The organism is Shigella sp. SIG3, assembly GCF_053555855.1.
On sequence record NZ_JBQZXE010000001.1, the window covers coordinates 1 to 57,671 of the forward strand.

Consider the following 57,671-nt stretch of genomic DNA (forward strand, 5'->3'; position numbering starts at 1 on the left):
ATACAAGCAAAAACTTTCTCACTGGCTGTCACCCTTGCTGGAACCGGGTGAAGATGTTTATCAGCTTTCGGGTAACGATCTCGCGCTGCGACTGAATACAGAATCGCACCAGGAGCGCATTACCGCACTGGATAGTCATCTCAAGCAATTTCGTTTCTTTTGGGATGGGATGCCGATGCAACCGCAGATTGGCGTCAGTTACTGCTATGTGCGCTCGCCAGTGAATCATATCTACCTGCTGCTGGGAGAGCTAAATACGGTCGCCGAACTTTCCATCGTGACCAACGCCCCGGAAAATATGCAGCGTTGCGGGGCAATGTATTTGCAACGCGAATTGAAAGATAAAGTCGCGATGATGAATCGACTACAGCAGGCGCTGGAGCACAACCATTTTTTCCTGATGGCCCAGCCGATTACCGGTATGCGTGGTGATGTTTACCATGAAATTCTTCTGCGCATGAAAGGTGAGAATGATGAACTGATCGGCCCCGATAGCTTCTTGCCGGTCGCGCACGAATTTGGTTTATCGTCGAGTATCGACATGTGGGTCATTGAGCATACGCTGCAATTTATGGCTGAAAACAGAGCGAAGATGCCCGCTCACCGTTTTGCTATTAATCTGTCTCCAACCTCGGTATGTCAGGCTCGTTTTCCTGTTGAAGTCAGTCAGTTGCTGGCTAAATATCAGATTGAAGCGTGGCAACTTATTTTTGAAGTCACCGAAAGTAATGCTCTGACCAATGTTAAGCAGGCGCAAATCACCTTGCAGCATCTTCAGGAATTAGGCTGCCAGATTGCGATTGATGATTTCGGCACCGGCTACGCCAGCTATGCACGGCTTAAAAATGTGAATGCCGATCTGCTTAAAATTGACGGCAGCTTTATCCGCAATATTGTGTCAAATAGTCTGGATTATCAGATTGTGGCGTCGATTTGCCATCTGGCGCGAATGAAGAAAATGCGGGTAGTGGCAGAGTACGTTGAAAACGAAGAGATCCGCGAGGCGGTGCTCTCTTTGGGGATCGATTATATGCAGGGTTATCTTATTGGTAAGCCGCAACCGTTAATTGATACGCTGAATGAAATCGAACCCATTCGCGAAAGTGCCTGAATAATGCGGGCCGACATTTCTCGTCGGCCCGCAAAGCATTAAGCGGCGATTTCTGGGGTACTTTCTTCTTCAATTTTCAACCGCCAGCCAGCCACGCCTTCCCAGTATTCTTGCTCCTTTTCCAGATCAAGCAGTACCAGCGCATTCTGACTAAACCAGTCATGCGGGAAACGCAGTGTCCAGTGACTGTCATCAGTAATCAGTGTCAATGTTGACGGTGTGGTGGTTGCCTGACGTTGATTGTTTAGTAATACGCCAAGGCGCAATAGCTGTATCAGTGGCAGGAACTGTTTCTTCTTAAACAAGGTAAAGCGCGGCAGATCGTCGAGCTTAATCGCTTTACGGTGATAGCGCAGCAGTGTCGCCATCATCAGCTGCTGTTCCTGATTAAAACCCGGCAAGTCACTGTTTTGCAGAATATAAGCGGAGTGGCGATGCAAACCGCTGTGGTTGATATTCAACCCGACCTCATGCAGCATGGCGGCCCATCGCAGTAGCGCCTCCAGTTGCGGATGCGCCAGCTTCGGTTGCTGTTCCCGCCACTGTTCGTACATTTGCATAGTGGTATCCAGCACTCGTCGGGCCTGTTCGCTGTCTATGTGATACTGGTTGGCGAGGCTGCTGGCGGTGCGACTACGCACATCCTGATGACGGAAACGTCCTTCCATTTCATACAGTACGCCTTCGCGTAACGCCCCGTCAGAAAGGCGCAGTTCACGGATGGCTAAAGCATCAAACACACCACATAAAATCGCCAGTCCAGGAACGAAGACTGTTTTCCGCTCTTCGGAAAGACCCGGTAAACTCAGCGATGCGAAATTACGGTGACGTAAAATTTCTTTTACCAGTTTTTCCAGACGTTCCGGGGTAATTATCCCGTCTTTCTCGCCCATTTCCATTAACACTTCATGGGCGGCTTTTATGGTACCGGAAGCGCCCATTGCAACGTTCCAGCCCTGAATACGGAATTGCCAGGTTAAAGTTTCCAGTTTTTGTGCTGCCGCCATGCGAGCGCGCTGAAAATTCTCTTTATTGATGACCCCGCCAGGAAAATAAAGCTGGGCAAAGCTGACACAACCCATCCGGCGGCTTTCAACGAGAATAGGTTCGAAATTTTCACCAATCACCAGTTCCGTAGATCCGCCGCCAATATCAATAACCAGTTTGCGACCTTTTTCCGGTTGGGTATGTTCCACGCCCATAAAAATCAGACGGGCTTCTTCATTACCGGAAATAATTTCAATCGGGTAGGGAATGACCTTTTCCGCGCGTTTCAGAAAGTCAGTGGCGTTCAGCGCCTGACGCAGCGTATGGGTGCCGACTATACAGACGCTGGCAGGAGAAAACCCTTGTAGCCGTTCGGCAAACAGCGACAGACAGTTCAAACCGCGCGTCATTGCCTCTTCACTCAACATATTATCTGGCCCCAGGCCGTCCGCCAGATGCACCCGCTGTTTCAGGCGGCCAATAATCTGCATGGCACCATCTACCACACGGGCTATGACCATGTGAAAACTGTTTGAACCAAGATCGACCGCAGCAAACTCCTGCGGACGAGGGGATTTATCGTGTATTGGCATAGGGTTATTCAGGTTGTTCGAGTGATTTGATGTAGTCGTAAATCGCCAACTGCGCCCGTACTTTGCGGCGATTGCCGCGGGGAACGTAGCGATTACTGAGTTCTTTATCGATATAACGTGCTTTGACCGTATCGCTGAACAATATGTCGATGATGTCCAGCACCCGCTGCTTCAGGCGCGGATCGAGCAGCGGTGTCGCCACTTCAATACGATAATCAATATTGCGCGTCATCCAGTCGGCGGAAGAAAGGTAGACCTTTTTATCGCCGCCATTTTCAAAAATATAAACCCGGTCATGTTCAAGGTAACGGTCAACAATACTGATGGCACGAATGTTGTCGCTAATGCCTTCCAGATTGGGGATCAGCGAACACATTCCGCGAACCAGCAGATTAACCGGTACGCCGGAGCTGGAGGCCGCATACAGACGATCAACCAGGCCTTTATCGACAAGGTTATTTAGCTTCAGGGTGATACCACTGGGCAGCCCTTGCTGCGCGTTGGCGATTTCGCGGTCTACCATTTCATATAACAGACGGCGAGAGTTTTGCGGTGACACCATTAAATAATCAAATGTCACCGGGCGGTATGGGTTTTCAATAAAGTTAAATACCCGCCGGACTTCGTTGGTGATACGCGCATCTGCGGTCAGCAACGAATAGTCAGTATAAAGACGCGCGGTTTTTTCGTTAAAGTTCCCGGTCCCGATGTGTGCGTAACGGACCACTTCACCGTTTTCTTTACGTGAAATCAGGAACAGTTTGGCGTGAATTTTCAGCCCCGGCGCAGAGAAGATAACGTGCACGCCTGCTTCGGTCAGGCGCTTCGCCCAGTGAATGTTGGCTTCTTCGTCGAAACGCGCCTGTAACTCAACCACCACAGTGACTTTCTTACCGTTATGTGCGGCGTGGATCATCGAGTCGATGATGCGTGAATCTTTCGCCACGCGGTAAATGTTAATTTTAATCGCCAGTACGCTCGGGTCGAACGAAGCCTGACGCAGCAGTTCCAGCACATGCCCAAAGGTGTGATAAGGATAATAGAGCAACACATCGCGTTCGCGAATGGCATCAAAACCATTGCGGAACTGGGCTTTATCAAACCAAATATGGCGTAAACGCGGCAGTGGTTTGTTCACCAGATTGGCTTTGCCGACATTGGGAAAATTAATAAAGTCTTTAAAATTATGATAACGACCGCCGGGGACGATGGAGTCGTAGCGGGAAATAGTCAGTTTTTCGCGTAACACTTCAACCAGCGCATTGGGCATATCGCGCTGATAAACAAAACGCACCGGCTCAGCAGTTAAACGCTGCTTGAGACTGGAAGACATCAACTCCATCAGGCTGGCTTCCATCTCATGCACTAAATCGTATTCGGCATCGCGGGTCATCTTCATTGAATAGGCATTCAGCGCGTCATAATCAAAGAAGCCTTTGAAAATATCATCAAGGCAGTAACGCAGAATGTTATCCAGAAGAATCATCGGCTTGCGTCGACGCGGCGCTTCTGGCGGTAAATTCACAAAGCGCGGCACTTTATCTGATGGGATCTCCAGCAGCGCGTAACGGATGCTATCGCTACGGATAATTTCCACCGCCAGATAGGTGTAATCATCTTTCAGGAACTGCACTAAGTCAGTGTCAGGATTGATTAAAATCGGCGTAATGTGCTGACGCAGATACTGCTTAAAATAATGACGCAGCCAGTTTTGTTGATTGACGGAGAGCTGGCGTTCATTAATCAGGAAGATCTGGTTGCGCGCCATCTCCAGCAATAGCTCGTTGTAGAGGCCGTCGAATTCCTGATCGGCTTTCAGCACCCGGGACTGAATTTTGCCCAGTAAATGGCGGGAATGAGCGTTGGAGCCTTGTTCTTCGCTAATAATGATGCGTCGCTTCAGTTCAGCGAAGCGGACTTTATAGAACTCATCAAGGTTATTGGAATAGATCCCCAGGAAACGCATCCTTTCAATCAGCGGGTTAGATTTGTCCGCCGCTTCCTGAAGCACGCGTTCATTGAACGATAACCAACTGAGCTCTTTTTCGATGTATAGCTTTTCCTGACCCATTACCACTTTTACTCCGTTTTATTCACGGGACACTGCCTGGATATTATGGCGAGCAATATTGGCAGATGTCCAACTATGCCAGAAAAGGGGGAAAAAAACTGCTGGAGCTTGCGATTTACAGGTGAATTGAAAAACGCCAGCGGCAGAGCTGGCGCTTTAACTACGGGGGCATTACTCGTCGGCAGCGTAGCTCTGCGGCGGCAGACGTTGACCATCCAGCCACGCGGCGTTTTCGTGCATTTTCAGACGACCATCGGCAAACCAGCTAATCACCAGTGGATAAATAGCGTGTTCCTGGGTTTGCACGCGGGCGGTGATGTCATCTTCCGTATCACCAGCAAATACCGGGACTTTCGCCTGTAAAATAACCGGGCCACCGTCCAGTTCATCGGTGACGAAATGCACCGATGTACCGTGCTCTTCATCGCCATTTTCCAGCGCCTGACGATGGGTGTGTAATCCGGGATATTTCGGCAGCAGAGAAGGGTGAATGTTCAGCAAACGCCCGGCATAGTGGGAGACAAACGCCGGGCTGAGAATGCGCATAAAACCAGCCAGCACGACCACATCGGGTGCGTACATGTCGATTTCATGAATCAACTCCCGGTCATAGGCTTCACGACTGTCAAACGCGCTGGCGATGAGCGTATGCGTTGCAATACCCGCCTGGCGGGCGCGTTCAAGGCCGAACGCGTCGGCCTTATTGCTGAAAACTGCCCGTACGGTGCCTTTAATTTTGTTGGTTTTACAGGCGTCAATAATTGCCTGTAAATTACTTCCGTTGCCGGAAATAAGCACCACAATATTCATTATTCGATAACCACGCGTTGTTCGGAATCAGAGGCTTTGATGATACCGATTTTCCACGCGTTTTCACCGTTGGCATTTAGCAGGGCGAGGGCTTTGTCCACTTCCGGAGCAGGCAGGGCGATAATCATCCCGACGCCGCAGTTGAAGGTGCGATACATTTCATGGCGCTCAACGTTACCTGCCGTTTGCAGCCAGTTGAACACTTCCGGCCACTGCCAGGAAGATTCATCAATCACTGCCTGGGTATTATCTGGCAATACGCGCGGAATGTTTTCCCAGAAGCCGCCGCCGGTCAGGTGCGCAATGGCATGCACATCGACCTTTTCAATCAACTCCAGCACTGACTTCACGTAAATGCGGGTCGGTGCCAGCAGATGATCGGCTAATGGCTTACCATCAAGTTCGGTGGTTTGCGGATCACAACCGCTGACTTCAAGAATTTTGCGCACCAGCGAATAGCCGTTCGAGTGCGGACCGCTGGAACCGAGTGCAATCAGCACATCGCCGTCGCTGACTTTAGAGCCGTCGATGATTTCTGATTTTTCTACCACGCCCACGCAGAAACCCGCGACATCGTAATCTTCACCGTGATACATCCCCGGCATTTCTGCCGTTTCGCCACCCACCAGAGAACAGCCCGATTGCAGACAACCTTCCGCGATGCCGCTGATCACTGCTGAAGCGGTATCAACATCCAGTTTTCCGGTTGCGTAATAGTCGAGGAAAAACAGCGGTTCCGCACCTTGCACCACCAGGTCATTAACGCACATGGCGACCAGATCAATACCAATGGTGTCGTGACGTTTTAAGTCCATTGCCAGACGCAGCTTGGTACCTACGCCGTCAGTGCCGGAAACCAGCACGGGTTCACGATATTTTTGCGGCAATGCACACAGCGCACCGAAGCCGCCCAGACCGCCCATCACTTCCGGACGACGCGTTTTCTTCACTACGCCTTTGATTCTTCCAACCAGAGCATTACCCGCGTCAATATCAACACCGGCATCTTTGTAGCTAAGAGAGGTTTTATCGGTCACTGCTTGGGTCCCCACGCGTTACTTGCGGTAGAAAAATAAAATTCGGCGCAATTCTAACAGGGAAAGCAAACGTTTGCGAGACTGTTTTACACAACCTTTTTGCACGTCTTTTCCCCGGGCGCGCGGCGAAAGAAGACTTGTGCCAGGGCAAAGGTTAGTTTTCGGATGGAATAATCTTCTTTCATAACCATTTGAATATAAAATAACTTTATCTCAAACTGTTATCATTTTGACTAAAGTCAACGAAAATAATATTGCCGCCTTGAAGAAAGGAGGTATAATCCTTCGATTTTTTTTGTGGCTGCCCCTCAAAGGAGAAAGAGTATGAAGATCGTGGAAGTCAAACACCCACTCGTCAAACACAAGCTGGGACTGATGCGTGAGCAAGATATCAGCACCAAGCGCTTTCGCGAACTCGCTTCCGAAGTGGGTAGCCTGCTGACTTACGAAGCGACCGCCGACCTCGAAACGGAAAAAGTAACTATCGAAGGCTGGAACGGCCCGGTAGAAATCGACCAGATCAAAGGTAAGAAAATTACCGTTGTGCCAATTCTGCGTGCGGGTCTTGGTATGATGGACGGTGTGCTGGAAAACGTTCCGAGCGCGCGCATCAGCGTTGTCGGTATGTACCGTAATGAAGAAACGCTGGAGCCGGTACCGTACTTCCAGAAACTGGTTTCTAACATCGATGAGCGTATGGCGCTGATCGTTGACCCAATGCTGGCAACCGGTGGTTCCGTTATCGCGACCATCGACCTGCTGAAAAAAGCGGGCTGCAGCAGCATCAAAGTTCTGGTGCTGGTCGCTGCGCCAGAAGGTATCGCTGCGCTGGAAAAAGCGCACCCGGACGTCGAACTGTATACTGCATCGATTGACCAGGGACTGAACGAGCACGGATACATTATTCCGGGCCTCGGCGATGCCGGTGACAAAATCTTTGGTACGAAATAAAGAATAAAAATAATTAAAGCCGACTTTAAGAGTCGGCTTTTTTTTGAGTAAAGCGCCTATAACACATAATACAGAGGATAATACTATGACGCGCCGTGCTATCGGGGTGAGTGAAAGACCGCCACTTTTACAGACAATCCCGCTTAGTTTGCAACATTTGTTCGCCATGTTTGGTGCAACCGTCCTGGTGCCCGTCTTATTTCATATTAACCCGGCGACTGTACTGTTATTTAACGGTATTGGAACGCTGCTGTATCTCTTCATCTGTAAAGGGAAAATTCCGGCTTATCTTGGTTCCAGCTTTGCCTTTATTTCACCGGTATTGTTACTGTTGCCGTTAGGGTATGAAGTCGCGCTGGGCGGCTTTATTATGTGCGGCGTGCTGTTCTGCCTGGTTTCTTTTATCGTGAAGAAAGCGGGGACCGGCTGGTTGGACGTGCTGTTTCCACCTGCGGCAATGGGCGCAATCGTTGCCGTCATCGGTCTGGAGCTGGCGGGCGTAGCTGCCGGTATGGCGGGTTTACTCCCGGCTGAAGGGCAAACGCCAAACTCCAAAACCATCATCATCTCTATTACCACCCTGGCGGTCACGGTTTTAGGTTCCGTGCTGTTTCGTGGTTTCCTGGCAATTATCCCGATTTTAATTGGCGTGCTGGTGGGGTACGCGCTCTCTTTCGCAATGGGAATTGTCGATACCACGCCGATTATTAATGCTCACTGGTTTGCACTGCCAACCCTCTATACGCCGCGCTTCGAGTGGTTTGCCATTCTGACTATTCTGCCAGCGGCGTTAGTGGTTATTGCCGAACACGTAGGGCACCTGGTAGTAACGGCTAATATCGTCAAAAAAGATCTGCTGCGCGATCCAGGTCTGCACCGTTCGATGTTTGCTAACGGCCTGTCGACCGTGATCTCCGGCTTCTTTGGCTCTACGCCAAATACCACTTACGGAGAAAACATTGGCGTGATGGCGATCACCCGTGTTTACAGTACCTGGGTTATCGGCGGGGCGGCGATTTTCGCTATCCTGCTTTCCTGCGTCGGTAAACTGGCTGCCGCTATCCAGATGATCCCATTGCCGGTGATGGGCGGCGTTTCGCTGCTGCTTTATGGTGTCATTGGTGCTTCCGGTATTCGTGTTTTGATCGAATCGAAAGTGGATTACAACAAAGCACAGAACCTGATCCTGACTTCCGTGATTTTGATCATCGGCGTCAGTGGCGCGAAGGTAAACATCGGCGCGGCGGAGTTAAAAGGTATGGCGCTGGCGACCATCGTCGGTATCGGCTTAAGTTTGATTTTCAAACTGATCAGTGTGCTGCGCCCTGAAGAAGTGGTGCTGGACGCAGAAGACGCGGATATAACAGACAAATAATGTACCGACCGGGCAGTGTTGCTGCCCGGTTCAAACATCATGGGATTCTGTGGTAAACTTCTCGCGATTTTGTGAAATCCTGGTTGAGGTATCTCTGAACACACCGGCACAGCTCTCTTTGCCACTTTATCTTCCTGACGACGAAACCTTTGCAAGTTTCTGGCCGGGGGATAACTCCTCTTTACTGGCCGCGCTGCAAAACGTGCTGCGTCAGGAACATAGCGGTTACATCTATCTCTGGGCACGCGAAGGCGCGGGGCGCAGCCATCTGCTGCACGCGGCTTGCGCGGAATTGTCGCAGCGTGGCGATGCGGTGGGCTATGTCCCGCTGGATAAACGCACCTGGTTTGTTCCGGAAGTGCTCGACGGTATGGAGCATTTGTCGCTGGTCTGTATCGACAACATTGAGTGTATTGCAGGCGATGAGTTGTGGGAGATGGCGATTTTCGATCTCTACAATCGAATTCTGGAATCGGGCAAAACACGGTTGTTGATCACCGGCGATCGTCCACCGCGGCAGTTGAATCTGGGATTACCGGATCTCGCGTCGCGTCTCGACTGGGGGCAGATCTACAAATTGCAGCCACTTTCTGATGAAGATAAGTTGCAGGCGCTACAGTTACGCGCGCGTTTGCGTGGTTTTGAACTGCCGGAAGATGTGGGGCGTTTCTTGCTGAAGCGGCTCGACAGAGAAATGCGCACGCTATTTATGACGTTGGATCAGTTGGATCGTGCGTCGATTACCGCGCAACGTAAGCTGACCATTCCGTTTGTGAAAGAAATTCTGAAGTTGTAGATAAGGTGTTTATTGTCGGATGCGGCGCGAACGCCTGACCTACGCGAAGTTAATCCATAGTATTCGTAGGCCGGATAAGACGTGGCAAGCGTCGCATCCGGCAATGTGCTTCAACTAGCGATGGAGCACATCTTAACCCACGATTTCCAGTACCTGCTCCGGTGGACGACCAATCCGCGCTTTGCCATTCGCGACCATAATCGGGCGCTCCATCAGCTTCGGATTATCCACCATTGCCTGAATCAGCGCCTCTTCGCTAAGCGAACTGTCAGCCAGGTTTAGTTCTTTATAAAGATCCTCTTTCTGGCGCATCAATTCACGGGCGCTATTCATCCCCAGCATTTTCAGCAAATCGCGCAGCGTTGCCGCATCGGCGGGTGTCTCAAGGTAGAGCACCACTTCTGGCTCCACGCCGTTTTCTTTCAGCAGGTTCAGCGTTTCCCGGCTCTTTGAACAGCGTGGGTTATGGTAGATTTTTACCTGTTTGGTCATTGTTCTTCCTTTAATGCGAATTACATCTTGGTATAAGGCTTAAAGCGTTCCTGCAGCTGGCGCAACTGGTCGATGCGCGCATCGTAACGCGCTTGTTGCAGGCTGCCTAATTTCACCTGCGAACTGGCGCTACTCAACAGCGAAATGGCCTGATCGAGTCGTCCGGCGAGCGCATAACCTTCTGCTCGCGCAGCCAGCTCCTGATCGCGGTTATTTAGCGCGGCTTCCGCCTGTGCCAGCAAATCCCAGCCGTTGCTGTCATCTTTATTATTAAAGGTGTAGCGATTCAGAATATTGGCCGCTTCTTGTGGTTGACCGCCTTGCAGATAAGCGTTCGCCAGGTTGAGCTGCAACACCGGATTGGTGCGTAAATCGCGGGCATTTTTCAGGCGATTGATTGCCTCATTGGCTTTGTTTTGCTCAAGATCGATATCGGTAGCCAGATCGAGATACCATGCGTTGCCAGGTTCTGCCGCCAGTAACGGTTGCAGCGTTTTACGCGCCTCGTCGTATTTATTGGCTTTCATCGCCTGTAAAGCACGACCATATTGCGCCGCTCGTTGCTGAAGAACGTTTCCTTTCGCCCATTCATCCAGCAAATTACTGGTGAGCTGGTTACGTCCGGAATTATACATCCCCAGTGTGCGCGCTTTCGCCAGATAGAAATCTTCCGACGACTGCACCACCATCGGGCGCATCTGATTAGCACGGTTGCGGGCATCTGCCAGACGACTTTCCGGCAACGGGTGAGTCAATAAAATTTCCGGCGGGCGCGAGGAGTAACGCGCCTGATCGAGCAATTTTTCCAGGAAGGTCGGCATCGCCTGTGGATCGAATCCCGAGCGTTGCAGCACCTGAATACCAATGCGGTCCGCTTCCTGTTCATTTTGCTGGGTGAAACTGATCATCCCCTGGCGCGTTCCCGCCAGTGTACCGGTCAGCGCCGCCATCCCCGCCTGCGGACTGGCCATCGCCAGTAAAATAGAACCTAACGCGCCGACCCAGGTCAGCGGCGCGCTGCGTTGTTGATCTTCCATCGCTCGCGCCAGGTGACGTTGGGTGACGTGGGAGATTTCGTGCGCCATAACTGAAGCCAGTTGACTTTCGTTATCGGAATAACGGAACAGGGCAGAGTGCAGCACCACGTTGCCGCCAAAGAAAGCAAAGGCGTTAATTTCGTCGTTGTTGATCAGAAAAAAATGAAACGGTGTCTTAACCGAATTGGCATGCGAAACCAGACGCATCCCCAGCGAATTAATATATTGCGTTAACAGCGGGTCATTAATTAACGGCGCGCTGCCGCGTAGCTGGCGGACATAATAGTCGCCCATCTGCATTTCCTGACCAATGGAAAGCGTGCTTCCTGCGGAGGTTCCCATATCCGGCAAGGTGTCTGCGCTGTCGGCAAACGCCGGGGCTACCTGACCAATGGTCATAGCAGCAATGAGGGTTGCAACCAGGTTTTTTTTCAACTGCCTGAACATAACCTCTATCCTGTATTTCTGAAGATAGTCATTTGACCGATACTGTGAAATATCGTTCCCACCTCGCCGCCTTTGAGTGTAACGGCGAAGATTAGCCCACTCAAATGACTTTTCAGTTTCCTGAATCCGTCATAAAAAGCGAAGTCTTTTTTGTGACATTTCGATACAATTGCGGATCGCAATCCCGCTCTTGAGGTTCAGGGAAGGTCTTTATGCTCGAAATGTTGATGCAATGGTATCGCCGCCGTTTTAGCGACCCGGAAGCGATTGCCTTGCTGGTTATTTTAGTTGCCGGATTTGGCATTATCTTTTTCTTTAGTGGCCTGCTTGCTCCGTTGCTGGTGGCTATTGTGCTGGCTTATTTGCTGGAATGGCCAACCGTGCGCCTGCAATCTATTGGCTGCTCCCGCCGCTGGGCGACGTCGATTGTATTGGTGGTTTTTGTCGGTATATTGCTACTGATGGCGTTCGTGGTACTGCCTATCGCCTGGCAACAGGGCATCTACTTAATCCGCGATATGCCGGGGATGCTCAATAAGCTTTCTGACTTTGCCGCCACGTTGCCGCGCCGCTATCCGGTGTTAATGGACGCGGGCATTATTGATGCAATGGCCGAAAATATGCGCAGTCGGATGCTGACCATGGGCGATTCGGTGGTGAAAATTTCCCTCGCCTCGCTGGTCGGTTTGCTGACCATAGCCGTCTATCTGGTGCTGGTGCCATTGATGGTCTTCTTCCTGCTGAAAGACAAAGAGCAGATGCTGAACGCCGTTCGCCGGGTGCTGCCGCGTAACCGTGGGCTGGCAGGACAGGTGTGGAAGGAGATGAATCAACAAATCACCAACTATATCCGCGGCAAAGTGCTGGAGATGATCGTGGTGGGGATCGCCACCTGGCTGGGGTTCTTGCTCTTCGGGCTGAACTATTCGCTGCTGCTGGCAGTGCTGGTCGGCTTCTCGGTTCTTATTCCGTACATTGGCGCATTTGTGGTGACCATTCCGGTGGTTGGCGTGGCGCTATTCCAGTTTGGCGCAGGTACTGAATTCTGGAGCTGCTTCGCGGTGTATCTGATTATTCAGGCGCTGGACGGCAACCTGCTAGTACCGGTGTTGTTCTCCGAAGCGGTTAACCTGCATCCGCTGGTGATTATTTTATCGGTGGTGATCTTCGGTGGTTTGTGGGGATTCTGGGGCGTATTCTTCGCCATTCCATTGGCGACGCTGATCAAAGCCGTGATCCACGCCTGGCCCGATGGGCAAATCGCGCAAGAATAATCTTCAGCCCGACGAACTGTTTCGCCGGGCTGATTTTTCAGGATTCCTGACGTAAATAAATAGCCCGATAACAAATACTCACCAGCACTGCACCGCCGATAATATTACCCAGCATCACCGGGAGCAGATTGGCGGTAATAAAATGGCTGACCGTCAGTGCCGGAAAATTGTCTGCGCTACTGTGCGCCAGTTGCCAGAAGGAGGTAGGGGCGAAATGGCGAATGGCAATGGCGAACGGAATCACAAACAAATTGGCGATACAGTGCTCAAAGCCACTGGCGACAAACAGGGTGATGGACAAAATCATGGCGACGATTTTGTCGCATAACGAACGTCCGCAATAACTCATCCACAGCGCCAGGCAAACCATCAGATTGCACATAATGCCGAGGCTGACAGATTCAGTAAATGTATGATGCATTTTGCCCTCGGCGCAGTGTAAAATCGCGACTCCCCACATCGCGTTTTCACTCATCACCAGCCCGGAAAACCAGATTAACAAACTGAAACAGGCAATACCTGCCAGATTACCGCAGGCCACCAGAAGTGCGTTAATCAGCCAAGTTCGCCAACTAATAACGCCCCGACTTTTTGCCATTACCGTCATTACCGACGAGGTGAACAGGCTGGTGCCGCAAACCGCCAGCAAAATAAAGCCAAGTGTAAAGCAAAGGCCGCCCACCAGATGGGTTAATGCCTATGAAGACGGGGCATCGGCGATAACGGAAAGGTAAAAAGTAAATCCGATCGCCATAAACACGCCAGCGGACATCGCCATTAAAAAGACCGACACTTTACTGCGGGCAATTTTATGGGCGGCAATCCGTTCAGCGATTGCCGCTTTTCTGGCGCTCAACTGCAAGTCGAAAGAGAGTTTGTTTCTCATGCATACTCCTGCAAAAGCAGATTACAACACCTCGCGAACCGAGATTCCCAGACGCTGCATTCGTGACAGCAGCGTGGTGCGCTTCATCCCTAATCGTGTCGCCGCGCCACGGGGCCCGGCAACAATGCCATTGGTTTCTCGCAATACCTGAACAATGCGCTGACGTTCTTCTTCGTCATTCTCTGGCGTCGTCGGGTGCAGCAACTGCGCCATTGAACTGCGAAGCGCTGAATCTTCATTTAGCGTCGGCAGTAAACGGCTTTGTCGGACATTAAGATGTAAATTCAGACTGTTACCGCGAGTCAGCAGTACCGCTCGCTCAATCACGTTTTCCAGCTCGCGCACGTTGCCCGGCCAGTCCCACGACATCAACTGGCGTAGCGCCTCGGTCGGGATGGCGTCAATTGAACGATTCATATGGCGCGCCATTTTTTGCGTGAAATGCTTTGCTAAAAGAGGGATATCTTCCGGACGGTCGCGCAGCGGAGGCAATTCCAGTGGGAAGACATTCAGGCGATAAAAGAGATCGCTGCGAAACTGGCGATCTTCAACCATTTGCCACAAATCACGGTTGGTGGCGGCAATGACTCTGACATTTACCGGGATCGTTCTACTCCCGCCGAGACGCTCAATCTCCCGTTCCTGCAATACGCGCAGCAGTTTAGGCTGAAGTTCTAACGGCAGATCGCCAATTTCATCGAGAAACAACGTGCCGCCATCGGCAATTTCAAAACGACCACGATGGGTATTAATCGCACCAGTAAACGCCCCTTTGTCATGACCGAATAACTCACTTTCCAGAAGACTGGCGGGGATGGCAGCGCAGTTGATTTTGACCAGCGGCTTGTCGTGTCGCGGGCTAAGTTGATGGATCGCTCTGGCGATCACCTCTTTGCCGGTTCCGGTTTCACCGCAAATCAACACCGTACTGTCGCTCTTCGCCACAATATCTACCTGCTGGAGCAGGTCTTCCATTGCCTGGCTTTGATAGATAATGTCACCGACGCCCAGATTCGAAAGGAGCTGCTCGCTAAGCTGGTGGTTTTCTTGCTGCAAACTTTCCTGCAAATCGGTCATTCTACGGCAGGCATCGGCATTGCCAACGGCAATAGCGATGCGATCGGCTATGTGTTGTAGTAGCTGGCAGTTTTCCTCACTAAAGAGAGTGGAAGAGGTATGCGCCAGCAACAATGCACCCGGTGTATGGTTGCCAAAGGTAAGCGGTATAAGGAGCGCAGATTCGCAGCCGTTAGATGCAAGTAAGAGTAATAACGGGTCGCGTTGCCAGAGAAACAGATCATCTGCACGGTGCGTCAAGGTCGGTTGTCGGGTTTGTAGCGTTTGTGTCAGCAATACACTGTCGCCAGGCATATTGTGTGGCAGACACGCACAATGTGAGGCAGAAAGATCGCTGCACCACAGGCTGAACTTCTCGTTCTTTCGATGATCGCCCAGTACCATACTGACTGAAGCCAGACCGAAAAAATGATGGATCTCACGAGCGACGTCAGCGATCAGATCGTCGAGATCAAGATGTGACAGCACTGCATTAGTGATATCCACCAGTACCCGATGATGATCGCGATCTTTCTCCAGCAAATGCAGCGCCACCTGCTGTTCTTCATCATTGAGCCATGATTGCAGAACCGGGGTGATAATGCGTGCCAGCCAGTTAAACAGTGTGCAATCCTGGGGAGTAAAACGGCTGCCGTGGGTACGAATAAAGCGTAGCTCCGCCATTCAACTACTGCCGAGAAGGACGGCGTGACGCGAATAATCGACCATCTCGCCCTGATACTCTGTTGTTGCCGTCACATCGCTGCCATCATCATGGTAGCGGTAATAGAAGTTGCTTTTGAGAACATGCAGTTCAATAAGTTGTACCGGGCTGAACGGCGGCGGCAGCGGGATGAAGGCGCGTAATAAAGACGCCTTGCCGTGTTTCTGCGCTAACCGCTCCGCGAGCATTCCGTTTACCGCTTCAATTGTTATTCCTTGCGGCGGGGCAAACATCGCTTCGTCTGACATAGCCATCAACAGTCCTTATTAATGAGAAATCCTTCTCACGCAATTTTTCTGGCCATCAGATAGATAGCCGGTTCCAGCACAATTTCATCCAACAGATGAATGAATTGAATGCTACGCGCTTGCCACACAGACGTCGCGTCATCTGCCAGTGGCGCGAATGCCCGGGTCAACAGGGCGGTGTGGCTGGCGTCAATAACAATCTCACCAAAAGTCATCACCCCCAGCATCTTACGTCGGGCTTGCTCCTCTTCGACCAGTGCAAGCCAATCTTCGTATTCCGTCAGTGGGCAGCGGAAGGCGACATTCAGACAATCAATCACGCCAACGTGATGACCGATAGCCAGCGAGTAATACATTACCTGAGAGCTGTGTTCCGGCATCTCGTCGCTACTGGCGACAAACTTTTTTCGCAGCGTCCAGAAAACAATTTCCCCGCACTCTTCAGTCATGTAACCCCCGGAGTACGCGAAAGAGTTGCTGAACGATACTATTGAGACGTGGATCGTCGGCATCGCGCAACCAGGTGTTAACCCGATTTCCTGTAGGATCGTCGCTTAAATGGCGCAGGAGCCGATCGCAAATTTCTCGCCCCTGACGATAGCCCGCCAGCCGCCGCGCTTCTCGCTCAATGGCGATACGCTGTGATGGCGGGATCTGCGGCCACAACGGTTGCATAGTCACCCCGGTGGGATCGCGATAATCCACCGCGTGAATCTTCTGTTGCAGCAAACCGAGCGCCACGGCGAAACCGTGAATGGTGGCGGCCGGTGTTGGCGGGCAGCCGGGGATCCAAACATCAATGGGGACAATGGTGTCGCTGCCGCCCCAGACGCTGTAGAGATCGTGGAAAATACCGCCGCCGACACCGCACGCGCCGTAGGAAACACAGATTTTATGATCGGGGGCAGACTCATACGCCCGAAGTGCAGGCATACGCATCGCCCGGGTGACTGCGCCAGTAAATAACAAAATATCGGCGTGACGCGGTGATGAAACAACCTTAATGCCAAAACGTTCTGCGTCGAATACGGGGGTGATGGCAGCAAAAATTTCGATTTCACAGGCGTTGCAGCCGCCGCAATCGATGCGATAAACGTAAGCCGAGCGACGGATATCCTGTAGCAAATGCCGCTTCATCTTTTGCGTTTGCTCGTCCAGCGTGATGGGCTGGCTGACATATTGCGTAAGCACTGGACTCATAGCTGCTCCTTAGCCACCAGCGGTACATCTGTATCGTCGTTGATCAGCGTCGCGCGTTGTTTGCACTCCGGGCAGACGCTCGCTTGCGCCCATAACATTTCGCGGTTTTGTGGAGCATTTTGTTGCTGTGCCAACAATTCAGCAGCCAGTGCGACGGTTTTTTGCGGGGCAAACGGGCGTTCGCAACGGCTGCAACGTTGTAGATGGAACGTCGCGTGGGTATAGAGATCGGCTTTATGGGTGACGGTCAGTTCAAAGTTATTGGTAAGCTGGATGGCTCTGGTCGGGCACACTTCTTCACAACGTCCGCAGTAAATACAACGCCCCAGATAGAGCTGCCAGGTGCGCGAATTTTGCTGGTCGTCGGTCTGGATAGTCAGCGCATTTGCCGGACAAGCACAGGCGCAGGCACCGCAGGCAATACATTGGCTGGGCATCAGGTCCGGTTTCCCGCGAAAGCCTGGGCTGACCTCCAGTGGCGCGAAGGGATATTTCACCGTCGGGGTTCCGGCGCGCATAATAGTTTTCAGTAACTTCAGCATCTTCTGTCCTTACTTCAGCGGCGAACGGTTACGATCAATGCCGTAGCGTTCGATCTCTTTATACAGCACGGTTTTTGACTGGCGCTTGCGCACATCTACCAGCGTCACACGGTCGGTACAGGAGTAGCAGGGATCAAGGCTACCGATAATCAGCGGTGCGTCAGAAACGGTATTGCCGCGCAGCATGTAACGCAACACCGGCCAGTTGGCGTAGGTGGCGGCACGACAGCGCCAGCGGAACAATTTTTGGTTATCACCGAGCATGCTCCAGTGCACGTCTTCACCGCGTGGCGCTTCAACAAAGCCCAGCGCGAATGCGTGAGGTTTATAGCTAAAGCCTTCGGTCAGCAGTGGGGTATCCGGCATGTTGTCGAGGGCAAATTCCAGCATTGCCAGAGAATCAAACGTCTCTTTGACACGGACCATCACGCGGGAGAAAACATCGCCGCCGGTAAAGGTAAACAGTGTTTTTGGAATATTGCCGTAGTCGGCGTAGGGGTGATCAAAGCGCAAATCACGGGCAAAACCACTGCGCGGATCAGCGGCCCTACAGGGCTATAATCACGGGCGATTTGTCGGTCGAGAATGCCAATGCCCTGAGTGCGTTGTTCCATATTCGGCGTAGCAAGCAGCATCTCTACCAGCTCCGACACGTCGGAGCGCATCTCGCGCACCAGTTTCAGCGTTTGCAGACGTTGCTCTTTGAGAATATCGCGGCGAACACCACCAATCAGATTCAGACCGTAGGTTTTACGCGACCCGGTCAGCAATTCCGCCATCGTCATCGACTTTTCCCGCACGCGGAAAAATTGCATAAAGCCGGTATCAAAACCAACAAAATGGCAGGAGAGGCCAAGGTTGAGCAAATGACTGTGTAGCCGCTCGACTTCCAGCAGAATCGAGCGAATAGTATGTGCTCGTTGCGGCACCTCAATCCCCAGTGCATTTTCAACCGAGTTGGTATAGGCCACACTGTGGGCAAAACCGCAAATCCCACACACGCGGTCCGATAAGAAGGTCACTTCGTTGTAGCCCATCCGCGTTTCTGCCAGTTTCTCCATGCCGCGATGGACATAAAACAGGCGGTAATCAGCATCGACAATTTGCTCGCCATCCACAAACAAGCGGAAGTGACCCGGTTCATAGGAGGTGATATGCAGCGGGCCGACAGGGATCACCCGCGCATCGCTGTTGCCCTCATTGATAAACGCATACGTTTCGGAATCTGTCGTCGGTTCAGGGCGCAGTCGATAATCCATCGCATCTTTGCGCAGCGGATGCATATCTTCCGGCCAGTCATCGGGCAACACCAGGCGACGCTGATCCGGCAGGCCAACCGGAATCAGCCCGTACATATCGCGAATTTCTCGCTCGCCCCAGACCGCGGCAGGGACGCGCGGTGTGACTGACGGAAACTCCCGACTGTCGGCATCGACCAGTGCCTTCACCACGATCCAGCATTTTTCGGCCCCTTCCATTGAAAGGGCATAATAAACCGCGTAATGACCGTTAAGTGTCCGCTCGTCGTTGCCAAACAGGACTGGAAGCCAGCCATCATGTTGATAATAAAGATAATGTACAACGTCAGGCAGCAGATTGATTTTCACCGTAATGGTGACCTGTTCAGGCGTTTGTCGCTCTTCATCCAGCACCGCGCCGGGGAACTGCGTTTTCAGGGCGGCGAGAATCGCTTCGCCACGATTTGACGATGAATTAACGTTCACTGTGTTTCTCCGAAACAGATGCGGTGCCTGAAGGCAAAAAATCATGCCAGGTGCTACGTTGTGCAGGCAGGTCGTGCGTCCCTGAGAGGACTATAGTGGAAGCGCCCGCCAGGATCCTGATGACAGGTTGTGGAATATGCGTTCCCATCGCCAGCATCATGACTAGCAGAATCACCATTGGCGAGGTGGTCAACCAGCCGAGATCACCCCGGTTAACGGCCTGCGGCGGTTTCGCCATTAACACCCGCGCAGCCATCCGTACCAGGCCCGCGAGCACCAGCGTTAACAGCAATAACAGCAGGACGATAATCAGCAGGTGATTACGTGCCAGTCCTGCGGTAACGGTCATAAATTCGCTAAGAAAAATGTTGAAGGGCGGCATCCCTGCCAGCGCCAGCGCACCGCCGCCAAACAGCACGGCGGTAAATGGCATGATTTTGAGCATCCCACAGACGACGTTGAGATCGCGCGTGCCGTACTTGAGCAGTACATTGCCGGAACCGCAGAACAGCAGCGTTTTTGCCAGACTGTGGTTTAAGGTGTGCAGCAGCGCGGCAAAAATTCCCAGCGGCCCGCCAATGCCTAGCGCCACCGCGACCAGCCCCATGTTCTCCACGCTGGAGTACGCCAGCAGACGCTTAATGTCCCGCTGTACCAGAATGAAAAATGCCGCCACGGCAACCGACAACATGCCGAAGATGAGCAACAACCGGTTGGGGAAATCGCTGCCGATGGCCTGGCAAATAATGATGTAATAGCGAATCAGCACCAACAGCGCGCAGTTCAGCAATACGGCGGAGAGCAGGGCGCTGACCGGACTCGGCGCTTCACTGTGAGCATCCGGCAGCCAGGCGTGCATGGGAAATAGCCCGGTTTTGGTACCAAAGCCAATTAGCACAAACACAAAGGCCAACAGCATTAATGTTGGGTCAAGCAAGGACGATTGCTTAAGAACCTCGCTCCAGAATATCGCCATTTCTGCCTGCGGCATAACGCTGGCGGCGTTGGCGTATACCAGCACGGTACCGAACAGACCAAAAGCGACACCAACAGTACAAATAATGATGTACTTCCATGCTGATTCCAGCGATGAACGCTGACCGTAAATGCCTACCAGAAACGCCGAGCTTAAGGTGGTGGCTTCGATCGCCGCCCACATCACAATCAGGTTATTGCTGGTAACAACCAGCAGCATGGTGAAAAAAAACAGATGGAAGAAACCGTAGTAATCGCACAGTGTAACGGGTGAAAGCTCGCCGTGTGCCACTTCATGACGCATGTAGCCAATCGAGTAAACACCGGTGAGAAAGCCAATCACACCAAGAATGGCGAGGAACAAACCGCCCAGACCATCAATATGAAGCCACAGTCCCGCAGCGAATATTTCTCCTGCATCAGCGGCAGTTTGGACCACCCAGAGTGCCAGAATCAGCAGCAGTGTGATCCCTAAGCTATGTAATACAGTCACCGTACAAGTCGCAGAGAGCCCCCGTTTCCGGCAGGCAAAACAGAGCAGCGAAAAAAGCAGCGGCGTGAGCAGGAGTAAAGCGAACATCACAGAATAACTCATCTCATTATCCCTTCAGCGCGGTCAAGTTGTTCACGTCCAGCGTGCCGTGGGTACGCCATATTTTTCTTGCCAGTAACACCATCACAATGACGGCGAAGATGGCGTCGGTAGCGATACCTATTTCCACCAGTTCCGGTGCTCGCCAGGCAAGAAGCGCCAGCACCAGATGGGAGCCGTTTTCCATCAGGCAGTAACCAAAAATTTGCCGCAGGATATTGCGCTGGCTGACAATGCACAGCAGGCCAAGCAGAAAATGACCTAACGCTACCGCCAGCGCCGGTTTCAGCCCGGTAGCCATCGGTAGCTTCACGGGCTGAACGACAAATGCGCAAAGCAGGACAATTAACGCCGCGAGCAGTGCCATCATTGCCGGACCGAATAACGCTTTTTCCGGGATGTTCTGGGGAATATTTCGTGCAGCGTAAGTCATGATTAACGGTACCAGCAGCACTTTGGTGATAAAGGCGCTGGCGGACCAGATCAGCAGTTGCTCTGCGGCGAACAGGCACGAGAGAGTGGCGAAAATAGACACCAGCACCAGCGACTGGCAGGCGTAAAATCCGCATGACAGGCGATAGCTTTTGACGCTAATCACAAACAGCGATGTCAGCATCATCAGTCCCGCCAGATTATTTACGATCATAGAACCGGTCATTCATCATCTCCTTACTGCAACCAGGTCGCGGCGATTACGCTGGAAATCAGCGACATCACAATCAGTACAATCAACACCAGGCGCATTGACCCTGGCAGCGGTGCGGCATCGGCGACGGCCTCGCTCGGTTTGCCCGGCACGACGCGACCAAACCAGCGAATAAACCAGGCGAAACTGGCGACCGATTCAATCATCAGCAGAATCATGGCGGGCAGCAGGATCCAGTACTCCACTGACAACGCAAAACCGGCGGCAAACAGCGGGAATTTACTGAAGAAGCCGTTGAACGGCGGCACACCGGTAATTGCCAGCGCTGCCACGCAGAAACCCACGCCTGGCAACGGCAGGGTGTGCAATACGCCACGCAGACGCGGCAACAAGCGCGTGCCGCAGCTGTAACTCAGCGCACCTGCTACAAGGAAAAACAGGCTTTTAGCGAACGCGTGGTTGACGATGTAGGCGATGCTACCCTCCAGCGCCAGCCGCGAGCCGAAGATGGAGAGCGACAAGCCGAAGAACATCCAGCCAAGTTGAGTGATGGTCGACCAGGCCAGCAACCGCTTCATATCCTGCTGTGGCAAATACATCAGAAAGCCATAAAGAATGGTGACCAGTGCCATGACCATGCCAACGCCGCCAATCACATGCGGGATATTGCCGCCGTCGATAATGGCGCGGGCAAAAATGTAAACGCCCACTTTCACCATCGATGCGGCGTGGAGATAGTCGCTGATCGGTGTTGGCGCTTCCATTGCGTCCGGTAGCCACGCTTGCATCGGTAGCTGGGCCGATTTCCCCCACGCGGCAAACAGGATGCCGCCATAAACCAGATAACGTGCGTCGCCATGTAACTCGCTCATCGCGCTAAGCACAAACGTTCCGGTCTGCAAAAACAGCGTGGCGGCGGCAAGATACAACCCCAACGAACCGATATGGGTGATAAGCAACGCTTTTAGTGCTGAACGCTGCGCTTTATCGCTCTGGTAATAACTGATCAACGCCCAGGAGCAGCCGCCCGTAATTTCAAAAAACAACAACTGACCGAGCAGCGTCGAGGAGAGTACCAGTCCCGCCATCGCGCCGATAAACACCAGCAAAAATGCGTAATAACGATTCGTGCCGTTATGCGGGTGTTCGCGATTTTTATCCGTCAGATAACCCGTGGAGTAGATCGTGACCAGCAAACCGAGAAACACCACCACAAACAGAATCAGCGTACTCACGCGATCAATGACCAGGCCAAACAATGCCACATCCCCCACGTTGACCAACGTCAACGTGACGGCAACTTTATCGGCCTGATAAAACGCGGAGATCAGCGACAACATGCACAGCGTGGTCAGCGCGGCGAACAAAACCCCCCATTCGGCGGCCCGACGTTGTGGCGAAAACGAAACGACCAGTGCGCCGATAAAAGGCAGCATTAACGTCGTCAGAGCAAGATTTTCCATATTCCGTCAGTGCTCCTTACAGACCGGTTAACCAGAAGACCCATGCAAGCGCAGCAAGGCTGAAGCCAAGCCAAGCCAGGTCACATGGTGAATGAGTAAAAAACGCCCGCGTGCCAGCGTGTTTTCTGCGATTGAGGCCAGTACAAAAATCAGCAAAACCTTGAGCAGCGTAACGACAAGTGAAGTCAGCAGGCAGGCGAGAGAAAGTTCTTGCGCGCGCCCAAAGGGCAGAAACAGGGCCACAAACAGTGCTGCCATCACGACCTGTTTCAGCCCCTGCCCCCATTTCGCTAGCGCCAGCCCGGCACCGGAATATTCGGTCAGCGGGCCTTCCTGTAATTCCTGTTCTGCTTCAGCAACATCAAAGGGAATTTTTCCCATCTCAATGAAGCAGGCAAAACCACAGGCCAGTAACGCCAGTACGGTGGTTAGCGGCGAGTTCCAGCCCATCGCCAGCGTATTGCTGATCATCTCGATATGCGTGGAACCTGCTATCAGCGCCAATACCAGCAGTGAGAGAATAAGCATTGGTTCGACCAGAATGCCGAGCGTCAACTCGCGACTGGCACCGACTCCCGCAAACGGACTTCCGGTATCCAGCCCGGAAAGAGCAAAGAAAAAACGAAACAGGGCAAGAAGATAGATAAGGGTGATCAGATCGCCGCCGCCCGCAAAAGGGGAAACGGTAATAAATAGTGGTAAGGCCATCGCCAGCACCAGCATGCTGCTGATTAATACCCACGGCATCAGGCGGAACATCAGACCTGAAGATGTCGGCGCAACTTCCTGGCGTTTAAACAGTTTGTGGATATCGCGATAATCCTGCCAGATCCCCGGCCCGCGGCGGGAGTGCATACGCGCGCGTATCTGCCGGGAAATACCCGTAAAAAGTGGGGTTAGCATCAGCAGAATCACGGCCTGTGCTAACGCAAAAATGACCAGATATCCGTCGCAAAGAGTTTGTCTCATGGTGATTTCCTTAGACGGCAATAGCGATTAGCAGCACAACCAGTGCGGCGACCACATACAGGCAATAGAGACGAAAGTCGCCGCTTTGCAGATGCTGTATTTCTTTGACCAGCCGTTGGGTGGCGCTCACGATGGGGCGGATCACCCGCTCATCCCAGAAGGGTTCTGTGCTCTGAGCCCTGGCGGTGACGTGCGCAAGACCTTTATTTAGCCTCAGCGTAGGGTCGAGCTGTTGTCGTAGACGAAATAACGCAGAGAAGACCACACGCAGCGGCTGCATCACGCCATTGCCTGACGGAGCCATCGCGTTTTCCCAGCCGTAGCCGCATGCCCAGGCATCTCCTGTGCGACGAAACGCTGCGCGGCGCGAACGACACCACAGCCAGTAAAGGCCTGGCAGCAAAGGCATCGCCAGTAGTAACAGCAACAGTAATGAAGGAGTGACCCGTGTATGAAACGTGCCGGGTACAAGTGCTATTCCGCTGGCGACAGTGACGGGAGGGGTATTGGTAAACGCATGGGCAATATGCATTATCTTCGGTGCCAGCCAACTGGCACTAAGCGCAATTAATACGCAGAGTGCCGCGAGCAGTAGCATGGCGACGATCATCGTATTTGGCACTTCCTGTGCCTCTTCAGCGTGTGTACTGCGCGGCGCACCACAGAAAGTAATACCGTACATTTTGACGAAGCACATTACTGCCAGCCCACCAGTGACTGCCAGCATTACCATAGCAATAGGACCCGCAAGTTGTAGCGCTACGGCTTCCACACGACTTAGTGAGAACAGCGACTGCCAGGTGTACCATTCGCTGATAAAACCATTCAGCGGAGGAATGGCTGATATCGCGAGGCAACCAATCAGGCATGCTGCGGCTGTCCACGGCATCCGTTTCGCCAGTGCCCCCATTTTTTCCATGTCGTGGGTATGCAAACGCGAAATAATCGCGTCCGCGCCGAGAAATAGCAGCCCTTTGAACAGCGCATGGTTGAGCAGATGAAACAGTGCGCCGAGCAGTCCAACCACGGTGAGCAGCGGGTCGTGCAGTGACAGACCGTCCATCGCCACACCGACTGCCAGCAAAATAATGCCGACGTTTTCGACGGTACTCCAGGCCAGCAGCCGTTTGATATCCTGTTCCGCCAGCGCATATAGCACGCCCAGGAGCGCGGAGATTGCGCCGATCGCCATCACCAGAATGCCCCACCACAGAGGCAAACCCGTTTGCGCCAGCAGATCCATCGCTACTTTCAGGATGCCGAAAATACCGATTTTGACCATTACGCCAGACATCAACGCCGAAGCGTGCGATGGTGCGGCAGGGTGAGCGCGCGGCAACCAGCTGTGCAACGGCATCATCCCGGCTTTCGCGCCAAAACCGAAAAAGGCCAGCAGAAACACCGCCGACGCCAGCCCCGGAGAAAGTGAAAGCGTGCGAAACTGGCAAAATCGAGGCTGCCGCTTTCGCGCCCCATCAGCAAGAAGGCGATCATAATCAGCACCGATCCGGCGTGGGCGATAAAAAAGTAGAGCATGCCAGCGTTGATCGACGTTTTATCCTGCCTGGCAATGACCAGAAACCAGGAAGACAGCGACATCATTTCAAACAGCACGATGAACCAAAAAGCGTTGTCCATCACCAGCAGGGCAACCATCGATGCGATGAAAAGATTCATAAAGAAGCCCATCGCCGCCGCGCCTTTGCCCTCGTATTCGCGCATATAAGTCAATGAATAGAGCGAACAAACCACCACCAGCAAGGAGATAACCAGCACCATAAATGCCGAGAGGCTATCCATTCGCAGGGTTAAATCGGCAAAGTCAAAAGGGGTGGCAAAATGGGCGACTAAAGTTACACCAGCATGTAATTGCGTAATTCCGCTGATGATGCCAATCACGCCGCCCACCAGCGATGTGATGCCGGAAAGCTTAATAGCCAGTCTGTCCAGACCGAGTAAAAACAGCGAAGCCAGACTGGCAAACAGATAGAGGATCAGCGACCAGGTTAATAATTGCAGGGCATCCATTAGTGTTGCTCCTGAGTGAGGGAAAGGGGATCCTCCCCGCCATTGGCAAACCAGCTTGCGGCAAGGCGCTGTTTTTCTTTCATCTGACGTTGCAGGCTATCGTCGGTGATCAGCCGTAACGCCTGATTCGGGCAAGCGCGAACGCAGGCCGGACCTTCTGGCAAGAAATCACACAGGTCGCATTTCACCGCGACGGTCTGGACACCCGGTTCCCAGCGCAGCAACGCATGTTGGGGCGGCACGTTTTCTTCGCCGTCTTTGAGTGAGCCTTCAGCCTGAAAAACATATTGCGCATGGGCATTCACCGGACGGCTTCCTGAAGCGCTGATTGCGCCAAATGGGCAGACCACGGCGCAAAGCTTGCAGCCAATACAGAGGCTTTCGTTGAGTTGGATCGCATCATCCCTCTGAGAGATGGCATTGACCGGGCAGACCTGCAGGCAAGGGGCTTCCTCACAGTGATGACACACGACAGGGGCAGTGATTGTTGACGTCTTCGCCAGGGCCAGGCGCGGGTGTTGCTGTAAACCTTGCGTTTTATGCACGTCCGAACAGGCAGCGAGACAGGTATTACATCCTGTACACCACAGTGGTTCGGCCACCACAAAGCGGTTCATGTCGGCTCCTTGAAAATGATATGAAACATTGCATTTCATATTGCATAAAGGGTGCCATTCTGATTAACTCAATCTATTCAATAAGTTATGTATTAACTGGATTCTGAACGGTACAAAAATGATGGTCATTAACGTTCAGCAAAAAATGGATTCGACACCCGTGTCGCAGGGGAAAGCGAGAATGTGATCTTGATCACGAGAAGTGAGGTATGCTGGCCGCAAGCGCAGCCAGCACGGAATGGAGCAAAGTAATCAGGCGTGTTCTTTCAGCCAGTTCAGCACAACGTCGTGGTGATTGCTGGTTTTGAAATCGTCAAAGACATGTTCGATTTTGCCATCAGCGTCAATCAGGAAGCTGATGCGATGAATACCATCGTAGGTTTTGCCCATGAAGGACTTTTCACCCCAGACGCCGAATTGTTCGCACACCTGGTGGTCCTCATCAGACAGGAGCGTAAAGTTAAGCAGCTCTTTTTCCGCAAAACGGGAGAGTTTTTCGGGTTTATCGGTGCTGATACCCAGCACATCAACGCCCGCTTTTTTCAACTCATCCATGTTATCGCGTAAGCCGCAGGCCTGTACGGTACAGCCGGGGGTCATGGCTTTCGGGTAGAAATAAACCAGAACACGCTGTCCCTGGAAGTCGGTCAAATTAACTTGTTCTCCGTCTTGATCCGGCAAGCTAAATTTCGGTGCGATATCACCGGCTTTCAGTGGATTCATTACTTAACTCCATCCTGTTCATCATGTTGGGAATAATTGACGACGTTAATACTGCCTTGTGCATTGAGTTCTGTACATAGGGCTTTGAACGCTTGCTCAATATTTGCTGCGTCCGCAGATGCGGGGCTGTGGGCGGTTATCTGAATATGCAACTGCGCAGCCCGTTCATTTTCAGCAGGTTGTGTGCGCGACACCAGCTCCGCAATGTTCATATGATGCGCGTCGAAAAGTGCTGTGAAGCGTTCAATTAAATGCGGGGAGTCTGCAACATCGACCTGAACCCAGACAGATGCTGGCATTGGCGGACGCGGACGCGCCGTCGTGCGCTTCATCACGATTAAAAGATCCAGTTCGGCACCTTTCAACGGTAACGTTGATTCAATCAGAGTGATGGCATTCCATGAACCGGAAAGCAGCATGATAAACGTGAACTCTTCTCCCAGCATCGCCAGGCGACTGTCTTCAATATTACAGCCGCAACTACTGACATGACGGGTGATGGTGTTCACAATTCCAGGGCGATCGGCACCCAACGCAGTGATCACCAGATAATGTTGCGATGACAGTGTCAAACTGGTTATTCCTTTAAGGGGTGAGTTGTTCTTAAGGAAAGCATAAAAAAATCATGCATACAACAATCAGAACGGTTCTGTCTGCTTGCTTTTAATGCCATACCAAACGTACCATTGAGGCACTTGTTTGCACAGAGGATGGCCCATGTTCACGGGAAGTATTGTCGCGATTGTTACTCCGATGGATGAAAAAGGTAATGTCTGTCGGGCTAGCTTGAAAAAACTGATTGATTATCATGTCGCCAGCGGTACTTCGGCGATCGTTTCTGTTGGCACCACTGGCGAGTCCGCTACCTTAAATCATGACGAACATGCTGATGTGGTGATGATGACGCTGGATCTGGCTGATGGGCGCATTCCGGTAATTGCCGGGACCGGCGCTAACGCTACTGCGGAAGCCATTAGCCTGACGCAGCGCTTCAATGACAGTGGTATCGTCGGCTGCCTGACGGTAACCCCTTACTACAATCGTCCGTCGCAAGAAGGTTTGTATCAGCATTTCAAAGCCATCGCTGAGCATACTGACCTGCCGCAAATTCTGTATAATGTGCCGTCCCGTACTGGCTGCGATCTGCTCCCGGAAACGGTGGGCCGTCTGGCGAAAGTAAAAAATATTATCGGAATCAAAGAGGCAACAGGGAACTTAACGCGTGTAAACCAGATCAAAGAGCTGGTTTCAGATGATTTTGTTCTGCTGAGCGGCGATGATGCGAGCGCGCTGGACTTCATGCAATTGGGCGGTCATGGGGTTATTTCCGTTACGGCTAACGTCGCAGCGCGTGATATGGCCCAGATGTGCAAACTGGCAGCAGAAGGGCATTTTGCCGAGGCACGCGTTATTAATCAGCGTCTGATGCCATTACACAACAAACTATTTGTCGAACCCAATCCAATCCCGGTGAAATGGGCATGTAAGGAACTGGGTCTTGTGGCGACCGATACGCTGCGCCTGCCAATGACACCAATCACCGACAGTGGTCGTGAGACGGTCAGAGCGGCGCTTAAGCATGCCGGTTTGCTGTAAAGTTTAGGGAGATTTGATGGCTTACTCTGTTCAAAAGTCGCGCCTGGCAAAGGTTGCGGGTGTTTCGCTTGTTTTATTACTCGCTGCCTGTAGTTCTGACTCACGCTATAAGCGTCAGGTCAGTGGTGATGAAGCCTACCTGGAAGCGGCACCGCTTGCGGAGCTTCATGCCCCGGCTGGAATGATTTTGCCGGTGACCTCCGGTGATTATGCAATCCCGGTGACCAACGGTAGTGGTGCTGTCGGTAAGGCGCTGGACATTCGTCCACCAGCCCAGCCGCTGGCACTGGTTTCTGGCGCGCGTACCCAGTTCACGGGCGATACCGCTTCATTGCTGGTGGAAAATGGTCGTGGCAATACTCTGTGGCCGCAGGTGGTTAGCGTGCTGCAGGCGAAAAACTACACCATCACCCAACGTGATGATGCTGGTCAGACACTGACCACCGATTGGGTACAATGGAACCGTCTGGACGAAGACGAGCAGTATCGTGGTCGTTATCAAATCTCTGTTAAGCCGCAGGGTTATCAGCAGGCGGTTACGGTTAAACTGCTGAACCTGGAACAGGCGGGCAAACCGGTTGCAGACGCGGCTTCCATGCAGCGTTACAGCACGGAGATGATGAACGTTATTTCCGCCGGTCTGGATAAATCTGCCACTGACGCCGCGAACGCTGCGCAAAATCGTGCCTCCACCACTATGGACGTACAAAGTGCAGCTGATGACACCGGTTTACCAATGCTGGTCGTACGCGGGCCGTTCAATGTGGTTTGGCAACGTCTGCCAGCGTCGCTGGAAAAAGTGGGCATGAAAGTGACCGACAGCACCCGTTCGCAGGGCAACATGGCCGTAACTTATAAGCCGCTGTCTGACAGCGACTGGCAGGAACTGGGCGCGAGCGATCCAGGCCTGGCATCCGGTGACTATAAACTGCAGGTTGGCGATTTAGATAACCGCAGCAGCCTACAGTTCATCGATCCGAAAGGTCATACTCTGACTCAGAGTCAGAACGACGCGCTGGTAGCTGTCTTCCAGGCTGCGTTTAGCAAGTAAAAATACAGGGCTGGAATCATCCGGCCCTTTTTTCTGATATGATACGCAAACGTGTGCGTCGGCAGGAAAACGCGATTTTAGCGGTAATTCGCACGAAATTTGTTTGTCGGACGTAGTTCGGATAAGGCGTTCACGCCGCATCCGAAAAAACATCCGGCACACCAGACAGCAAAAGATTTTAAAACGTTAATTCACACCCAGGAGTGATAAAGATGCAAAAGCAAGCTGAGTTGTATCGTGGTAAAGCGAAAACCGTATACAGCACGGAAAACCCGGACCTGTTGGTGCTCGAATTCCGCAATGATACGTCAGCAGGGGATGGCGCGCGCATTGAGCAGTTTGATCGCAAAGGTATGGTGAACAACAAGTTCAACTACTTCATTATGAGCAAACTGGCTGAAGCGGGTATCCCGACTCAAATGGAGCGTCTGCTCTCCGATACCGAATGTCTGGTGAAAAAGCTGGATATGGTGCCGGTTGAGTGTGTCGTGCGTAACCGTGCTGCTGGCTCTCTGGTGAAACGTCTTGGAATCGAAGAAGGTATTGAGCTGAACCCGCCGCTGTTCGATCTGTTCCTGAAAAACGATGCCATGCACGATCCGATGGTCAACGAATCTTACTGCGAAACCTTTGGCTGGGTGAGCAAAGAGAACCTGGCACGTATGAAAGAGCTGACCTACAAAGCGAACGACGTGCTGAAAAAACTGTTCGATGATGCTGGTCTGATTCTGGTCGACTTCAAGCTGGAGTTTGGTCTGTACAAAGGTGAAGTGGTACTGGGCGATGAGTTCTCCCCGGACGGCAGCCGCCTGTGGGACAAAGAAACACTGGAGAAAATGGACAAAGACCGTTTCCGCCAGAGCCTCGGTGGCCTGATCGAAGCCTATGAAGCCGTCGCCCGCCGCCTGGGTGTACAGCTGGACTGATTTTTCTGTTCATCATCTTGCCGTGCAGCTGGCACGGCAAGACAACCGCTCTCGGAATATATGCATTGAACGCTCATTCCTCCGCCATTTCATCCCGCTTTCCTGTGGTAATCTTCCTCTGAACCACCTACGATCATTTCTATAATGAATATATTGTTGAGGTATCTATGCGTTGGCAAGGGCGACGTGAAAGTGACAATGTTGAAGACAGGCGCAACAGCTCTGGCGGTCCGTCAATGGGCGGTCCCGGTTTCCGTCTGCCGAGCGGTAAAGGCGGGCTGATTTTACTGATAGTCGTGCTGGTTGCAGGCTACTATGGCGTTGATTTAACCGGGTTGATGACCGGGCAGCCGGTTTCTCAACAACAATCAACGCGGTCAATTAGCCCTAATGAAGACGAAGCCGCAAAATTCACCTCGGTGATTCTGGCAACCACGGAAGACACCTGGGGACAACAGTTCGAAAAGATGGGTAAGACCTATCAGCAACCGAAGCTGGTCATGTACCGTGGAATGACGCGCACCGGCTGCGGGGCGGGCCAGTCCATTATGGGGCCGTTCTATTGCCCGGCGGATGGCACAGTTTATATCGATCTCTCCTTCTATGATGACATGAAAGACAAACTTGGCGCGGATGGCGATTTTGCCCAGGGGTACGTTATCGCCCATGAAGTCGGTCATCATGTGCAGAAACTGTTAGGCATCGAGCCGAAAGTTCGTCAACTGCAACAAAACGCGACGCAGGCGGAAGTAAACCGCTTATCTGTGCGTATGGAACTCCAGGCCGACTGTTTTGCCGGTGTCTGGGGGCATAGTATGCAGCAGCAAGGCGTTCTGGAAACTGGCGATCTGGAAGAGGCGCTGAATGCGGCGCAGGCCATCGGCGATGACCGTTTACAACAGCAAAGTCAGGGGCGAGTAGTACCAGACAGTTTCACACATGGCACTTCTCAGCAACGCTGCAGCTGGTTTAAACGTGGTTTCGACAGCGGCGATCCGGCACAATGCAATACTTTTGGTAAAAGCATTTAATTTCCGGGGCAGGGATGGCTGAACTGACTGCGCTTTACACATTAACAGCGCAAATGAAACGTGAAGGGATCTGCCGCTTGCTGGTGTTGAGCGGAGAAGAGGGTTGGTGTTTTGATCATGCTCTTAAGTTGCGTGATGCCTTACCTGGCGACTGGCTGTGGATTTCGCCGCAGCTAGATGCTGAAAACCACTGTTCACCCTCGGCGCTACAAACTTTACTTGGGCGCGAGTTCCGGCATGCGGTATTCGACGCCCGCCACGGCTTTGATGCCGCTGCCTTTGCAGCACTTAGCGGAACGTTGAAAGCGGGAAGCTGGCTGGTTTTGTTACTCCCTGTATGGGAAGAGTGGGAAAACCAACCTGATGCCGACTCGCTGCGCTGGAGTGATTGCCCTGACCCTATTGCGACGCCGCATTTTGTCCAGCATCTCAAACGCGTACTTACGGCGGATAACGACGCTATCCTCTGGCGGCAAAACCAGCCGTTCTCGTTGGCGCATTTTACTCCCCGTACTGACTGGCACCCCGCGACCGGCGCACCACAACCAGAACAACAGCAACTCTTACAGCAGCTACTGACCATGCCGCCGGGCGTGGCAGCGGTAACGGCTGCGCGTGGGCGCGGTAAGTCGGCGTTGGCAGGGCAACTCATTTCTCGTATTGCGGGCAGTGCGATTGTCACCGCGCCCGCAAAAGCGGCAACGGATGTACTGGCACAATTTGCGGGCGAGAAGTTTCGCTTTATTGCACCGGATGCCTTGTTAGCCAGCGATGAGCAAGCCGACTGGCTGGTGGTCGACGAAGCCGCAGCCATACCTGCGCCGTTGTTGCATCAACTGGTATCGCGTTTTCCTCGAACGTTGTTAACCACTACGGTGCAGGGCTACGAAGGTACCGGACGTGGTTTTTTGCTGAAATTTTGCGCTCGCTTTCCGCATTTACACCGTTTTGAACTGCAACAGCCGATCCGCTGGGCACAGGGATGCCCGCTGGAAAAAATGGTTAGTGAGGCACTGGTTTTTAACGATGAAAACTTCACCCATACACCACAAGGCAATATCGTCATTTCCGCATTTGAACAAACGTTATGGCGAAGCGAGCCAGAAACGCCGTTAAAGGTTTATCAGTTATTGTCTGGTGCGCACTACCGGACCTCGCCGCTGGATTTACGCCGGATGATGGATGCACTAGGGCAACATTTTTTACAGGCGGCTGGCGAAAACGAGATTGCCGGGGCGTTGTGGCTGGTGGATGAGGGCGGATTATCTCAAGAACTCAGTCAGGCGGTATGGGCAGGTTTTCGTCGCCCGCGGGGTAATCTGGTGGCCCAGTCGCTGGCGGCGCACGGCAGCAATCCACTGGCGGCGACATTGCGCGGAAGGCGGGTTAGCCGGATAGCAGTTCATCCGGCTCGTCAGCGGGAAGGCACAGGGCGGCAACTTATTGCTGGAGCTTTGCAATATACGCATGACCTCGACTATCTTTCGGTGAGTTTTGGTTACACTGGGGAGTTATGGCGTTTCTGGCAACGCTGCGGTTTTGTGCTGGTGCGGATGGGTAATCATCGGGAAGCCAGCAGCGGTTGCTATACGGCGATGGCGCTGTTACCGATGAGTGATGCGGGTAAACAGCTGGCTGAACGTGAGCATTACCGTTTACGTCGCGATGCGCAAGCTCTCGCGCAGTGGAATGGCGAAATGCTTCCTGTTGATCCACTAAACGATGCCATCCTTTCTGACGACGACTGGCTTGAACTGGCCGGTTTTGCTTTCGCTCATCGTCCGCTATTAACATCGTTAGGTTGCTTATTGCGTCTGCTACAAACCAGTGAACTGGCATTACCGGCGCTGCGTGGGTGTTTACAGAAAAACGCCAGTGACGCGCAGTTATGTACCACACTTAAACTTTCAGGCCGCAAGATGTTACTGGTTCGCCAGCGGGAAGAGGCCGCGCAGGCGCTGTTCGCACTAAATGAGGTTCGCACTGAGCGTCTGCGCGATCGCATAACGCAATGGCAATTTTTTCACTGACTCCTTCAATTTTCTCCCATGGTCATTGTGAGTCAGCGGCGTAAAATTAATGACATCAGTTAAGGAGTTCGCCATGAAACATGACCATTTTGTTGTTCAAAGCCCGGATAAACCTGCACAACAGTTGTTACTGCTTTTCCACGGTGTCGGGGATAACCCGGTGGCAATGGGGGAAATAGGCAGCTGGTTTGCACCGCTGTTTCCTGATGCGCTGGTGGTGAGTGTCGGTGGCGCGGAGCCGAGCGGTAATCCGGCGGGGCGTCAGTGGTTTTCAGTGCAGGGTATTACGGAAGATAATCGCCAGGCGCGTGTGGATGCCATCATGCCGACGTTTATTGAAACGGTACGCTACTGGCAGAAACAGAGCGGAGTAGGGGCTAACGCCACGGCGCTAATTGGTTTCTCACAAGGCGCGATTATGGCGCTGGAGAGCATTAAAGCCGAACCGGGCCTTGCTTCGCGCGTCATTGCCTTTAACGGACGCTATGCGAGCCTGCCGGAGACCGCGTCTACAGCCACGACAATTCACTTGATTCATGGTGGTGAAGATCCGGTTATCGATCTGGCGCATGCAGTTGCGGCGCAGGAAGCGTTAATCAGTGCCGGTGGTGACGTGACGCTGGATATCGTGGAGGATTTAGGCCATGCGATCGACAATCGCAGTATGCAATTTGCCCTGGATCACTTGCGTTATACCATTCCGAAACATTATTTCGACCAAGCGCTAAGTGGCGGTAAGCCTGGCGATGATGATGTGATTGAAATGATGTAAAAGACAGATTACCTGGCCTGATAAGACGCGTGAGCGTCGCATCAGGCATCGTTCACCATTGCCGGATGCGGCGTTAACGCCTTATCCGGCCTACGGTTGAGCACTCAGCTTACTTCTTCGGTTGATCCTTTTTCGGCCAGTCGTCGTCATCGTCCCACTTATCGTTGAAATCACGATGCGGGGGAAGCTCCGGCTTGTTGGCGAGAAATTTCTTATGGTCGACGCGCTTGAGATCTTTAATCACGTTCAGCAGGACGCCGACCAAAAAGACAATCACCAGAATCCACCAATATTTAGCCAGCCAGTCCATGCTTATTTCCTCTTGCAGAACCACTCATCACGCGACGAGCTGTTCTATGATACGTTGATACATACGGGCAAGTAGCTGCAGGTCGGCAGCGTTCACACATTCATTAATTTTATGAATAGTGGCATTGACCGGCCCGAGTTCCACCACCTGCGCCCCCATGCGAGCAATAAAGCGCCCGTCGGACGTTCCGCCTGTGGTCAGTAGCTGCGGTTTAATTTCATTATAGTGCTCAACCGCGTTAACGACCGCATCCACCAGTTTACCGCGCGCGGTCAAAAATGGCTGCCCGGAAAGCCACCAATCCACCGTATAGCGCAGTTGATGTTTTTCAAGCAGGGCAAGTACCTGCGCTTTGATCATCTCATCAGTCAGTTCGGTGCTGAAGCGGAAGTTAAACTGCACAAACAGTTCACCCGGAATAACATTGTTACTGCCCGTTCCCGCCTGAATATTGGCAATCTGCATACTGGTCGCCGGGAAGAATTCATTGCCCTGATCCCACTCAATAGCCACTAATTCATTAAGGAAAGGTGCTGCGCGATGTACCGGATTGTCAGCCAGATGTGGGTAGGCAACATGCCCCTGAACGCCATGAATGGTGAGGTTGCAGGTTAACGATCCGCGACGACCATTTTTCACCACATCACCTACCACTTCGATACTCGACGGTTCGCCGACCAGGCAGTAATCGAGACGCTCATTACGTGCCATTAACGCCTCGACGACTTTTACCGTACCGTTGTGGGCACTGGCTTCTTCATCAGAAGTGATCAGAAATGCCAGTCGCCCCGTATGGTTGGGATGTTGTGCGACAAAACGTTCTGCTGCTACCACCATCGCCGCCAGCGAGCCTTTCATATCTGCCGCACCGCGCCCGAATAACATGCCGTCACGAATGGTGGGTTCAAACGGCGGATTGATCCAACGATCGGCGTCGCCAGGCGGCACCACGTCGGTATGCCCGGCAAAGGCTAACGTTTCACCTTGCCCACGCCATGCCCAAAAATTCTGCGTATCGGCAAAATCCATGCGTTCAACGGTAAAACCGATCGCCTGCAAACGTTCAATCAACAAAGCCTGACATCCTGCGTCATCAGGACTCAGGGAAGGGCGGCGAATAAGCTGTTGTGTCAGCTCAATAACCGGGCACGACATAGACTACACCTCATGGAAAAATTGCTGATAACTGGAATCACTGAAACCCAGCAGCATAGGCTTACCAGGCGCGTAGAGCAATGGACGTTTGATAATTGCAGGCATTTCAGTCATTAATGCCGCCGCAGAGGCCGCATCGGTGATTTTATTGCGGGTAGTTTCGTCCAGTTTACGCCAGGTTGTACCACGGGTGTTGAGTAACGCTTCCCAGCCTAATTCGTTGATAAAACCGTTCAATAATTCGCTGTCCAGCCCATCGACGCGGTAATCATGAAAACGATAGTCGATGTTATTGGCTTCCAGCCAACGGCGAGCCTTTTTAATGGTGTCACAATTTTTGATGCCGTAAAGTGTAACCATAATGAATCCTTTTTCGATTTATGAGAATAAATACTCATTTAAGGGTGAAAACATTTTGCCTGCAAATGATTATCAGAAAATATAACATTATCGAAGTATTCAAATTAACAACTATTAAATAATATTAAACATTTTTAACGTAAACATTAAGAATATTCATCTTGTTATCTGTCTGTATTTTAACCAGAATTAAATAAGTATTAGATGCCGTATGAATATCTCGAAATGTTGCTGTGTATCACATACAAATTATCACCGCAGGACCATAGTATTTACATAAGGTTTGTCCCCCGGAGGTAGTCATCGCAGCAATCGAGTAAATTAGCTTCACCACGGTATATTTTTTCCGTAGAATACCCATAATTATAAGAGAGGTTGTTATGATTGAACGTGAACTGGGGAACTGGAAAGACTTTATCGAAGTTATGCTTCGTAAGTAATTCCTGAGACAAAGTATAAACAGCAAGAACCCGCTGAGCAGGTTCTTAATCGGAAAGTTGAAAAAGGCGACACATTGGCATGTCGCCTTTTTTATTGCTTATTCCGGGCGCGGCTTCAGCGGGAAGCGGCGGCGCACCAGCACAAAGAACAGCGGCACGAAGTAAATAGCCAGAATAGTAGCTGAAATCATCCCGCCCATTACGCCAGTACCCACCGCATGCTGACCACCGGAACCGGCACCCGTGCTGGTTGCCATTGGCAATACGCCGAAGATAAATGCCAGCGAGGTCATCAGAATCGGGCGTAAACGCTGACGGCAGGCGTGGAGCGTCGCTTCAAACAGGTCGTGGCCTTTTTGGTTCATCTCGTTAGCAAACTCGACGATCAGGATGGCGTTTTTCGCCGATAAACCAATGACCGTTAACAGGCCCACCTGGAAGTAAACGTCGTTTTCCAGCCCGCGCATCCAGGTTGCCAGCAGCGCGCCGATTACCCCCAGCGGCACGACCAGCATTACCGAGAACGGTACCGACCAGCTTTCATACAATGCCGCCAGACACAGGAATACCACCAGCAAGGAAATGGCGTACAGCGCCGGAGCCTGCGTGCCGGAAAGCCGCTCCTGATACGACATCGCCGTCCACTCCAGACCAAAGCCGTTTGGCAGCTGCTTCACTAACGATTCCATAATATCCATCGCCGTACCGGTACTGACCCCCGGTGCGGCTTCCCCAACAATCTCAACCGCAGAATAACTGTTATAGCGTTCCAGACGCGGCGAGCCTGTTTCCCAGCGTGAGGTCGCGAAAGCAGAGAAGGGCACCATGCCGCCATCTTTATTTCGGACATACCAGAGATTGATGTCATCTGGCAGCATGCGATACGGCGCAGCTGCCTGCACATAGACTTTCTTCACGCGACCGCGATCCATAAAGTCATTCACATAGCTCGAACCCCAGGCGGTTTGCAGTGTGTCGTTAATATCGTCGATATCAACGCCCAGCGCCTGAGCTTTACGCTGGTCGATATCAATCTGCAACTGCGGACTGTCATCGAGGCCGTTATGGCGCACACGGGTTAGCTCCGGGTTTTCCGCCGCCAGCGCCAGCAACTGATTACGTGCTGCCATCAGCGCATCGTGACCCGCTCCAGCGTGGTCCTGCAACTCCATATCAAAATCTGCAGAACTACCAAGACCGCTAATTGCTGGTGGGCTGCTGGCGATAACGCGAGCTTCTTTAATTTGGTTAAACGCCTTCGTTGCACGCTCGATAATGGCAAACGAGGTGCCGGTCTTACTGTCGCGTTCGCTCCAGTCTTTCAGGCGGATAAACATTCTCGCCACGTTTTGCCCGTTACCCCCAGGGCCAGAACCAACGGTGGCAAACACCGACATGATGTTGTCTTTTTCATGGATGAAGTAATATTTCTCGATTTGCTCAACGACTTTCAGGGTCTGTTGTTGGGTTGAACCGCTGGGCAATTGTACCGAGGTAGTAAACATGCCCCGGTCTTCCAGCGGTAAGAACGACGTCGGCAAACGCAGGAACAGGAACACCATGCCGCCAAGCAGCAGGACATAAATCACAATCCAGCGCAGGCTACGGTGGAGAATTTTCGCCACCCCTTTTTCGTAGCGTTCGGCGTTGCGGTTAAACATCTGGTTAAACCAGGCAAAAAAACCTTTTTGCCCGTGATGCTCAGCTTTTTTCAGTGGCTTAAGTAGCGTGGCACACAGAGCCGGAGTGAGGATCATCGCTACCAGTACTGACAGCACCATCGCCGCAACAATGGTAATAGAGAACTGGCGATAGATGGCACCGGTGGTGCCGCCGAAGAAGGCCATTGGTACAAATACCGCCGAAAGCACCATCGCAATCCCGACCAGTGCCCCCTGGATCTGCCCCATCGATTTACGTGTGGCTTCGCGAGGAGTGAGTCCTTCCTCACTCATAATACGTTCGACGTTTTCCACCACCACGATGGCGTCATCCACCAGCAGACCGATCGCCAGCACCATCGCGAACATGGTTAAGGTGTTGACGCTGTAACCGAAGGCGTAAAGTACGGAGAAGGTTCCCATCAACACCACCGGCACGGCGATAGTGGGTATCAGCGTGGCGCGGAAGTTTTGCAGGAACAGATACATAACGAGGAAAACCAGAGCGATAGCTTCCAGCAGCGTTTTCACCACGTCTTCAATGGAGGCTTTAACAAACGAGGTGGTTTCATACGCCACCTTGTATTCCAGTCCGTGCGGGAAATACTGCGCCAGCTCGTCGAGACGATTGAGCACCAGCTCCGCTGTCGCCATTTCGTTTGCGCCGGAGGCCAGTTTTACCCCCAACCCGGAGGCTGGCTTACCATTGAAGCGGCTAAGATAATCGTATTTCTCCGCCCCCATTTCGACGGTGGCGACATCGCCCAGCCTTACCTCTGAGCCGTCCTGATTCACCCGCAAGGTGATATCGCGGAACTGTTCTGGTGTTTGCAGCAGTGACTGGGCGTTAATGGCGGCGTTGAGCGCCTGCTTATCGACGGAAGGTGTACCACCAAGTTGCCCAACCGCAATCTGCGCGTTCTGTGACTCAATGGCATCAGTGACATCTTTAGCCGTCATCTGGAAACTGTTGAGTTTCGCCGGGTCCAGCCAGATACGCATGGAATATTGCGAACCATAGGCATCGATATCCCCGACGCCATTCACGCGGCTTAACGGGTCCTGAATATTACTGGCAACATAATCAGCAATATCCTGTTTATCCATCGAGCCATCGGTAGAGACGAAGGCAATGGTCAGAATGTTGGTATCGCCGGTTTTACGCACCGTCACGCCCTGATTTTGCACCGCCTGCGGTAACTTTCGCATGGCTGATTGCAGCTGGTTTTGTACTTGCTGCACGGCTTCGTCCGGATCGGTGCCTGCTTTAAAACTTAAAGTGACAGATGCCTGACCGGTGCCACTGCTCTGAGATGACATATACATCAGATTATCGAGGCCGGTCATATTTTGCTCGATAACCTGGGTCACGGTGTTTTCCAGCGTCTGGGCCGATGCGCCGGGATAGTTAGCGGTCACTCGCACATTCGGTGGCGCGAGATCGGGGTATTGTTCAACGGGCAATGAAAAAATCGCCAGGGTACCTGTCAGACACAACAGGATTGCCAGCACCCAGGCAAAAATGGGGCGATCAATAAAGAAATTCGCCATTAAAAGAGGACCTCGTGTTTCTGCGTATTGTTGTAGGCTTGACTTGCTTCACTGTAGCGGCAAGGTACGAGCCAATCGTGGAGAAAAAAAGGAGTTAATGTAAATTATCATGAGATTGCTGACACACTCGCTTACAGGTCAATATGGGCACGTTTTTCCCTCTCGCCTTTAAAGGGAGAGGGCCGGTGTGAGGGTAATTATTTACACCTCAGCCGGCGTGTTCCCCTTCCCCTTCCCCTCACCCTCTGCGGAGCGAAAGCTAATACTCACTAACGTGCCGCCGCCGGAAGGTTGTGAAAAAGTCAGCGTCCCGCCCAGCCGTTCCGCGCGTTCGCGCATGATATTCAGTCCATAATGACCTTCGGGTTCTTTCGGTTCACCGATACCAATCCCGTTATCACGGATATAAACCGTGTGATTGCCGTCCGGCGCGGTGACGCAACTGATGGCGATTTCGCTGGCGTTGGCGTGCTTCATCGCATTCAGCACCGCTTCGCGAATAATTTGCAACAAATGCACCTGCATTTGCGCATCCAGTGCCAGGGTTGGCAGACGGCAGTCGAGGGTCAGTTTAGCGCTGGTTTGATTTTGTAACGTATCCAGCATTTCCCTCAACGCGGAGGGGAGATCCGCCTGCTGCAGCGTCAGGCGGAAAGTAGTCAACAGCTCGCGTAACTGCCGATAAGCATCATTCAACGCCTGGGAAAAATCGGCCATGATACTTTGTGCGGTGGCGTTATCTTCCGGTATCGAACGCTTCAGTAACGTCAACTGGATACGTAAGTAAGAAAGCACCTGAGCCAGCGAGTCGTGCAATTCGCGGGCGATGGTCGCACGTTCTTCCATCAACAATAACTGCTGAAAATGCTTCTGCGCCTGATTAAAGTACAAACCGCGTCCCAGCATCGATGAAACACTGTTAAGCAGCGGTTCTGATGATGAAACGTGACTATTTTGCCAGTGCAGTTCGCCGTAAACCGTCTCTTGCATTGTCACCGGTAAAATCTGCATTGGCTGCTCAGGGTTTGGCTTCCCTTCGCTAATCCGCCAGTTATCCCCAACGTTCAGCTCCAGATATTCAGCTGCTTCATTGTCGCGAACAATCTGCAAAATATGGCGGAAACAATGCACATCAATCTGGCTGGTGTTCAGCGCCTGGGAACACTGCACTGATACAACACCTCCAGACGACGCTTGGCCTCGTGGAGATCGCGGGTCTTTTCTTCTACTGACGCCTCCAGCGAAAGGTACAATTTATGCAGCTCGCTCGACATTTGGTTAAAGGTTTTTGCAAGCAGACCAAGCTCATTCGGCAGACTGGTATCCAGCGGCGGCGAGTCGAACTGCCCGTGTTCAATACGCTGACTGGCGGTAACCAGCTGATTCAGCGGGGCAACCACCTGATGGCGTATGCGGCGCAAAGTAAAAAAGACCAGCGTGAAAATACCGATACCGCCAGCCAGGGAAATCGCCACCACCAGCAGCATTTTGCGTTCAGCGTAGTGCTGTAAAGCCAGCACGAACAGGTCTATCTGATTAACATAATTATTAATATTGGCCTGATACCACGGCAAATCGCCCTTGCTGAGCCGATTATTCATCTCCAGCCAGTTGGCATTCAGATGCGCATAGCGAGTTTTTACTGCTTCTGGCACATACCAGACGTTGAGGTTGGTTAATACCGGTGAATGCAGTGCCTGCTGAAACAACTGGCGATGTGCATTGAGTTGTGGACTGCCACTTTGCAAGTCGTAGCCCAGGCGGTAACTCTGCATACGCAGCGATCCGGCAATATTGATAGCCTCAGCGTCGCGCAAACTGCTCGCCAGAGTTAGCAGAGCGATACCCGTGGAAAGAATCGACAGCAGCACAATGTAAAAAAAGGCCCGGGCCAGACTGGCCGAGACGGGGCGTTTAACAATCACACGCGTCTTCTCCACAAAAAATCATTAATGTTCCAGTTCGCTGAAACGCAATTTAGTCAGTGATGGGATTATTTGATCTGCCACAGTTTATAGCGAAATAGTTACTTATTCTGGGCACATGAACATTGCCGGTTCCCCTGTAAGTCGGGTAATAACAACACTCATATAAAGAATAAGGTTTTTACAACCAAAAAAGAAGGTCGTTATGAATCGTTTTATTATGGCCAACAGTCAGCAATGTCTGGGTTGTCATGCTTGTGAAATCGCCTGTGTCATGGCTCACAATGATGAGCAACATGTCCTGAGCCAACACCATTTTCATCCCCGAATTACGGTTATCAAACATCAGCAGCAACGTAGTGCAGTGACCTGTCACCATTGTGAAGATGCGCCCGTAGCTGCCCTAATGGCGCAATCAGCCACGTTGATGACAGCATTCAGGTCAATCAGCAAAAGTGTATTGGCTGTAAATCCTGCGTGGTGGCCTGTCCGTTTGGTACGATGCAAATCGTCCTGACACCCGTCGCGGCAGGAAAAGTAAAAGCCACGGCGCATAAATGCGACCTTTGTGCAGGGCGCGAAAACGGTCCTGCCTGTGTCGAGAATTGCCCGGCGGACGCGCTGCAACTGGTCACTGACGTCGCACTCTCCGGCATGGCGAAATCCCGCCGCTTGCGCACCGCACGTCAGGAGCATCAACCGTGGCATGCCAGTACCGCTGCACAAGAAATGCCGGTAATGAGTAAAGTCGAACAAATGCAGGCAACGCCCGCGCGTGGCGAGCCGGATAAACTGGCGATTGAAGCGCGCAAAACCGGTTTTGATGAAATTTATCTGCCATTTCGCGCCGACCAGGCACAACGGGAAGCCTCGCGCTGCCTTAAGTTCGGCGAGCACAGCGTTTGTGAATGGACCTGCCCGCTGCATAACCATATTCCGCAGTGGATTGAACTGGTGAAAGCCGGAAACATCGACGCCGCCGTCGAGCTTTCTCACCAGACCAACACCCTGCCGGAAATTACCGGACGCGTTTGTCCGCAAGACCGTTTGTGTGAAGGTGCCTGTACTATTCGCGATGAGCACGGCGCGGTAACTATCGGCAACATTGAACGCTATATTTCAGATCAGGCGTTGGCGAAAGGTTGGCGTCCTGACTTAAGTCATGTCACCAAAGTGGACAAGCGGGTGGCGATTATCGGGGCAGGTCCGGCAGGGCTGGCCTGTGCGGATGTTCTGACCCGCAATGGCGTGGCGGTGACGGTGTACGATCGCCATCCAGAAATCGGTGGCTTGCTCACTTTCGGCATTCCTTCTTTCAAACTGGATAAATCCCTGCTGGCACGCCGTCGGGAAATCTTCAGCGCGATGGGGATTCACTTCGAACTCAATTGTGAAGTGGGTAAAGATGTCTCTTTGGATTCGCTTTTGGAACAATACGACGCGGTCTTCGTTGGCGTAGGCACTTACCGTTCCATGAAAGCGGGTTTACCCAATGAAGATACGCCGGGCGTTTATGACGCGCTGCCGTTCATCATTGCCAACACTAAACAGGTGATGGGGCTCGAAGAGCTACCGGAAGAGCCGTTTATCAATACCGCCGGACTTAACGTCGTGGTACTGGGCGGCGGCGACACCGCGATGGACTGTGTGCGTACTGCGCTGCGCCACGGCGCGAGTAACGTCACCTGCGCTTATCGTCGTGATGAAGCTAACATGCCAGGCTCGAAGAAAGAGGTGAAGAACGCCCGCGAAGAGGGGGCCAACTTCGAATTTAACGTCCAGCCGGTGGCGCTTGAGCTGAATGAGCAAGGTCACGTTTGCGGAATTCGTTTCCTGCGCACGCGTCTTGGCGAGCCGGATGCCCAGGGGCGTCGGCGACCTGTACCGATTGAGGGCAGTGAATTTGTCATGCCAGCCGATGCGGTGATTATGGCGTTTGGCTTCAATCCACACGGGATGCCGTGGCTGGAGTCGCACGGTGTAACGGTAGACAAATGGGGCCGCATCATCGCGGATGTGGAAAGCCAGTACCGTTACCAGACCACCAATCCGAAAATCTTCGCCGGTGGCGACGCCGTGCGTGGTGCGGATCTGGTGGTTACCGCAATGGCAGAAGGACGTCATGCGGCACAGGGGATTATTGACTGGCTGGGGGTAAAATCAGTCAAATCTCACTGATAGCCTGCGCAGACAAACCCGACTTCACAGCGTAATATAATTGTTCATTTCGCGCTGTGGAGTCGGTATGACGCAACAAATCACCCTCATTAAAGACAAAATTCTCTCCGATAACTATTTCACCCTGCACAACATTACTTACGATCTCACGCGCAAAGATGGTGAAGTTATCCGCCATAAACGTGAAGTTTACGATCGCGGTAATGGTGCGACGATCCTCCTGTACAACGCGAAGAAAAAGAGCGTGGTTCTGATTCGTCAGTTCCGTGTCGCTACCTGGGTTAATGGCAATGAAAGCGGGCAGCTGATTGAAACCTGCGCCGGGCTGCTGGATAACGACGAACCGGAAGTGTGCATTCGTAAAGAAGCGATTGAAGAGACGGGCTATGAAGTGGGCGAAGTGCGCAAATTATTTGAACTGTATATGTCGCCTGGCGGTGTGACTGAGCTAATCCACTTTTTTATCGCCGAATACAGTGACAATCAGCGCGCTAACGCCGGTGGCGGTGTTGAAGATGAAGATATTGAAGTGCTCGAGCTGCCGTTCAGCCAGGCGCTGGAGATGATCAAAACCGGCGAGATACGTGACGGTAAGACGGTGTTATTGCTTAACTATTTGCAAATGTCACATTTAATGGACTGAAAAATAGCAATAATATTTCGTTGTTTATTATTGGCTCAATCCGACAAATCCGATTGAGCCGCGCTACCTGCGCAACGAAGATACGACTTGTGCTGTTTGTTTGAACTTCTGGGGTCGTACCGTCCATGCGCTATCGCATTTTCCTTCTCTTTTTTTTCGCTTTGTTGCCGACGTCTTTGGTGTGGGCGGCACCAGCGCAACGGGCGTTTTCCGACTGGCAGGTCACCTGTAATAATCAAAATTTTTGTGTGGCGCGCAATACGGGCGATCATAATGGACTGGTGATGACCCTGAGCCGCAGCGCTGGGGCGCATACCGATGCCGTTTTACGTATTGAGCGCGGTGGGTTGAAGTCGCCGGATGCGTCTGAAGGGGAGATAGCGCCACGGCTGCTATTAGATGGTGAGCCGTTGGCATTAAGTGGTGACAAGTGGCGGATTTCACCATGGTTATTAGTAACCGATGATACGGCAACCATCACCGCGTTTTTGCAGATAATTCAGGAAGGGAAGGCGATCACCTTACGCGACGGCAATCAGACCATTTCTCTGAGCGGCTTAAAAGCGGCGTTGTTGTTTATTGATGCTCAGCAAAAGCGCGTTGGCAGTGAAACCGCGTGGATCAAGAAAGGGGACGAACCGCCTCTCAGCGTACCGCCCGCGCCTGCGCTGAAAGAGGTCGCGGTGGTTAACCCAACGCCGACGCCACTCTCACTCGAAGAACGTAACGATTTGCTGGATTATGGAAACTGGCGGATGAATGGTCTGCGCTGCTCGCTTGATCCGTTACGTCGTGAGGTGAATGTCACTGCGCTGACCGATGATAAAGCACTGATGATGATTAGCTGTGAGGCAGGGGCCTATAACACCATTGATTTGGCATGGATTGTGTCGCGTAAAAAGCCGCTAGCCTCGCGCCCGGTTCGGTTGCGTTTGCCGTTCAACAACGGTCAGGAGACGAATGAACTGGAACTGATGAACGCAACATTTGATGAGAAATCGCGTGAACTGGTGACCTTAGCGAAAGGGCGCGGATTAAGCGATTGTGGCATTCAGGCGCGCTGGCGCTTTGACGGTCAGAGTTTTCGCCTGGTGCGTTACGCCGCAGAACCTACCTGCGATAACTGGCATGGGCCAGACGCCAGGCCCACGTTGTGATCACCCGTTAAACAAAATCGCAGATGCGGCCCTAAAAAGCGCACGGACCGTCCCCTCGCCCTTCTGGGGAGAGGGTTAGGGTGAGGGGAACATACAGCATCCGGCGATCACCATCAGGCACCTTTCACTCCCAGCACCTTATGCGCTTTTGCCACAATATTCTCGGCGGTAAAGCCAAAGAACGGGAACAGCTTATCCGCCGGAGCAGATTCCCCGTAACCCGTCATCCCGACAATTGCCCCTTTCAGACCAACATACTTGTACCAGTAATCGGCAATACCTGCTTCCACCGCCACGCGAGCCGCAACGTTAGAAGGCAACACCGACTCCCGATATTCCTCATCCTGGGCGTCGAAAATATCGGTCGAGGGCAGGGAAACTACGCGTACATTGCGACCTTCTCCTGCTAATTTCTCTGCCGCTTGCAGGGTAATTTCCATCTCTGAACCGGTGGCAATCAGAATAATATCTGGCTTACCGCCGCTGTCTTTCAGCACATAACCGCCACGAGCAATCTCTTTAACCTGATCCGGCGTACGTTCCACCTGGGCCAGATTCTGCCTTGAGAGGATCAGTGCCGTCGGTCCGTTGTGGCGCTCAACCGCCAGCTTCCAGCCCACCGCCGCTTCCACCTGATCGCACGGTCGCCAGGTGCTGAAATTTGGCGTTAAGCGCAGGCTGGCCAGTTGCTCAACAGCCTGGTGCGTCGGACCATCTTCGCCCAGGCCAATTGAGTCGTGGGTATAAACCATAATCTGCCGCGCTTTCATCAGTGCCGCCATCCGCGCGGCGTTACGGGCGTATTCAACAAACATCAGGAACGTCGCGGTATACGGCACAAAGCCGCCGTGGTGCGCGATGCCGTTGGCGATAGCGGTCATGCCAAATTCACGCACCCCGTAGTGAATGTAGTTGCCCGCCGGATCTTCCTTCAGCGAAACAGAACCTTTCCAGATGGTCAGGTTGCTGGGAGCCAGATCCGCCGAACCGCCGAGCAACTCAGGCAGCATCGGCCCGTAAGCGTTAAGCGTATTTTGCGAAGCCTTACGGGTAGCGATTTTCGCCGGATTTGCCTGTAACTCATTGATATATTTCTGAGTCGTTTTCTCCCAGTCCTTCGGTAAACCACCGCTCATCCGTCGGGTAAACTCTTCTGCCAGTTGCGGATGAGCCTTTTTATAGGCGGCAAACTTCTCATTCCAGCTCTGCTGCGCTTTTTCGCCTTTTTCACGGGCATCCCAGGCGTGATAAATCTCTTTAGGGATCTCAAATGGCGGATGGTGCCAGCCCAGTTTTTGCCGTGCCAGCGCCACTTCTTCTTCCCCCAGTGGTGCGCCGTGCGCCTCTTCCTTACCTGCTTTATTCGGCGAACCAAAGCCAATCACCGTACGGCAGATAATCAGCGACGGCTTATCTTTCACGCTTTGCGCTTCAAGGATCGCTTCCTTCACCGCCTGCGGATCGTGACCGTCGATTTCATGGATCACATGCCAGTGATAGGCTTCAAAACGTTTTGCCGTATCGTCGGTAAACCAGCCTTCTGTTTCACCGTCGATGGAAATACCGTTGTGATCGTAAAAACCAATCAGCTTGCCTAGTCCCAGCGTGCCTGCCAGCGAACAGACTTCGTGGGAAATACCTTCCATCAGGCAGCCGTCGCCCATAAACACATAGGTGAAGTGATCGACGATCTCATGGTCTGGCTGGTTAAACTGCGCCGCCAGTGTACGCTCTGCTATCGCCAGCCCGACGGCGTTCGCCAAACCTTGTCCAAGCGGGCCGGTGGTGGTTTCAACGCCTGGCGTATAGCCAATCTCCGGGTGGCCTGGGGTTTTCGAATGCAACTGACGGAAGTTCTTCAGTTCTTCCAGCGGCAGGTCGTAACCGGTCAGATGTAGCAAACTGTAGAGCAGCATCGACGCGTGACCGTTGGAAAGAATAAAGCGGTCGCGATCATACCAGGTTGGGTCGGTAGGATTATGTTTAAGAAAATCGTTCCACAGCACTTCGGCAATATCAGCCATGCCCATCGGCGCGCCGGGATGACCAGAATTGGCTTTTTGTACCGCATCCATACTGAGTGCGCGAATCGCATTGGCAAGGTCTTTTCGGGACATATAACACTCCGTGGCTGGTTTATAGTTTGGCGGCAAGAAGATCTTCCAGTTTGCGTTGATCAACAGCGAACAGACGAATGCCTTCAGACAGTTTTTCTACCGCCATCGCATCCTGATTGTGCTCCCAACGGAACTCCGCTTCGCTCATGGGTGCTGGGCGTGGGAACGTCTGAGAAGGCGGGATTAATTTACGTACCACTGGAGAAACTTTTTCCTGCAGCTCCTTCAGCAAATTCGGTGCGATAGTCAGTCGATCGCAGCCGGTTAAGGCGAGGATTTGTTCGGTGCGACGGAAGCTCGCGCCCATCACAATGGTTTCATAGTGGTGTTGCTTATAGTAGTCGTAGATATTGCGCACCGATTTAACGCCCGGATCTTCTTCCACCACATACGGGTCCATCGGCTTGCGTGCCTGATACCAGTCATAAATACGCCCTACAAACGGCGAAATCAGAAAAACGCCTGCTTCCGCACAGGCCCGCGCCTGGGCAAAAGAAAACAGCAGCGTCAGGTTGCAGTTAATACCTTCTTTTTCCAGCTCTTCGGCCGCGCGAATTCCTTCCCAGGTCGAAGCCAGTTTGATCAAAATGCGTGATTTCTCAACGCCTTGTTGCTGATACAAGTCCACCAGATGGCGCGCCTTCTCAATACTCTTTTCTTTATCAAAAGAGAGGCGTGCATCAACTTCTGTTGACACGCAACCGGGTACGATTTTGAGAATTTCAGCACCGAAATTGACCGCCAGTTTGTCACACGCTGCGACCACCTGTTGTTCCTGGGTCTTGCCATTTTTTTTACCCCAGGCGATAGCATCGTCTATTAAATGCTCATATTGTGATAATCCGGCAGCCTTGAGTAACAGCGAAGGATTGGTGGTGGCATCCAGGGGATGATAATGGCGAATGGACTCAATATCGCCGCTGTCTGCCACGACAGTGGTGAACTGTTTGATGCCGTCTAACTCGTTCATAGGAAATACTCCTTGAAAAGTAAAGTGTTAGATGAGTGCGTTAATTCACACTTCTGAGAAATTTCGCTAAACGCATCAAAAAAGCATAGCAGACAGGCATGGTATTGCTGGATTAAGCAGGTAATATCAGTGTTATAGGATTGTTACCAAAACATTATATTAATGGTGAGAGTTTGGACTTGCTCAAAGTCTGTAGACTCCGGCAGGGTAATAATGTGCGCCACGTTGTGGGCAGGGGCTGTTGCCCACACACTTTATTTGTGAACGTTACGTGAAAGGAACAACCAAATGGATGACCAGTTAAAACAAAGTGCACTTGATTTCCATGAATTTCCAGTTCCAGGGAAAATCCAGGTTTCTCCAACCAAGCCTCTGGCAACGCAGCGCGATCTGGCGCTGGCCTACTCACCAGGCGTTGCCGCACCTTGTCTTGAAATCGAAAAAGACCCGCTAAAAGCCTACAAATATACCGCGCGCGGTAACCTGGTTGCGGTGATCTCTAACGGTACGGCGGTGCTGGGGTTAGGCAACATTGGCGCGCTGGCAGGCAAACCGGTGATGGAAGGCAAGGGCGTTCTATTTAAGAAATTCGCTGGGATTGATGTATTTGACATTGAAGTTGATGAACTCGACCCGGACAAATTTATTGAAGTCGTCGCCGCGCTCGAACCGACCTTCGGCGGCATCAACCTCGAAGACATTAAAGCGCCAGAATGTTTCTATATTGAACAGAAACTGCGCGAGCGGATGAATATTCCGGTATTCCACGACGATCAGCACGGCACGGCAATCATCAGCACTGCCGCCATCCTCAACGGCTTGCGCGTGGTGGAGAAAAACATCTCCGACGTGCGGATGGTGGTTTCCGGCGCGGGTGCCGCAGCAATCGCCTGTATGAACCTGCTGGTAGCGCTGGGGCTGCAAAAACATAACATCGTGGTTTGCGATTCAAAAGGCGTTATCTATCAGGGGCGTGAGCCAAATATGGCGGAAACCAAAGCCGCATATGCGGTGGTGGATGACGGCAAACGTACCCTCGATGATGTGATTGAAGGTGCGGATATTTTCCTGGGCTGTTCCGGCCCGAAAGTGCTGACCCAGGAAATGGTGAAGAAAATGGCTCGGGCACCAATGATCCTGGCGCTGGCGAACCCGGAACCGGAAATTCTGCCGCCGCTGGCGAAAGAAGTGCGTCCGGATGCCATCATCTGTACCGGCCGTTCCGACTACCCGAACCAGGTGAACAACGTTCTTTGCTTCCCGTTCATCTTCCGTGGCGCGCTTGACGTTGGCGCAACCGCCATCAACGAAGAGATGAAACTGGCGGCGGTACGCGCGATTGCAGAACTGGCCCATGCAGAACAGAGTGAAGTGGTGGCTTCAGCGTATGGCGTTCAGGATCTGAGCTTTGGTCCGGAATACATCATTCCAAAACCGTTTGATCCGCGCTTGATCGTTAAGATCGCTCCTGCGGTCGCAAAAGCGGCGATGGAGTCGGGCGTGGCGACGCGTCCGATTGCTGATTTCGACGTCTACATCGACAAGCTGACTGAGTTCGTTTACAAAACCAACCTGTTTATGAAGCCGATTTTCTCCCAGGCTCGCAAAGCGCCGAAGCGCGTAGTTCTGCCGGAAGGGGAAGAGGCGCGCGTTCTGCATGCGACTCAGGAACTGGTAACGCTGGGACTGGCGAAACCGATCCTTATCGGTCGTCCGAACGTGATCGAAATGCGCATTCAGAAACTGGGCTTGCAGATCAAAGCGGGCGTTGATTTTGAAATCGTCAATAACGAATCCGATCCGCGCTTTAAAGAGTACTGGACCGAATACTTCCAGATCATGAAGCGTCGCGGTGTCACTCAGGAACAGGCGCAGCGTGCGCTGATCAGTAACCCGACAGTGATCGGCGCGATCATGGTTCAGCGTGGGGAAGCCGATGCAATGATCTGCGGTACGGTGGGCGATTATCATGAACATTTTAGCGTGGTGAAAAATGTCTTTGGTTATCGCGATGGCGTTCACACCGCAGGTGCAATGAACGCGCTGCTGCTGCCGAGTGGTAACACCTTTGTTGCCGATACCTACGTCAATGACGAACCAGACGCAGAAGAGCTGGCGGAGATCACCTTGATGGCGGCAGAAACTGTCCGTCGTTTTGGTATTGAGCCGCGCGTTGCTCTGTTGTCGCACTCCAACTTTGGTTCTTCTGACTGCCCGTCGTCGAGCAAAATGCGTCAGGCGCTGGAACTGGTCAGGGATCGTGCGCCAGATCTGATGATTGATGGTGAAATGCACGGCGATGCAGCGCTGGTGGAAGCGATTCGCAACGACCGTATGCCGGACAGCCCTTTGAAAGGTTCTGCCAATATTCTGGTGATGCCGAACATGGAAGCTGCCCGCATTAGTTACAACTTACTGCGCGTTTCCAGCTCGGAAGGTGTGACTGTCGGTCCGGTGCTGATGGGCGTGGCGAAACCGGTTCACGTGTTAACGCCGATCGCATCGGTGCGTCGTATCGTCAATATGGTGGCGCTGGCCGTGGTTGAAGCGCAAACCCAACCGCTGTAATTCATTCTTAACTCTCACGCTTACCCTGAATATTCAGGGTAAGCGGTTTTCCTGAAATATATTAGCAAAGCTTATTACTGAGTTTGCGAATAATAAAAAAATCAGTATATAAAATATCTCGATATTATTTTATTTATATTCATGCGTCGCATATGAAAGTTTATTCATAACAGTAAATATCTCTCCATTCTTAGTGATCTACCTCACCTTTTAAACGCGCTTGCCGAATTTTGTTATTTACTCTGACGAAAAATTGTCACGATACACGAAAGTTTTTCACAGGCGGCGACTCATGGATAAAGAACGCATCATTCAGGAATTTGTGCCCGGCAAACAGGTCACACTGGCGCATCTCATCGCGCATCCCGGTGAGGAACTGGCGAAGAAAATCGGCGTTCCGGATGCGGGCGCAATTGGCATTATGACGCTAACTCCCGGCGAAACGGCGATGATCGCCGGTGATTTAGCGCTGAAAGCCGCTGATGTGCATATCGGTTTTCTCGACCGCTTCAGCGGTGCATTGGTGATTTATGGCTCGGTGGGCGCAGTAGAAGAAGCGTTATCACAAACCGTCAGCGGTTTAGGTCGCTTATTAAATTATACGCTTTGTGAAATGACCAAAAGTTAATACGAGGCATTCATGAAACGAATTGCGTTTGTGGGTAGCGTCGGGGCAGGAAAAACAACGTTATTTAATGCGTTGCAGGGGAATTATACCCTCGCCAGAAAAACACAGGCCGTGGAATTTAATGATAAGGGCGATATTGATACGCCGGGTGAATATTTTAGCCATCCCCGCTGGTATCACGCCTTAATTACCACGCTACAGGATGTAGACATGCTGATCTATGTCCATGGCGCAAATGACCCGGAAAGTCGGTTGCCTGCCGGGTTGCTGGATATTGGCGTCAGCAAACGGCAAATCGCCGTCATCAGTAAAACGGACATGCCAGATGCTGACGTCGCCGCAACGCGAAAGTTATTGCTTGAGACGGGTTTCGAAGAGCCGATTTTCGAGCTAAACAGCCACGACCCGCAAAGCGTGCAGCAACTGGTGGATTATCTGGCATCTCTCACCAAACAGGAGGAAGCAGGTGAAAAAACTCATCACAGCGAATGATATTCGTGAAGCACACGCGCGCGGCGAACAGGCAATGTCCGTGGTTCTGCGCGCCAGCATTATTACCCCGGAAGCCCGTGAAGTGTCGGATCTACTGGGTTTTACCATCACCGAATGTGATGAATCGATCCCGGTAACGGCGTCCGTGCCCGCCAGCGTGCCAGCCGACAAAACCGAAAGCCAGCGCATCCGCGAAACCATCATTGCCCAGCTGCCGGAAGGCCAGTTTACCGAAAGCCTGGTCGCACAGCTGATGGAAAAAGTGATGAAGGAAAAACAGTCGCTGGGCGATTTTGTCGTCGCCAGCGCCGGGCCGCACCTCGAATCCGTGATCGCCGGTCACGGAGCCGGGGCGCAAACCCTTTCTGAACAACGGCTGTGTCGGGTACTGAATATCGATATCGGCGGTGGCACCGCGAACTACGCCCTGTTCGATGCCGGAAAAATCAGCGGCACTGCCTGTCTCAACGTCGGTGGTCGCCTGCTGGAAACCGACAGCCAGGGGCGCGTGGTTTACGCTCATAAACCGGGGCAGATGATTGTGGATGAGTGCTTCGGTGCAGGCACTGACGCCCGTTCGCTGACCGGCGCGCAGCTGGTGCAGGTTACCCGGCGGATGGCGGCGCTGATTGTCGAAGTGATTGACGGAACGCTTTCGCCGCTCGCGCAGGCATTGATGCAAACCGGTTTGCTGCCCGCAGGTGTTACGCCCGAAATCATTACGCTTTCTGGAGGTGTGGGCGAATGTTATCGCCACCAGCCCGCCGACCCATTCTGTTTTGCCGATATTGGCCCACTTCTGGCAACGGCGCTGCATGACCATCCGCGCCTGCGTGAGATGAATGTGCAGTTTCCGGCGCAAACCGTATGCGCCACGGTGATTGGCGCGGGTGCACATACCCTTTCGCTCTCTGGCAGCACAATCTGGCTGGAGGGCGTACAACTGCCGCTGCGCAATTTGCCGGTGGCGATCCCGATTGATGAAACGGATCTGGTGAGTGCCTGGCAACAGGCGCTGCTTCAGCTGGATCTTGATCCCAAAACTGACGTGTACGTGCTGGCGCTTCCCGCCTCGCTGCCTGTGCGTTACGCCGCGGTACTGACGGTCATCAACGCGCTGGTCGATTTCGTCGCGCGTTTTCCGAATCCGCATCCCCTGCTGGTGGTGGCCGGGCAGGACTTTGGTAAAGCTCTGGGCATGTTGTTGCGCCCACAGCTACAACAACTCCCGTTGGCAGTCATTGACGAAGTGATTGTCCGCGCGGGGGACTATATCGACATTGGTACGCCTCTTTTTGGCGGATCGGTTGTGCCGGTGACGGTGAAATCACTCGCATTTCCTTCCTGAATACGGTAGTTATCAGGTATGGTGCTTGGTGGCTGGGTGTTAGTGGGATTATATCCGGCAGTGTATCCGGTTAAGGTGATTGGTCTGGCAAGATGATTGGATGCTTTTGTGGTGAAAAATGTTTTGGTGTTTTAGCATAACCCTGAAGAAAGAATAAAAATAAAAAGGAAAAAACCAAAACCAGAACAGAAGAGAACCGGAAAGAGAAGAAAAGAGAAAATGAAAAATAAAAACCAAAAAAGAAAGAATACTTAAATCTTCGCATGTTCTTCGGGTGGTACGCAAGTTTGCTAGTCTGACTGCACAATAAATTTTCGCTTAGAAAATAATAAGTTACATAATATTCTGCTTTTTTAGATAAATATAACCCGAAAAAATCATTGTTAATCTTATGCATTTATTATTTGATTGTAAGTTGTGATTATTATAATTTAGTTATTGTTAGTATGTTTTATAATGCTGGATGGGTGATGCCTCTAATTAGTTGAATCTGATGTATAATACGGGCTTTTGAGGTTATCTCATGACCAGCGTTAATATTCATTGTCCCCGTTGTCAGTCAGCTCAGGTTTACCGCCATGGTCAGAACCCTAAAGGCCGTGACAGACTTCGCTGCCGTGACTGCCACCGTGTGTTTCAGTTCACTTATACTTATCAAGCACGTAAGCCGGGTATGAAAGAGCTGATAACTGAAATGGCCTTTAATGGTGCCGGGGTTCGCGATACCGCCAGGACACTGAAAATTGGTAGTAACACCGTCATCCGGACTTTAAAAAACTCGCGCCAAAGCGAATAACTTCTTCGCCTGTTGCCCATGCTGATGTGGCGTTTATCTGCGAGCTTGATGAGCAATGGAGCTACGTTGGCAGTAAAGCCCGGCAACATTGGCTCGGGTACGCGTACAACACCAAAACAGGCGGTGTACTGGCCTACACTTTTGGTCCCCGAACCGATCAAACGTGCCGGGAGCTACTGGCACTGCCACCCTTCAACATCGGCATGCTGACCAGCGATGACTGGGGCAGCTATGGCCGGGAGGTGCCGAAGAATAAGCATCTGACCGGCAAAATATTCACCCAACGCATTGAGCGTAATAATCTGACGCTACGCACCCGCATTAAGCGGTTGGGTCGTAAAACAATCTGCTTCTCACGCTCAGTTGAGATCCACGAAAAAGTGATCGGAGCGTTTATCGAAAAACACATGTTCTACTAATTGGATGCACTACCCAGTATGTAACTGGGTTTGTCCATAAAATGCACCTTACTCAGTTGGTGTCCAACTTTTGGGGTGCAGTTCAGAAGGACGGGATTTTACGGTGCACCGGATAAATTTAAAACTGCCTGATACTGAATGTATGAGGTTTCGTAATGCTCAATTCCCCTAGTACCGTTTTGTAGATCTCCATACTTCCACTAGTATTTATTTGCAAAGTTCCTATATTTGAGGAGTTTAATAAATTTAGCTGTCCCAAGTGATTTTTAATAGAGATAGCCTGATCATGTGCAGGATTAATAAATTTTATATCCGGTGCAACTGCTTCAAAAAAATTCTGAACAATTGGATAGTGAGTACAGCCGAGAATAATTTCATTTACTGGATGGAGGGAAATTAAATGGTTAACATGTTTTTTGATGTCATTCAAGATTGCAGGAGCATTAAGATTACCTTCCTCAATTAACATTGCAAGATTTTTGCTTGGTTCTCCAAATACATTTATTGTTGAATTCAATTTTTTTATTAGCTCTTTGTGACACCCCGTTTTAATAGTAAACTCGGTAGCGATAATACCAACATTTTTATATTGCTGGCGAATCACATCTTCTACTGCAGGTTCAATGATGGATAAGATAGGAAACGGAAAGCTCTTAGCATATCCGCTGTATTTTTCGGATTCCAAAGTTGAGGATATAGTATTACATGCGACAGCAACTAGTTTGACATTCCTTGACTGTAAAAAAGTCAGCATTTTTTTAGTCAAACTGATGATATCATCGGCAGAACGGTTGCCATAAGGTGCATTCATATTATCTCCACAATAGATAATATCTTCACCAGGAAGCAAATTAATTATTTCCTTTACCGATGTCAATCCACCTACACCTGAGTCTATTACACCAATTGGAGATTCAGCACTAAACATATTTAACCTCATCTTTTGTAGCTTATGGAAAATTTAATTACTAGTTCTTTTTTCCCAAGAAAATGGTTCGAAATCAGAGTTTGGATCTTTCCAGTCAGATTTTCGGAAGGCGTAAATTAATATTGGAATTAATAAAAATAGGGCAACTAATACTAACAAATAAAGAACATAGCTGGTTGGACTACCAGTTGGGATTTGCTCGGGCGGAATAAAACTTAATACAAAAGCCAGAAAAGACCCTAAGAATCCAAGTGTTGCCCAGAAAAATAAAGCAGGGGCTCGATATGGGCGTTTTGTATCAGGTTGAGAATGTCGTAGATAGATAGCACTAGCGAACATGAGCATATACATAACTAAATAGAGCATAACTGTTAACTGTGATAAAATCTGAAAAGCTGCTTGAACTGAAGGCATTATCACAAAAGTAACAGAAAGAACTGAGACAATTATACCTTGTACAAACATTAGATGGTGCCCCATTCCATGACGATTGGTTTTTTGGAAAAACTTAGGTAAATAACCAGCTTTCGCGATCGCTAATACACCTGTATTAGGCCCTGCAATCCAAGTAACCACCCCACCCAGTACGCCAATTGCTAGCATAAATGCCATCACAGAGCCAAGCCATGGCACTCCAGCCCATTCGAACAGCATATCGTAGGCAACCAACAAACTTTGAGTTAGACTAATTTTATCTGTAGGAATAATAAAGGCGACCCCTAAAGTACTGAGCAGGAATATTGCAATAGTACCTATAGAAGCGATGGTAATTGCAATTGGGTATTTTTTAGTTGGATTATCTAAATCGTTAACATGGACCGCATTCATTTCCATCCCTGCATAAGCAAGAAATATGCTGGCGGCAAGAACAATATTCTGGAAGTTAGCTATATTAGGGAAAAGATCACCCCAACCTAATGGGATCACCGCTGGTTTACCGCTGAACCACAGATAGGAGAAACCAAGAATAACAAGGATAATAGCTGGAATAATTGTCCCTATAATACCGCACCACTTAGATACCTGCGAGAAAATACCAACGCCACGTAATGCAACACAAATAGCTCCCCAGTAAACAAATAGTACGAAAAATAAAATATACCATTTATTACTGGCAATTGATTCTGCCACCCCCATATCAACATCAATAAATGCAACAGAGACTGCACCAAATGTCAGTACTGTTGGAAAGTAGGGGATGACTTGTAGCCAGGTCATAAGCATTCCTACAAAACCCCAGCGAGC

The 57,671-nt window shown here is 51.7% G+C and carries 41 protein-coding genes and 8 pseudogenes (1 of these 49 running past the window's edge); 20 read left to right on the forward strand and 29 right to left on the reverse strand.

The features are described from left to right. Positions 1 to 1,111 (forward strand): annotated as a pseudogene (gene pdeF, locus ACUU1I_RS00005) (cyclic-guanylate-specific phosphodiesterase PdeF); the annotation flags it as partial. A 38-nt stretch (positions 1,112 to 1,149) separates the two neighbouring features. Here pdeF and ppx read toward each other — a convergent pair. The 4 genes from ppx to purM form a co-directional block, all read right to left on the reverse strand. Beyond that, positions 1,150 to 2,691 (reverse strand): exopolyphosphatase, encoded by a 1,542-nt coding sequence (ppx, locus tag ACUU1I_RS00010; protein WP_001121354.1) that lies wholly within the window; start codon positions 2,689 to 2,691, stop codon positions 1,150 to 1,152. 4 nt (positions 2,692 to 2,695) lie between these two features. Continuing rightward, positions 2,696 to 4,762 carry a polyphosphate kinase 1 gene (ppk1, locus tag ACUU1I_RS00015; protein WP_000529563.1) on the reverse strand — a complete coding sequence of 689 codons (2,067 nt, stop codon included), beginning with the start codon at positions 4,760 to 4,762 and terminating at the stop codon, positions 2,696 to 2,698. 171 nt (positions 4,763 to 4,933) lie between these two features. Then, a complete protein-coding gene (purN, locus tag ACUU1I_RS00020) occupies positions 4,934 to 5,572 on the reverse strand; it encodes a phosphoribosylglycinamide formyltransferase (RefSeq protein ID WP_001028615.1) in 639 nt (212 codons plus the stop codon). Beyond that, positions 5,572 to 6,609 carry a phosphoribosylformylglycinamidine cyclo-ligase gene (gene purM / locus ACUU1I_RS00025; protein ID WP_001295474.1) on the reverse strand — a complete coding sequence of 346 codons (1,038 nt, stop codon included), beginning with the start codon at positions 6,607 to 6,609 and terminating at the stop codon, positions 5,572 to 5,574. Before purM ends, purN begins: the two co-directional genes overlap by 1 nt. A 324-nt stretch (positions 6,610 to 6,933) precedes the next feature. Between purM and upp the strand changes: the two genes are divergently transcribed. The 3 genes from upp (at position 6,934) to ACUU1I_RS00040 (ending at position 9,731) form a co-directional block, all read left to right on the forward strand. After that, a complete protein-coding gene (gene upp, locus ACUU1I_RS00030; protein ID WP_001295473.1) occupies positions 6,934 to 7,560 on the forward strand; it encodes a uracil phosphoribosyltransferase in 627 nt (208 codons plus the stop codon). Between the two features lie 85 nt (positions 7,561 to 7,645). Beyond that, positions 7,646 to 8,935 carry a uracil permease gene (uraA, locus tag ACUU1I_RS00035; protein ID WP_005130140.1) on the forward strand — a complete coding sequence of 430 codons (1,290 nt, stop codon included), beginning with the start codon at positions 7,646 to 7,648 and terminating at the stop codon, positions 8,933 to 8,935. A 94-nt stretch (positions 8,936 to 9,029) separates the two neighbouring features. Then, entirely contained in the window at positions 9,030 to 9,731 is a 702-nt protein-coding gene (locus tag ACUU1I_RS00040) for a DnaA inactivator Hda (RefSeq protein ID WP_001307333.1), read from the forward strand. A gap of 132 nt (positions 9,732 to 9,863) precedes the next feature. Here ACUU1I_RS00040 and arsC read toward each other — a convergent pair whose 3' ends face one another. Both arsC and bepA read right to left on the reverse strand, forming a co-directional pair. Then, positions 9,864 to 10,223 carry an arsenate reductase (glutaredoxin) gene (gene arsC / locus ACUU1I_RS00045; protein WP_000166448.1) on the reverse strand — a complete coding sequence of 120 codons (360 nt, stop codon included), beginning with the start codon at positions 10,221 to 10,223 and terminating at the stop codon, positions 9,864 to 9,866. A gap of 20 nt (positions 10,224 to 10,243) precedes the next feature. Next, positions 10,244 to 11,707 carry a beta-barrel assembly-enhancing protease gene (gene bepA, locus ACUU1I_RS00050; RefSeq protein ID WP_000489676.1) on the reverse strand — a complete coding sequence of 488 codons (1,464 nt, stop codon included), beginning with the start codon at positions 11,705 to 11,707 and terminating at the stop codon, positions 10,244 to 10,246. 212 nt (positions 11,708 to 11,919) lie between these two features. On the opposite strand from bepA, the gene ACUU1I_RS00055 reads away from it, so the two are divergent. Continuing rightward, positions 11,920 to 12,981: an AI-2E family transporter gene (locus ACUU1I_RS00055; protein ID WP_000892049.1), complete on the forward strand. Its 1,062-nt coding sequence runs from the start codon at positions 11,920 to 11,922 to the stop codon at positions 12,979 to 12,981. Between the two features lie 37 nt (positions 12,982 to 13,018). On the opposite strand, the pseudogene focB reads toward ACUU1I_RS00055, so the two are convergent. The 14 genes and pseudogenes from focB to ACUU1I_RS00125 form a co-directional block, all read right to left on the reverse strand. After that, positions 13,019 to 13,867 (reverse strand): annotated as a pseudogene (gene focB / locus ACUU1I_RS00060) (formate transporter FocB). 21 nt (positions 13,868 to 13,888) lie between these two features. Next, positions 13,889 to 15,901, reverse strand: a pseudogene (gene hyfR, locus ACUU1I_RS00065) (DNA-binding transcriptional regulator HyfR). Positions 15,902 to 15,930: 29 nt separating this feature from the next. Further along, complete coding sequence (gene hyfJ, locus ACUU1I_RS00070; RefSeq protein ID WP_000133937.1) at positions 15,931 to 16,344, reverse strand: hydrogenase 4 assembly chaperone HyfJ; 414 nt, start codon at positions 16,342 to 16,344, stop codon at positions 15,931 to 15,933. Then, positions 16,337 to 17,095 (reverse strand): hydrogenase 4 catalytic subunit HyfI, encoded by a 759-nt coding sequence (gene hyfI, locus ACUU1I_RS00075; protein WP_000075574.1) that lies wholly within the window; start codon positions 17,093 to 17,095, stop codon positions 16,337 to 16,339. Before hyfI ends, hyfJ begins: the two co-directional genes overlap by 8 nt. After that, entirely contained in the window at positions 17,092 to 17,637 is a 546-nt protein-coding gene (gene hyfH / locus ACUU1I_RS00080) for a hydrogenase 4 subunit H (protein ID WP_000916092.1), read from the reverse strand. Before hyfH ends, hyfI begins: the two co-directional genes overlap by 4 nt. Positions 17,638 to 17,646: 9 nt before the next feature. After that, positions 17,647 to 19,361: pseudogene (gene hyfG, locus ACUU1I_RS00085) on the reverse strand (hydrogenase 4 catalytic subunit HyfG). After that, the gene (gene hyfF / locus ACUU1I_RS00090; protein WP_000122533.1) at positions 19,351 to 20,931 is read right to left on the reverse strand and encodes a hydrogenase 4 subunit F; all 1,581 of its coding nucleotides are present in this window, start codon (positions 20,929 to 20,931) and stop codon (positions 19,351 to 19,353) included. Before hyfF ends, hyfG begins: the two are co-directional and overlap by 11 nt. A gap of 4 nt (positions 20,932 to 20,935) precedes the next feature. After that, positions 20,936 to 21,586, reverse strand: coding sequence for a hydrogenase 4 membrane subunit (hyfE, locus tag ACUU1I_RS00095; RefSeq protein WP_000147987.1), 651 nt, complete (start codon positions 21,584 to 21,586; stop codon positions 20,936 to 20,938). An 11-nt stretch (positions 21,587 to 21,597) separates the two neighbouring features. Beyond that, positions 21,598 to 23,037: a hydrogenase 4 subunit HyfD gene (hyfD, locus tag ACUU1I_RS00100; RefSeq protein ID WP_000429125.1), complete on the reverse strand. Its 1,440-nt coding sequence runs from the start codon at positions 23,035 to 23,037 to the stop codon at positions 21,598 to 21,600. A gap of 16 nt (positions 23,038 to 23,053) precedes the next feature. Continuing rightward, positions 23,054 to 24,006, reverse strand: a pseudogene (gene hyfC / locus ACUU1I_RS00105) (hydrogenase 4 subunit HyfC). Positions 24,007 to 24,016: 10 nt separating this feature from the next. Beyond that, positions 24,017 to 26,034 (reverse strand): annotated as a pseudogene (gene hyfB, locus ACUU1I_RS00110) (hydrogenase 4 subunit B). Further along, positions 26,034 to 26,651, reverse strand: a complete 618-nt coding sequence (gene hyfA, locus ACUU1I_RS00115) for a hydrogenase 4 subunit HyfA (RefSeq protein ID WP_001379996.1) — start codon at positions 26,649 to 26,651, stop codon at positions 26,034 to 26,036. Before hyfA ends, hyfB begins: the two are co-directional and overlap by 1 nt. A 252-nt stretch (positions 26,652 to 26,903) precedes the next feature. Next, entirely contained in the window at positions 26,904 to 27,374 is a 471-nt protein-coding gene (gene bcp / locus ACUU1I_RS00120; protein WP_001068682.1) for a thioredoxin-dependent thiol peroxidase, read from the reverse strand. Next, positions 27,374 to 27,946: a glycine cleavage system transcriptional repressor gene (locus ACUU1I_RS00125; protein WP_000176187.1), complete on the reverse strand. Its 573-nt coding sequence runs from the start codon at positions 27,944 to 27,946 to the stop codon at positions 27,374 to 27,376. Before ACUU1I_RS00125 ends, bcp begins: the two co-directional genes overlap by 1 nt. A 145-nt stretch (positions 27,947 to 28,091) precedes the next feature. Here ACUU1I_RS00125 and dapA point away from each other — a divergent pair, with 145 nt between their 5' ends. The 6 genes from dapA (at position 28,092) to ypfH (ending at position 34,780) form a co-directional block, all read left to right on the forward strand. Then, positions 28,092 to 28,970, forward strand: a complete 879-nt coding sequence (gene dapA / locus ACUU1I_RS00130) for a 4-hydroxy-tetrahydrodipicolinate synthase (RefSeq protein ID WP_001311023.1) — start codon at positions 28,092 to 28,094, stop codon at positions 28,968 to 28,970. 16 nt (positions 28,971 to 28,986) lie between these two features. Beyond that, positions 28,987 to 30,021 (forward strand): outer membrane protein assembly factor BamC, encoded by a 1,035-nt coding sequence (gene bamC / locus ACUU1I_RS00135; RefSeq protein WP_005070195.1) that lies wholly within the window; start codon positions 28,987 to 28,989, stop codon positions 30,019 to 30,021. 212 nt (positions 30,022 to 30,233) lie between these two features. Then, a complete protein-coding gene (purC, locus tag ACUU1I_RS00140) occupies positions 30,234 to 30,947 on the forward strand; it encodes a phosphoribosylaminoimidazolesuccinocarboxamide synthase (protein WP_001295467.1) in 714 nt (237 codons plus the stop codon). Positions 30,948 to 31,114: 167 nt separating this feature from the next. Then, on the forward strand, positions 31,115 to 31,978 hold the full coding sequence (gene ypfJ / locus ACUU1I_RS00145; protein ID WP_001267497.1) for a KPN_02809 family neutral zinc metallopeptidase: 864 nt from the start codon (positions 31,115 to 31,117) through the stop codon (positions 31,976 to 31,978). A 14-nt stretch (positions 31,979 to 31,992) separates the two neighbouring features. Then, positions 31,993 to 34,008, forward strand: coding sequence for a tRNA cytosine(34) acetyltransferase TmcA (tmcA, locus tag ACUU1I_RS00150; protein ID WP_000829378.1), 2,016 nt, complete (start codon positions 31,993 to 31,995; stop codon positions 34,006 to 34,008). 73 nt (positions 34,009 to 34,081) lie between these two features. After that, complete coding sequence (gene ypfH / locus ACUU1I_RS00155; RefSeq protein ID WP_000679818.1) at positions 34,082 to 34,780, forward strand: esterase; 699 nt, start codon at positions 34,082 to 34,084, stop codon at positions 34,778 to 34,780. Positions 34,781 to 34,889: 109 nt separating this feature from the next. Here ypfH and ACUU1I_RS00160 read toward each other — a convergent pair whose 3' ends face one another. From ACUU1I_RS00160 to ACUU1I_RS00170, 3 genes are read right to left on the reverse strand one after another with little or no spacing between them, the layout of a single operon-like run. Further along, positions 34,890 to 35,090 carry a YpfN family protein gene (locus tag ACUU1I_RS00160; RefSeq protein ID WP_000383836.1) on the reverse strand — a complete coding sequence of 67 codons (201 nt, stop codon included), beginning with the start codon at positions 35,088 to 35,090 and terminating at the stop codon, positions 34,890 to 34,892. Positions 35,091 to 35,117: 27 nt separating this feature from the next. Next, complete coding sequence (gene dapE / locus ACUU1I_RS00165) at positions 35,118 to 36,245, reverse strand: succinyl-diaminopimelate desuccinylase (protein WP_001277800.1); 1,128 nt, start codon at positions 36,243 to 36,245, stop codon at positions 35,118 to 35,120. A gap of 3 nt (positions 36,246 to 36,248) precedes the next feature. Then, complete coding sequence (locus tag ACUU1I_RS00170) at positions 36,249 to 36,605, reverse strand: ArsC family reductase (protein ID WP_000258251.1); 357 nt, start codon at positions 36,603 to 36,605, stop codon at positions 36,249 to 36,251. A gap of 380 nt (positions 36,606 to 36,985) precedes the next feature. On the opposite strand from ACUU1I_RS00170, the gene ypfM reads away from it, so the two are divergent. Continuing rightward, entirely contained in the window at positions 36,986 to 37,045 is a 60-nt protein-coding gene (ypfM, locus tag ACUU1I_RS00175) for a protein YpfM (RefSeq protein WP_001386977.1), read from the forward strand. Between the two features lie 98 nt (positions 37,046 to 37,143). Here the strand turns inward: ypfM and acrD are convergent, their stop codons facing one another. Continuing rightward, on the reverse strand, positions 37,144 to 40,257 hold the full coding sequence (acrD, locus tag ACUU1I_RS00180) for a multidrug efflux RND transporter permease AcrD (protein ID WP_001263107.1): 3,114 nt from the start codon (positions 40,255 to 40,257) through the stop codon (positions 37,144 to 37,146). Between the two features lie 201 nt (positions 40,258 to 40,458). After that, positions 40,459 to 42,182: pseudogene (narQ, locus tag ACUU1I_RS00185) on the reverse strand (nitrate/nitrite two-component system sensor histidine kinase NarQ). 205 nt (positions 42,183 to 42,387) lie between these two features. Between narQ and aegA the strand changes: the two are divergent. The 3 genes and pseudogenes from aegA (at position 42,388) to ACUU1I_RS00200 (ending at position 46,160) form a co-directional block, all read left to right on the forward strand. After that, positions 42,388 to 44,360 (forward strand): annotated as a pseudogene (aegA, locus tag ACUU1I_RS00190) (formate-dependent uric acid utilization protein AegA). A gap of 67 nt (positions 44,361 to 44,427) precedes the next feature. After that, positions 44,428 to 45,003, forward strand: a complete 576-nt coding sequence (gene nudK / locus ACUU1I_RS00195; protein WP_001325569.1) for a GDP-mannose pyrophosphatase NudK — start codon at positions 44,428 to 44,430, stop codon at positions 45,001 to 45,003. 125 nt (positions 45,004 to 45,128) lie between these two features. Next, positions 45,129 to 46,160 (forward strand): DUF1176 domain-containing protein, encoded by a 1,032-nt coding sequence (locus tag ACUU1I_RS00200; RefSeq protein WP_001270510.1) that lies wholly within the window; start codon positions 45,129 to 45,131, stop codon positions 46,158 to 46,160. 113 nt (positions 46,161 to 46,273) lie between these two features. On the opposite strand, the gene tkt is transcribed toward ACUU1I_RS00200, so the two are convergent. Next, the gene (gene tkt / locus ACUU1I_RS00205) at positions 46,274 to 48,277 is read right to left on the reverse strand and encodes a transketolase (RefSeq protein WP_000087280.1); all 2,004 of its coding nucleotides are present in this window, start codon (positions 48,275 to 48,277) and stop codon (positions 46,274 to 46,276) included. 19 nt (positions 48,278 to 48,296) lie between these two features. After that, a complete protein-coding gene (tal, locus tag ACUU1I_RS00210) occupies positions 48,297 to 49,247 on the reverse strand; it encodes a transaldolase (protein WP_001003695.1) in 951 nt (316 codons plus the stop codon). Positions 49,248 to 49,535: 288 nt separating this feature from the next. Here tal and maeB point away from each other — a divergent pair, with 288 nt between their 5' ends. The 5 genes from maeB (at position 49,536) to ACUU1I_RS00235 (ending at position 55,498) form a co-directional block, all read left to right on the forward strand. Beyond that, positions 49,536 to 51,815, forward strand: a complete 2,280-nt coding sequence (maeB, locus tag ACUU1I_RS00215; protein WP_000342657.1) for an NADP-dependent oxaloacetate-decarboxylating malate dehydrogenase — start codon at positions 49,536 to 49,538, stop codon at positions 51,813 to 51,815. Positions 51,816 to 52,107: 292 nt separating this feature from the next. Continuing rightward, complete coding sequence (eutS, locus tag ACUU1I_RS00220) at positions 52,108 to 52,443, forward strand: ethanolamine utilization microcompartment protein EutS (protein ID WP_000356956.1); 336 nt, start codon at positions 52,108 to 52,110, stop codon at positions 52,441 to 52,443. Positions 52,444 to 52,455: 12 nt separating this feature from the next. Beyond that, positions 52,456 to 52,935, forward strand: coding sequence for an ethanolamine utilization acetate kinase EutP (gene eutP / locus ACUU1I_RS00225; RefSeq protein WP_000820764.1), 480 nt, complete (start codon positions 52,456 to 52,458; stop codon positions 52,933 to 52,935). Next, positions 52,910 to 54,283 carry an ethanolamine ammonia-lyase reactivating factor EutA gene (eutA, locus tag ACUU1I_RS00230; protein ID WP_000733934.1) on the forward strand — a complete coding sequence of 458 codons (1,374 nt, stop codon included), beginning with the start codon at positions 52,910 to 52,912 and terminating at the stop codon, positions 54,281 to 54,283. Before eutP ends, eutA begins: the two co-directional genes overlap by 26 nt. A 523-nt stretch (positions 54,284 to 54,806) precedes the next feature. Beyond that, positions 54,807 to 55,498 (forward strand): IS1 family transposase gene (locus tag ACUU1I_RS00235; RefSeq protein ID WP_094110509.1). Its coding sequence is split into 2 segments (ribosomal slippage): positions 54,807 to 55,053 and positions 55,053 to 55,498, totalling 693 coding nucleotides; the frame shifts between segments, so codons are not numbered across the junction. Positions 55,499 to 55,616: 118 nt separating this feature from the next. Here ACUU1I_RS00235 and murI read toward each other — a convergent pair. Both murI and gadC read right to left on the reverse strand, forming a co-directional pair. After that, a complete protein-coding gene (murI, locus tag ACUU1I_RS00240) occupies positions 55,617 to 56,426 on the reverse strand; it encodes a glutamate racemase (protein WP_000490356.1) in 810 nt (269 codons plus the stop codon). A gap of 33 nt (positions 56,427 to 56,459) precedes the next feature. Further along, positions 56,460 to 57,671 carry the 3' portion of a putative glutamine/gamma-aminobutyrate antiporter GadC gene (gadC, locus tag ACUU1I_RS00245; RefSeq protein ID WP_000063570.1) on the reverse strand. The gene runs 249 nt beyond the window's last position, so only the last 1,212 of its 1,461 coding nucleotides appear in the window; its start codon lies off the right edge, out of view; it ends in the stop codon at positions 56,460 to 56,462.

Bases quoted from the DNA above. Each gene is read 5' to 3' on its own strand.
- tmcA (WP_000829378.1), top strand. From the start codon at position 31,993: ATGGCTGAACTGACTGCGCTTTACACATTAACAGCGCAAATGAAACGT.
- dapA (WP_001311023.1), top strand. From the start codon at position 28,092: ATGTTCACGGGAAGTATTGTCGCGATTGTTACTCCGATGGATGAAAAA.
- ACUU1I_RS00160 (WP_000383836.1), bottom strand. From the start codon at position 35,090: ATGGACTGGCTGGCTAAATATTGGTGGATTCTGGTGATTGTCTTTTTG.
- ACUU1I_RS00055 (WP_000892049.1), top strand. From the start codon at position 11,920: ATGCTCGAAATGTTGATGCAATGGTATCGCCGCCGTTTTAGCGACCCG.
- dapE (WP_001277800.1), bottom strand. From the start codon at position 36,245: ATGTCGTGCCCGGTTATTGAGCTGACACAACAGCTTATTCGCCGCCCT.
- acrD (WP_001263107.1), bottom strand. From the start codon at position 40,257: ATGGCGAATTTCTTTATTGATCGCCCCATTTTTGCCTGGGTGCTGGCA.
- hyfD (WP_000429125.1), bottom strand. From the start codon at position 23,037: ATGGAAAATCTTGCTCTGACGACGTTAATGCTGCCTTTTATCGGCGCA.
- ACUU1I_RS00170 (WP_000258251.1), bottom strand. From the start codon at position 36,605: ATGGTTACACTTTACGGCATCAAAAATTGTGACACCATTAAAAAGGCT.
- hyfH (WP_000916092.1), bottom strand. From the start codon at position 17,637: ATGCTGAAGTTACTGAAAACTATTATGCGCGCCGGAACCCCGACGGTG.
- ypfH (WP_000679818.1), top strand. From the start codon at position 34,082: ATGAAACATGACCATTTTGTTGTTCAAAGCCCGGATAAACCTGCACAA.
- hyfI (WP_000075574.1), bottom strand. From the start codon at position 17,095: ATGAGTCCAGTGCTTACGCAATATGTCAGCCAGCCCATCACGCTGGAC.
- hyfA (WP_001379996.1), bottom strand. From the start codon at position 26,651: ATGAACCGCTTTGTGGTGGCCGAACCACTGTGGTGTACAGGATGTAAT.
- ppk1 (WP_000529563.1), bottom strand. From the start codon at position 4,762: ATGGGTCAGGAAAAGCTATACATCGAAAAAGAGCTCAGTTGGTTATCG.
- ACUU1I_RS00200 (WP_001270510.1), top strand. From the start codon at position 45,129: ATGCGCTATCGCATTTTCCTTCTCTTTTTTTTCGCTTTGTTGCCGACG.
- uraA (WP_005130140.1), top strand. From the start codon at position 7,646: ATGACGCGCCGTGCTATCGGGGTGAGTGAAAGACCGCCACTTTTACAG.
- tkt (WP_000087280.1), bottom strand. From the start codon at position 48,277: ATGTCCCGAAAAGACCTTGCCAATGCGATTCGCGCACTCAGTATGGAT.
- nudK (WP_001325569.1), top strand. From the start codon at position 44,428: ATGACGCAACAAATCACCCTCATTAAAGACAAAATTCTCTCCGATAAC.
- eutP (WP_000820764.1), top strand. From the start codon at position 52,456: ATGAAACGAATTGCGTTTGTGGGTAGCGTCGGGGCAGGAAAAACAACG.
- bepA (WP_000489676.1), bottom strand. From the start codon at position 11,707: ATGTTCAGGCAGTTGAAAAAAAACCTGGTTGCAACCCTCATTGCTGCT.
- upp (WP_001295473.1), top strand. From the start codon at position 6,934: ATGAAGATCGTGGAAGTCAAACACCCACTCGTCAAACACAAGCTGGGA.
- ypfJ (WP_001267497.1), top strand. From the start codon at position 31,115: ATGCGTTGGCAAGGGCGACGTGAAAGTGACAATGTTGAAGACAGGCGC.
- tal (WP_001003695.1), bottom strand. From the start codon at position 49,247: ATGAACGAGTTAGACGGCATCAAACAGTTCACCACTGTCGTGGCAGAC.
- hyfF (WP_000122533.1), bottom strand. From the start codon at position 20,931: ATGAGTTATTCTGTGATGTTCGCTTTACTCCTGCTCACGCCGCTGCTT.
- purN (WP_001028615.1), bottom strand. From the start codon at position 5,572: ATGAATATTGTGGTGCTTATTTCCGGCAACGGAAGTAATTTACAGGCA.
- purC (WP_001295467.1), top strand. From the start codon at position 30,234: ATGCAAAAGCAAGCTGAGTTGTATCGTGGTAAAGCGAAAACCGTATAC.
- eutS (WP_000356956.1), top strand. From the start codon at position 52,108: ATGGATAAAGAACGCATCATTCAGGAATTTGTGCCCGGCAAACAGGTC.
- bamC (WP_005070195.1), top strand. From the start codon at position 28,987: ATGGCTTACTCTGTTCAAAAGTCGCGCCTGGCAAAGGTTGCGGGTGTT.
- bcp (WP_001068682.1), bottom strand. From the start codon at position 27,374: ATGAATCCACTGAAAGCCGGTGATATCGCACCGAAATTTAGCTTGCCG.
- murI (WP_000490356.1), bottom strand. From the start codon at position 56,426: ATGTTTAGTGCTGAATCTCCAATTGGTGTAATAGACTCAGGTGTAGGT.
- maeB (WP_000342657.1), top strand. From the start codon at position 49,536: ATGGATGACCAGTTAAAACAAAGTGCACTTGATTTCCATGAATTTCCA.
- ppx (WP_001121354.1), bottom strand. From the start codon at position 2,691: ATGCCAATACACGATAAATCCCCTCGTCCGCAGGAGTTTGCTGCGGTC.
- arsC (WP_000166448.1), bottom strand. From the start codon at position 10,223: ATGACCAAACAGGTAAAAATCTACCATAACCCACGCTGTTCAAAGAGC.
- hyfE (WP_000147987.1), bottom strand. From the start codon at position 21,586: ATGACCGGTTCTATGATCGTAAATAATCTGGCGGGACTGATGATGCTG.
- hyfJ (WP_000133937.1), bottom strand. From the start codon at position 16,344: ATGACTGAAGAGTGCGGGGAAATTGTTTTCTGGACGCTGCGAAAAAAG.